Below are 57,671 nucleotides of genomic sequence, written 5' to 3' on the forward strand. Positions count from 1 at the left end.
TCAGGGATTGGCCGCCCCGGGACCGTCCACACAGATTGCGTGTCCGGTGCTCCCTGCCGAGCGACCAGTGAACACTACGCCGGATCCGCCCCAGGCGCAAACACCTGCCCGCCTCCTCCGGCGCCACCGTCGCCGGCCCACCGCGGAGACGCCGACGGCCGGCCCGGAAGTTGCCTTCCGAACCGGCCGTCGCGCAGAACAGGCAGAGCAGAGCCGTCAGCCCTGACGCCCCATCTCCTCCGCGATCGCGGCGGCGAAGGCGTCGATGTCGGCCTCGGTGGTGTCGAAGGCGGCCATCCAGCGGACCTCGCCGGTGTGCTCGTCCCAGAAGTAGAAGCGGTAGTGCTTCTGGAGGCGCTCGCTGACCTCGCGCGGGAGCAGCGCGAAGACGGCGTTGGCCTGGACGGGGCGGACGACGGTGACGCCGGGGATCTCGCGGACGGCGGCTTCCAGGCGGAGCGCCATCGCGTTGGCGTGGCCGGCGTTGCGGAGCCAGAGGTCGCCGGTGAGGAGGGCCTCGAACTGGACCGAGACGAAGCGCATCTTCGACGCGAGCTGCATCGACATCTTGCGCAGGTACTTGAGGTCGCGGACCTTCTCGGGGTTGAGGACGACCACGACCTCGCCGAGCAGCAGGCCGTTCTTGGTGCCGCCGAAGGAGAGCACGTCGACGCCGGCGTCGGTGGTGAACTCGCGGAACGGGACGCCGAGGGAGGCGGCGGCGTTGGCGAGCCGGGAGCCGTCCATGTGGACGAGCATGCCGCGTTCGTGGGCGTGCTCGCAGATCGCGCGGACCTCGTCGACCGTGTAGAGGGTGCCGAGTTCGGTGGACTGGGTGATGGAGACGGCGAGCGGCTGGGCGCGGTGCTCGTCGCCCCAGCCCCAGGCCTGCTGGTCGATCAGCTCGGGGGTGAGCTTGCCGTCGGGGGTGGGGACGGTGTGGATCTTGATGCCGGCGATCTTCTCCGGCGCGCCGCACTCGTCGACGTTGATGTGCGCGCTGGCGGCGGCAATCACCGCGCCCCAGCGCGGCAGCAGGGCCTGGAGCGCGACCACGTTGGCGCCGGTGCCGTTGAAGACGGGGAACGCCTCGGCCCGGTCGCCGAAGTGGCGGCGGAAGACGGTCTGCAGGTGCTCGGTGTACTGGTCCTCGCCGTAGGCGACCTGGTGGCCGTCGTTGGCCAGGGCTATCGCGGCGAGGATCTCGGGGTGGACGCCGGCGTAGTTGTCGCTGGCGAAGCCGCGCACGGCGGGGTCGTGGTGCCGCACCGCGTCGGTCGGGCCGAAGGGGGTGGTCATCGGGCTGTCAGCCACAGGTGCTGTCCGTTCAGTTCTGCTGCGGGGCGGTCCCAGAGGCTCGCCATGTTTGCGGCCAGGTCGGCGGTGTCGGTGAAGCCGGCGAACTTGGCGTCCGGCTTCTCGGCACGCATCTCAGGGCTGACCAAGGCCTTGATGACCAGGATGGCAGCTGCGGCGGTGGGGGTTCCGTCCTCGGCGGTGGTCTCCTTCACGAAGGAGTGCGCCATGGCGAGGGTCCAGGCCTCGGTGGCGGCCTTGGCGGCGGCGTACGCGGCGCCTCCGCCGGTGGGCTTGTGCGCGGCCGCGGCCGAGACCATGGCGTAGCGGCCGGCGGGGCTGCGCAGCAGGGCGGGCTGGAACGCCAGCGAGGTGTGCTGGAGGGTGCGCACGACGGTGTCGTGCAGGAAGTCCCAGTCGTCTATCCGGGTCTCGAAGAAGCTCTTGCTGCCGCGCCAGCCGCCGACCAGGTGGATCAGGCCGTCGACGTGGCCGTGCTCGGCTTCGAGGTGGTCGGCCCAGTCGTGGACCCCCTGCGGGTCGAGCAGGTCGATGACCTGCCCGGTGACCTTCGCTCCGGGGACGGCGGTGCGGATGCCGTCGATGGCCTTGTCGAGGCGCTGCTGGTCGATGTCGGCGCCGATCACGGTGGCACCGTCGGCGGCGAGCCGGCGCAGCGTGGCCTGGCCGGCGGGGCCGCTGGCTCCGGCGACGGCGATGACCTTGCCGGCCAGCGGGCGGCCGTTGTCGGTGCTGGGTGCGGTGGTCACGCGGCGATCTCCTCGACGTCGGCGCTGGTGATGCCCTTGGTGTCGGCGATGACCCGGCTGAGCTTCTTGGCCAGGGCCTCGAAGAACATGCTGAGCGGGAACTCGTCGGGGTGGACGGCGTCGCACAGCGCCTTGCGCAGTGCCTTGTCGTCGCCGATGTCGAGCGGGAGCGCCTCGGGGCCCTTGGCCCAGGTGGAGGCGGGGTGCGGGGTGAGGTACTTGGAGACCAGCTGGTAGGCCGCGATCCAGTGGGCGGTCTTGGGGCGGTCGATGCCCTCGCGGTAGAGGGTCTCGATCTCGGCGCAGAGCTGGTTGGTGACGTCGGCGACGCGCGACCAGTCGATGGTGAGGCGGTTGTCGCGCCAGCGCAGCGCGTCGTGCTTGTGCAGGTAGGCGAAGAGCAGCTGGCCGCCCATGCCGTCGTAGTTGCGGACGCGGTCGCCGGTGACCGGGAAGCGGAACATCCGGTCGAACAGGACGGCGTACTGAACGTCGCGGCCCTGGGTGTAGCCCTCGGCCTCCAGCTTGACCGACTCCTTGAAGGTGTTCAGGTCGCAGCGGAGCTCTTCGAGGCCGTACATCCAGAACGGGCTGCGCTGCTTGATCATGAACGGGTCGAAGGGCAGGTCGCCGTGGCTGTGGGTGCGGTCGTGGACCAGGTCCCACAGGACGAAGGTCTGCTGGGTGCGGTCCTGGTCCTGCAGCAGGCTCTCGGCGTCGGCCGGGATCTCGAGGCCGAGCTGGCGGACGGCGCTAGTGGAGACGGTGCGGAAGCGGGCGGCCTCGCGGTCGCAGAAGATGCCGCCCCAGGTGAAGCGCGACGGCGCCTCGCGGACGGCCACCGTCTCGGGGAACAGCACCGCGGAGTTGGTGTCGTAGCCGGCGGTGAAGTCGTCGAAGGTGATGCCGAGGTAGCCGGGGTTGTCGAAGCGGGTGCGCTCCAGCTCGGCGATCCACTCGGGCCAGACGACCTTCAGCAGGACGGCTTCCAGGTTCCGGTCCGGGTTGCCGTTCTGGGTGTACATCGGGAAGACCACCAGGTGACCGATCCCGTCGACACGGTGCTCCTCGGGGCGGAACGCCAGCAGCGAGTCCAGGAAGTCGGGCTCCCGGTAGCCGGTGTCGGCCCACTTGCCGAGGTCGGCCCGGACGGCGGCGAGGTACTCGGCGTCGTGCGGGAAGTACGGCGCGAGCTCGGCGACGGCGGCCTGCACGGTCTCGACCAGCGGGTCGACGGTGGGGCGCGGCACGGCGGCGAGGTCGATCGAGCCGTCCTTGGACTGCAGGGGCCGGAGGGCCTCGACAGCGTCCTTGAGGCGCAGCCAGGCCGGGTGCGCGGCGAGGTCGGCGGTGGGGGCGTCACCCGCAGCCGCGAGAGTCGGCGAAAGATTCTGCATCTCAGGCTCACTTCGACAGGAGTTATTTCGACAAGACCACGTTAAACGCGAAAGGTCTTCCGGCTCAAGAGCAAGTTGACGGCGGACACTCCGGTTCGTAGCGCGATCGGCTCCGCTCCCTGACGTGATGGATGAAACGGACAGATCCGGCGTCGCTTCCGGTACGCCCGACCCTGCCCCTCCCCCGAACGGACCGCCACCGGGGACCACCAGTCCGTCACCGCCGCCCGCGCCGGGGGCCGCTCGCACGCCCGGCACGGGCCCGGCCGAGCCTCGGTGCGCCCCCGTTCACGCCCTGCTGCGCCCGGTCGGGGTCGGTGATCGTGGGGTGGGCGCACATCCGGCCGGAGGGGGACGCGATGCACGGTCCGGCGCTGGTGAACTGGCTGCTGGCCGCGTTGGCCACGGGAAGCGGCGGCTACTGCGGGTGGCGGGTGCGGCAAGGACGGCAGGACGCGTCCTGCGGGGACGACCGGCCGGCCCGCCGGGAGTCGGACCTGCTGGAGGCCGCGATGGGTTTGGGCATGGCCGGGATGGCGCTGCTGCCGGGCGTGGCCTGGGGCTGGCCGTACGCACTGCTGGCCGCGGCACTGCTGGTGGGCGCGCTGGCCGGACGCGGGGCGGGGCGGCGGGCGCACCGGCTGCACCACGGGATCGGCGCGCTGGCGATGGCGTACATGGCGCTGGCGATGACGGCCGGCGCACCGGGCGGGCACGCCGGCCACCACGGGGAGCCGGCCGGGCTGCCGATGGTGACGGGGCTGCTGCTGGTGTACTTCGGCGGGTACGCGCTGTGGGAGGGCAGCCGGGTGATCGCGGCGGACGGTGCGACGGTGGCGGCGCCGCTGCCGCGGGCCTGCCGGGCCGCGATGGGGATCGGGATGTTCGCGATGCTGCTGACCATGTGAACCACCGCCGTTTTTGGCTCCGCCCCGAGTGGCTGACGGGGCGTCCGAAACCCTGTGGCGGCGTGGTGTTGGTCACTGGAGGCACCCGGCCGTTCCCCGTGGGCGTGAGGCGGCATAGGTTGGGGGGCAGGCGCACCGCCGCGCCTCGAAATCCCGCCTCGGGGAGCCCCTGCCATGACGGCACTGCTGAGCCTGCTCCTGCTCGGACTGCTGCTCGCCACCGTGGCGCCGAGCCGCCTGGCCCGGGCCCGCTGGCCCGAGCGAGAACCGGTGCTGGCCCTGCTGGTGTGGCAGATGCTGGTGGTCGCGGTGCTGTTGTGCTGCGGGTTGAGCCTGCTGCTGGCGAGTGCGGCCGCTCTTCCGGCCTGGCGGGACGTGGTCTTCTCGGGCGCCCCGGACGGGGTGGTGGAGGCGTACGGCCTGGCGGGCCGCGAGGGTTGGGGCCGGCTGTCGGCGGCGGTGCTGGCGGCGGGCGGGGTGTGGACGGCGCTGTCGCTGGCCCGGGAGATCCGTTCGGCGCGCGCGGAGCGCGGCCACCGTCACACCCAACTGGCGCGGCGGGCGCCGGAGTTGCCGGCCTCGCTGCTGCCGCGCCGGCGGGCGGCCAAGGAGCCGCTGGTGGTGCTGGAGAACGTCCGGCCGCAGGCCTGGTCGCTGCCCGGACCGCGGGCCCGGCTGGTGGTGACCACGGGGGCGTTGCAGCAGCTGTCGGACCGGGAACTGGCGGCAGTGCTGAGCCACGAGCGGGGCCATGTCCGGGCCCGGCACCACTGGTTGGCGCAGTGCGCGCAGGCGCTGGCGACGGGCTTTCCGGGGGTGGGGGTGTTCTCCGAGTTCCGCGACCAGGTGGCGGTGCTGGCGGAACTGGCGGCGGACGACCGGGCCGCCCGCCGGCACGGGCGGGTGACCACCGCGCTGGCGCTGGCGGAGCTGAACAGTGAGGTGTTCGCGTCCTGCCCGCCGCGGCAGCTGGCGCAGTCCCCCGCCCGGGTGGACCGGCTGCTGCTGGGCGAGCCCCGGCTCCCGCGCCGGGCCCGGCTGGGCTGGACGCTGGCGGCGCTGGCCGCTCCCGTGGCGGCGGCGCTGATCGCGGCCGCACCGGGGCTGTCGACGCTGCTCTGAGCGTCCGTCGCCCCGCTGGCCTTACTGGCCCTACTGGCCTTACTGGCCTTACTGGCCTTACTGGCCGAGCGTCTCGGCGAGGATCCGGCGGTGCACGGGGCGGGCCTTGCGGTAGCGCTCGCGGCCCTCGTCGGTGAGCGTGATGAAGATGCCACGGCGGTCGTCCGCGCACATCGAGCGCTGCACCAGGCCGGACTTCTCCATCCGGGCGACCAGCCGGGAGAACGCGCTCTGGCTGAGGTGCACGCTGCCGGACAGCACCTGGGCGCGCGAGCCCGTCAGGTGCTCCTCCTGCTCGAACTCCCAGAGGCGCTCCAGCAGTTCGAACTCGCTGACGCCGATTCCGAAGGCCTCGCCGAGCTCACGGTCTATCGCGCAGGACGTGGCCGCATGGCTGGCCAGCACGGCGCGCCACTTCTCGGCCAGCGCAGTCTCCGCCGCAGGGTCACGATCCGGATCTAGGTCGGTCACGCCGCCACGTTAGCACATGCGTACGCATGTGTTGCAGCTGCATTAAATGCATTTGCATCCCATGCACATGCATGTAGCGTACGGTGCCATGACCGACACGCGATGGACCCCACGCCTCTGGGGCGCCCTGGTGGTGCTCTGCGCCGCCATGTTCCTGGACGCCCTCGACGTCTCGATGGTGGGCGTCGCCCTGCCCTCGATCGGCACCGACCTGCACCTCTCCGACTCCGCCCTGCAGTGGGTGGTGAGCGGCTACGTCCTGGGCTACGGCGGTCTGTTGCTGCTCGGCGGCCGCGCGGCCGACCTGCTCGGCCGCCGCCGGGTGTTCCTGATAGCCCTGGCCGTGTTCGCCGGCGCCTCGCTGCTCGGCGGCCTGGTCGACAGCGGCCCGCTGCTGATCGGCGCCCGCTTCCTGAAGGGCGTCAGCGCCGCGTTCACCGCCCCGGCCGGCCTCTCAATCATCACCACCACGTTCGCCGAGGGCCCGGCCCGCAACCGCGCGCTGTCCATCTACACCACCTGCTCCGCCGCCGGCTTCTCGCTCGGTCTGGTGATCAGCGGGCTGCTGACGTCGGCCGGCTGGCGGCTGACGTTCCTGATGCCCGTCCCGATCGCGCTGATCGCCCTGCTCGCCGGTATCAAGCTGCTGCCCCGGCAGCACGGCGAGCAGCGCAGCTCCGGCGGCTACGACATAGCGGGTGCGATCACCGGCACCGCCGCCGTGCTGCTGCTGGTCTTCACGGTCACCGAGGCGCAGGGCGCGGGCTGGTTGTCGCTGCGCACGATCGGCTCGCTGCTGCTGGTGGCGGCGCTGGCCGCGGCCTTCCTGCTGATCGAGTCGCGCACCGCGCACCCGCTGGTGCGGCTGGGCATATTCCGCAGCGTGGGCGTCCGCCGGGCGAATCTGACGGCGCTGACGCTGATGGGCTCCTACGCGGGCTTCCAGTTCGTGGCCACGCTGTACCTGCAGCGGCTGCTCGACTGGTCGGCGCTGGAGACGGCGCTCGGCCTGCTGCCCGGCGGCGCGATCGTCGCCCTCTCGGCCGGCTCGGTCAGCCGCCTGCTGGACAGGTTCGGCCCGGAGCGGGTGCTCCCGGTCGGCGTCGCCTCGATGGCCCTCGGCTACGCGCTCTTCCTGCGGCTGGACGAGCACAGCTCGTTCCTCGGCCTGGTGCTGCCGAGCATGCTGCTGATCGGCGCGGGCTTCGCGCTCGGCTTCCCGTCCATCAATGTGGCCGCCACCAACGGCGTGGCGGACGACGAACAGGGCCTCGCCTCGGGCCTGGTGAACACCGCGCTCCAGGTGGGCGGCGCGATCGTGCTGGCCGTCACCACCGCGGTGCTCACCGCGGGCACCGGCAGCGGCACCGACGCGCACGCCCAACTCGCCGGGTACCGGCCCGCCCTGCTGCTGGTGACGGGCACCACCACGCTCGGCCTGCTGATCGCACTCACGGGCGCCGTACGCCGCAACGGCCGCAAGACCGCCGCCGTGCCGGCCTCCGTGCCGGACTACCGGTACCGGTCGCTGGAGCAGGAGGTGTTGTCGGAGCGCTGAGCGTCATCCACCGAGATGTCGGAGCCGGCTCCACCAAACCCCCGTATTGGTGGAGCCGGAGCGCCGCCGGTTCCGAGGCCCACCGGGCAAGCCGGACGGCGGCGCAGTCACCATGGCAGCTTGCCGGGCGCCGGTCAATCCGCTCGACCGCGCCGATACCGAACTGCGGCCCGGACTCCCGCGCGAGGCCCGAACACTGACGTTTCGTCAGCCACCCGAGCCCGCCGGGCACCGCGAACCCCTGCCGTCACTGGCTCTTGAGGATGCCCTGGAGCAGGTCGAGGGTCTGCTGCGGGGTCAGACTGTCCACGCAGAGCCGCTCCATGACCTGCACGTACTCGTCCACGTCGTCGCGCTTGTCCAGGTACAGCGCGCTGGTGAGCTGCTCCAGGTAGACCACGTCCGGCAGGTCCTGCTCGGGGAAGCGCAGCACCGAGAAGGCGCCGCTCTCACCGGCGTGCGCGCCGAACCGGAAGGGCATCACCTGGAGCACCACGCTGGGGAGTTCGGCCAGCTCCACCAGGTGCTCCAGCTGGGCGCGCATCACCTCGGGGCCGCCGACCGGGCGGCGCAGTGCGGCCTCGTCGATGACGGCCCACAGCTTGGGCCCGCGGCCCTCGGTGAGCAGCTTCTGCCGCCGGGCGCGCAGCGCGACCCGGCGTTCGATCTCGTCGTCGGCGAGCACGGGCCGGTTCTGCGCGAAGATCGCCCGGGCGTACTCGTCGCACTGGAGCAGGCCGGGAATGAACTGCACCTCGTAGGTGCGGATCAGCGCGGCGGCCTCCTCCAACCCCATGTAGGTCTGGAACCAGTTCGGCAGCACATCGTTGTAACTGTGCCACCAGCCGGACTTGTTGGCCTCGCGGACCAGGGCGAGCAGGGTCTCCCGCTCGGCGCCGCCGCCCAGGCCGTAGAGGCTGAGCAGGTCGGCGACGTCACGCTCCTTGAAGGAGACCCGGCCGAGTTCCATCCGGCTGATCTTGGACTCCGAGGCGCGGATCGCGTAGCCGGCGTCCTCCCGGCTGATCGCGCAGCCCTCACGGAGCCGACGGAGCTGGGAGCCGAGGAGGATGCGGCGCACCATCGAGCCCCCACCGGGCTGCACTGTGGTCATCTGACCAAACCTCCATTGGGAAAGACCAGTTGCACAGTCTGCCATCACTTGGACGCACTGAGTGCCGGTAGTGGTGCGCAGGGCTACCGCTTCTGACACGCAGACACCATCTTGCACGTGCATCCGGTGCATGCATATGCCAATCGCACGACTGCACGTGAATCGACTCTTGCATCTGCCGTAAGCACAGAGGAGCATGGTGCACGTGCACTTGCACGCCCTTGGCAACCCCGCGGGCTCCGCGTCGACAGCTAGCGCGATTCCGCACACCCGTCCCGGCAACGCCCGTGCGTCGCTGGGTACTTGCGTGTGCGCGCAGTGGTCGGACGCGGCGGCAGAGCGGCCGAGCGAGTCGGAGGTGACCGGCATGACCCCGATGGGTCCCGCCGTGTCCGCCCCCTTATGGGAGGAGCTCTTCATGAGCACCGGTACCGCCCTGGCAACCGACCCGCATGTGGTCAGCTGCACGCTCGCTCCCCGGTTCGAAGCCGTACGCACCGCGCGGGAGTTCGCCCGGATCACCCTCGACACCTGGGGCCTCGGCGAGCTCTTCGACGATGTGGCCCTGGTGGCTTCCGAGTTGGTGACCAACGCGCTCCGGCACGCACTCGGCCAGCGCGAGCCGTCCCGCGTCCCGGCCCAGACCACTCCGCAACTGGCCGTCGGCTCACTGCCGATCCGGATCAGCCTGGTGCACCGGGCCCCGCAGGTGGTGTGCGCGGTGAGCGACCCGTCCAGCTCCGGCCCGATCGCCCGCGAGGCCGACTTCGTGGCGGAGTCCGGCCGCGGCCTGCACCTGGTCGACTCCTTCTCCCACTCCTGGGGCTGGCACCCGCTGGCGGGCGCGGGCAAGGTCGTGTGGGCGCTGTTCGACGCCCCCGCGCCGGCGCTCGCCGCCGAACCCCCGTTGCCGAACCTCGGCCGTCACCGCCGCTCCGCCTGACGCCCCGCACCCCTTCTTCTCCGGCCGAACCGGCCGCCACCGCCGCTCCGCCTGACGCCCCGCGCCTCTCCTTCTCCGGCCGAACCGGCCGCCACCTTCCCGACTTGGGCCGTCCGGCCCGTCCGGTCCAAAAAAACATTGAAGGCCGTCGCGGGATCTCCCACGACGGCCCGTCTGTGCGGCCACCGACACACCGTCAGGGCTAGTTGCCCAGGTGGTCGAACTCCCCGTCCTTCACGCCGAGCAGCATCGCGTCGATCTCCGCCCGGGTGTAGACCAGCGCCGGCCCGTCGGGGAAGCGCGAGTTGCGCATCGCGACGTCGCCGTTCGGCAGCGCGGCGAACTCGACGCAGTTGCCCTTCGAGTTGCTGTAGCCGCTCTTCTGCCAGACCACGCCCTCGAGGTCCGTCGCCGCCATGCCGTTGTACGCCTCACCCATTGTTTTCTCCCCAGACCCTGGCGAATGCCTCACTTGACGTGATGATAGCTCGGCTGCACGTGCATCAGCATGGGAAATTTCCCGTGCAGAAGAACGTGCCAATGCCGTCACCAACCCTTCACGACCGGGCAATTGACGGTGCGTAAGCGGACACAGCAGGGCGAATCGCCAACTTCGCCATGACCGTCCGCACACAGCCGTCAGCGCGTTGTCAATCACCCACCACCCTCCCCGCGCCTCACAGCCAGTCACAACTGCCGCTGTGATGACCGTCACTTCCTAGCGGAAAGCCGCCCACTCCCGGTATCCGGCTGCAAGGCACGCTGGGCAATGTCCTACGATTCGGCGCATGAGCACCGCAGCCATCCCGGGCGCGCCACTGCCCGTCCGTACGCCAGGCTCCCGTGCGCGGGGGCGCCACCGCCGTCCCGAGCGCCCCGAGATCATGGCCGGTTCGCCTGCCCTGGTGCTGGCGGTTCCGGCCGTCGCCGGGCCGGAGACCCGTCCGGTCGTCGAGGAGCTGCTGTCCGTCGTGCGCGGCGACCAGCCGGGCATCGAGGTGACGGCCGCTTACCTGGGCGGCGAGGACGCCCAGACGGTGGCCGATCTGCTGAACGCGGCCGCCGAGGCCGGCCAGCCGGCACCGGTGGTGGTGCCGCTGGTTCCGGGGCCGCACGAGTTCCTGCCGGAGCTGCACAAGTCGGCCGCCGAGACCGGCGCCCAGGTGCTGGACCCGCTGGGCCCGCACCCGCTGCTGGCCGAGGCCGTGCACGTGCGCCTGTCCGAGGCGGACCTGGCCCGCGCCGACCGCGCCCGCCTGTTCGCGATCGCCACCGCCGCCGACGGCGTGGTGCTGACCACCACCGGTGGCGAGGAGGCCGCGTCCGCGGCCGGCATCACCGGTGTGCTGCTGGCCGCCCGGCTCGCCGTGCCCGTGGTCGCGGCCGCGCTGGACGTGCCCGGTTCGGTCGCCGCGGCCGTCGAGCACCTGAAGTCGACCGGCTGCGGGCGCCCCGCGCTGGCCCCGCTGGTGATCGGCCCGGAGGCCGACCCGGAGCTGCTGGCCGCGGCCGCCGAGGAGACCGGCTGCCCGAGCGCCGCCCCGATCGGTGCCTACCCGACGGTGGCTCAGCTGATCGCCTCCAGCTACCTGGCGGCGCTCCCCGAGCCCACCGCGGAGCAGTTGGAGGCCGCCGAGGCCGCCGCCGAGCAGCGCACCACGCCGGGGGCGCACGCGGCGCGCTGACGCGCCGTCCGAGGACCGCGACGGGCGGGAGCAGCGCATCGACGCGTTCCCGCCCGTCGCGCTTTTGCCCTGCGCGCGGGCATCAAGCCTGCCGCAGGCAGTCGCGCTTTCCCGTGCCCACGGCCATCAGCCGGTGACGCGCCCCGTTCGCGGCGAGCCGTCGGTGAACTTCAGCACGGGCAGCTCCACCTGCCGCGGCGGCGTGGGCGCGGCGGCAGGGCTGGTGGCGGCGTTCCACGGGCCGGCGGCAAGTCCGGGGCCGGCTTTGCCGAGCGCGAGCGTCTCCGACTGTCCGGCCTTGCGGAACAGGATCTGCTTGGGCGCGGGCGCGTCCGGGTCGAGCCACAGTTCGGGGCCGTCGCCGAACTCGCAGTCCAGTACCGCGATGTCGTCGGGCTTCCCGTCCCCGGTGGCCCGGAACGCCACCCCGGCCTTGCGGTAGCCGGTCAGCCGGCTGCGGGTCAGGGTGACGAGTTCGCCGTCGAGTTGGTGTTTGAGGGTGGCCACCGCGTAGTCGGACTTCCCGGCGGCGTCGATCAGCAGCCCGTCGAACACCGTGCCCTTGTCGCGCCCGAGCGCGTGGACGGCGATCCCGCCGGCGGCGTTGCCGTACAGCACCGAGGCGCGGTAGGCGAAGTCGTTCAGGTAGGCGCCGTGCTCGATGCCCCAGCCGCCGTTGTGGTACGCGGCGAACCGGCTGACGGTGTGCGGGTGTTCGGAGTTCTGCCAGACGAAGATGCCGTTCTCCAGGTTGTTGTGCGCCAGGCAGTTCTCGAACGTCCACACCCCCTCGCTGGTCTCCGGCCACTCGTACCCGGACGCCCCGGTGGCGCCCTGCACGCCGACGGCCACGCAGTCCTTCGCCGAGGAGCCGGTGCCCGCGCCGAGACTGAAACCGGTCAGCCGGTAGCCGCGCGGATTCGGTTCGAACACCGTCCTGGAGGCGACGCACCCCTCGTACGCGATGTCGTCGGATGGGCCCTGCGGGGTGCGGGTGTCGATCGGGCCGTCCCACCAGTACGCGTCCTCCCAGGTGTTGTGGGAGATGCAGCCGCGGAACGTGATGCCGTGACTGTTGTGCGGCACGAACGCGTGGCTTCCGGCGTCGCGCACCACCACGCCCTCGACCACCGTGCCGCGCGAGGTGTCCAGCAGCATGTGGAAGTGCAACCCGTACCGCCCGAGCACCGGCTCACTCACGGGCTGCCCGTTCCAGCTCTCCTTCCCCACCGCCCGCGGCCCGACCCGCCGCAGCACCGCATGCCGCACGTCGGCCGGGCGGCTGGACGTCAGGTGGACGTGCGCCCGCCCCTGCTCGGTGCCCTCCACCCGCACGTTGCGCGTCAGGTTGAGCACCTCCGCCCCGAACACCGCCCCACCACCGAGACTCACCCGCGGGTGCGCGTGCTGCAACGGCGCGGCCAGCGTGACGTTCGGGCCGTCCACCCGCTGGACCGTCACCAGGTCGTACGCATCGGAGAAGCCCTCGGCATCGGGCGGCGCGGTCGGCGTGACGGCGAGCTCGTCACCCACCTGCCAACCCTCCGGCGCCACCGCCAACTTCAGTACGGTGTCCCCCGCCTTCAGCTCGGTCGCGGCCCGCACCCACGCCGTCCGGGGCGCACCGTCCAGCCGCAGGTAGCCGCGGCCGGTGACCCACAGGCCGGTGTCGGTGTCGACGACGGTCATGCCGCCGCCCTGGAACCGCCGTTCGTCGATGTCGGGAAACCGCAAGGTATGGGTGTGCGCCGCATCGGGCGCGAGCGCCAGCACCCCGCGGACCTCGACGTTGCCCACACTCTCCAACGTCACCGACCGGTCCCCGGCGAACACCAGCGACCCACCCGTGTCGATCAGCAGCGACCCGACCTTGGCATCACCGTCCAGCACCACCTTGTCGGTGATCCGCACGGCACTCCCCACCCCGGGCACCTTCCCGCCCCACCCCTCGGCATCCGACCACCGCCGCCCGCCCTCGCCCACCGCCCCCGCCGCCGGCTCCGCCCCGGCCAGCGACTGCCGCAGCACCACTCCCCCACCGACCGCCGCCACCGTCCCGACCGCCAGCCAGGCCAACACCCGCCGCCGGCCCAACAACGGCCGCCGCTGCCGCCCGTTCTCCCACTGCTCCACGATGGCCGCCTCCCGAAACGTGCAGGGACTCCGAATCGTCGGGGGCAGCGTATGCCGGTGGGGCGCGGTCCATCCACATCTTCGGTGCGCAGTAAGCACTCTGACGTAGCGTCAGGCACTGATGTGCGAGCAGGGCGAACACGCATTTCGTCACGCTTCCGGAATTTTCCCTGACTGAACGTCAAACACCGTTTGCCTGCGATGACTCCGCATAACTCCCCGATCATTTCCGCAGTGCGGAACACGGCCTCAAGCGGTAGCGCGGCCCATTGTCCACTGTTGTCCTGATTGGTCGCTGATGACTGGTCACGGGATGGTTAAAGTCCGCGACCGGCAGTAGTGGTGGGTCGGTGAAGGTCCCTAACTTTAGCGATTGCAATTGCATGGGATTCGGCCTGTTCCCTTCCGGGGTTTGGGCGGGTCTTGGTGCAACGAAATCCGCATATTGGGGAGATACCGGTGGGGACTTGGCGTGTGCGCTCCCCACTCTGGCGCTGGCTGCGAGGCCAGACGCGCGGAGTGGGGTTGTTGACGCTTTTGGCAGTTGTGACCTCGATGCTGGTGGCGCCGCCCGCGGCGTTCGCCGCGAAGCCGCCGAAGGTCTGGGTGCCGCCGAACACGAAGTTGCAGGAGACGAAGTCGGTCTCCGGTCATGACGAGGTACTGAAGACCGTTCCGGTCGACGGCGGCCAGGGGGGCGGCAAGGCGGCGCCGCGGCGCGCGCCGAAGTCCGGCTCGGCCACGGTGGCGATCGGCGATGTGTCGCAGGAACAGCTCGCGGCACGGAAGTTGAACGGCGGCGCGGCTCCTTCCGCCGGGGGTGACGCCCGGATCAAGGCCGGCGATCTGCCGGTGTTCCTGACCGACCGCGCTCAGGGCAAGGCTTCCTCGGCGGACGTCCCGTCCGTGAAGGTCGATGTCCTGGACGAGGGCAAGTCCAAGGCCACCGGCCGCACCGGGCCGGTGATCGCGCTGACCGGCGCGAACGGATCCGCCGAACCAGGTCACCCGTTGAGTGTCTCGCTCGACCTCAAGGACCTGATCGGTGACGGCGCGTGGTCCGACCGGGCCCGGCTGGTGCGGCTGCCCGAGTGCGCGCTGACCACGCCGGACAAGCCGGAGTGCGCCAAGAGCACGCTGGTGGCGTCCACGCTGGACGCGCGCACCGGCACGCTGACCGCCGATCTCGAACTCCCGGCGGCCGACGGCAAGTCGGGCGCCGTGAAGGCGAACGCCGCCGGTTCCGGCGCCGTGGTGCAGGCGGGGTTCACGGAGCAGGCCGCCGCGTCCTCGGGCACCATGGTGCTCGCCGCGGAGGCCTCGCCGTCGGGTTCGATGGGCTCGTACGCGGCCACCGCGATCTCGCCGTCCGCGGCGTGGAGCGCCGGCACCAACGCGGGCAACTTCACGTACTCGTACACGATCGCCGCGCCGACGGCGATCGGCGGGGCGGCGCCCAGTGTGGTGCTGAGCTACGACTCCTCCGCGGTGGACGGTCGGACGGCGGCGAACAACTCGCAGCCGTCGTGGATCGGTGACGGCTGGGACTACACGCCGGGCTCGATCAGCCGCTCGTACAAGCCGTGTGCGAAGTCCGGCATCGACATGTCGGGCGACGAGTGCTGGGCCGGTCAGGCCCTGCAGCTGAACCTGGCCGGGCACTCCGGCATGGTGGTGCGCAACGACGGCAACGGCGAGTTGCGCCTGCAGGGCGACGACGGTACCCAGATCACCCCGCTGACCGGCCTGAACAACGGCGCCTGGAACGGTGAGGGTTTCAAGGTCACCACCACCGATGGCACCCAGTACTACTTCGGTGCCAACCACCTGCCCGGTGGTGACGGGACCGACCCGGCCGCCAACTCGGTCAACTCGGTGCCGGTGTACCACCCGCACGCGGGCGACCCCTGCTACAACTCCTCGACCGGGCTTGCCTCCTGGTGCCAGATGGGGTGGCAGTGGAACCTCGACTTCGTCGTCGACCTCCACGGCAACCTGATCAAGTACAAGTACGCCAAGGAGAGCAACTACTACAGCCGCGGCGGTGGCCAGAACAACGGCACCGGCACGCTGACCGCCTACGACCGCAACTCGTACATCACCGACATCCACTACGGTGTCCGGCTGTCCGACCAGATCGCGGTCAAGGGCGCGGGCAACCCGGCCGAGAAGGTCGTCTTCACGGTCACGGAGCGGTGCTGGCCGGGTGCCACCACCTGCACGCCGGCGGAGATGACGGCGGCCAACCAGGCGTCCTGGCCGGACACTCCGCTCGACCAGCTGTGCGCCGCCACGGGTCCGTGCACCAACTACGGGCCGTCGTTCTGGACGTCGAAGATGCTGTCGCAGATCGACACCAAGGTCTACGTGGGCGGCAACCCGCGGACCGTCGACACCTGGACGCTGACCCAGAGTCAGTGGGATCCGGGTGACGGCACCGCGAAGCTGGTGTGGCTGAGCTCGATCAAGCGCACCGGGAAGAACGGCCAGGGCGACATGCCCGTCCCGGCCGTCAGCTTCAACGCGTCGCCGTTCCCGAACCGGGTCGACGGCCTGTCCCCGCCGGTCCCGCAGTTCAACCGTCCCCGGATGAAGGACATCCGCACCGAGACCGGCGGCCGGATCACGGTCACCTACAAGGACGCGGAGTGCAATCGTTCGGCCGGCCGGATGCCGAAGTCGCCGCAGGAAAACACCCTGGCGTGCATGCCGGTGAAGTGGATCCCGCCGAACTCGCCGTCCACCGCCAAGCCTTACGACGACTGGTTCCACAAATACCTGGTCTCCTCGGTCACCGAGGAGTCGATGGTCACGGCGTCGAGCCCGTCGAAGCTCACCGAGTACAGCTACGGCGGCGGCGCCGCGTGGCACCGCAACGACTCGGAGTTCGCCGACGACGACACCCGTACCTGGGACAACTTCCGCGGCTACCAGAACGTCACCACCACCACCGGCAGCGGCTCCGACGGGCCGAAGACCAAGAACGTCACGACGTTCCTGCGCGGTATGGGCGGACAGGTCGCGGACTCCTGGGGCGGCACCATCACCGACGCGGACGAGCTGGCCGGATTCGTCCGGGAGACCCAGAACTACGACTCCGCGGCGGCGAACGCCAAGGTCATGGGCGGCGAGCTGACCACCCCGTGGGTCTCCGACGTGACGTCCACCCACACCCAGCCGAACGGTCTGCCGCCGGTCTACGCCCGGTTCGTCAACACCGCGCAGGTGAAGGCCCGTTCGCTGCTGTCGGACGGCTCCTGGCGGGTCACCGAACGCAGCGTCACCTACGACACCGACAAGACTCACGCCGGGCGGGTGCTGACCACCGACGTCCTCGGTGACACCTCGCTCGCCGGCCTGCCCCAGCGGCAGTGCACGGCTGTCAGCTACGCCACCGGCAGCGGCAACAACGCCCTGATGGTGGAGACCCCGTACCGGGTGCTCACCCTGGCCGGCGCGTGTGGGCAGACGCCCACCCAGGCCAACACCATCGCCGACACGCAGACGATTTACGACGGCCAGCCGCTCGGCACCATCGGCGCCGAGGCCAACCAGACCGAGAGCCGGGTCCTGGAGTCCTACGGTGCGGGCAACACGCCCAACTACCGGGTGACCGCCAAGGCCCAGTACGACGCCTACGGCCGCCAGATTGCCACCACCGACCCGAACCGTACCGACGCCACCCACCCGGGCGGCGCCACCACGACGACGGTCTACACCCCGGCCACCGGCGCGATCCCGACCACCGTCGAGATCATCAACCCGCTCGGCTGGAAGTCCAGCACCACCATGGACCCCGGCCGCGGCCTGCCCACCAAGGCGGTCGACGAGAACGGCCGGACCACCACCGAGGCCTACGACGCCCTCGGCCGCCTCACCGGTGTGTGGCTGCCCGGACGCGACCCGGCGGCCGCCGGCGACCTCAAGAACGCCAACCGCGTCTTCTCGTACGCGCTCAACGGCATCAACGGTCCGTCCACCGTCACCAGCAAGAGCCTGCGCAAGGACGGCATCAACTACGCCAACAGCATCCAGATCTACGACGGCCTGGGCCGTATCCGGCAGGCCCAGTCCGTGCCGGTCGCCAACACCACCGGCCGTCTGATCTCCGAGTCCGTCTTCGACTCGCACGGCTGGCAGGTCCAGGCCACCCCGGCCTACTACAACAAGGACTCCGGTCCGACCACGGCCGTCTACATACCCGTCGGCGACTCGGAGATCGCCGCCCAGACCTGGACCGAGTACGACGGCCTGGGCCGGCCCACCGTCAGCAAGTTCGTCTCCTACGGCCAGGAACAGTGGCGGACCACCACCGCCTACCTCGGCGCCGACCGCGTCGACAGCACCCCGCCCACCGGCGGCTTCGCGTCCACGACGATCACCGACGCCACCGGCGCGACCGTCGAGACCCGGCAGTACAAGTCCAACACCCCCACCGGCGCCTACGACGCGACGACCTACGGGTACGACATCGCGGGCAGGCCGACCTGGCGTCAGGACTCGGCCAGCCCGCCGCACCGGTGGACCTACAGCTACGGCCTGCTCGGTCAGCCGACTAGCAGCAGCGACCCCGACGCCGGCACCTCGACCACCGTGTACGACGTGTCCGGGAACGTCGCCACCACGACCGACGCGCGCGGCAAGTCGACCAGCTTCAGCTACGACCTGCTCGGCCGCACGACCGGGCAGTACGACGGCACGTCGAACACCGACGCGTCGAAGCTGACCACCGCCTGGGGTTACGACTCCAAGGTGCTGGGCAAGCCGGACAGCTCCACCCGCTACGTCGACAACCCGGCCGGCGGCGCCAAGCTGGCATACCAGCGGTCGGTCACCGGCTACGACCTCGGCTACCGGCCGACCGGCACCTCGGTCACCATCCCGTCCGTTCCGGGCGAGACCGAACTGGCCGGCACCTACACGTGGTCGATGACCTACGACACCGCCCTGAACCTGCTCAAGTCGGTGCAGATGCCGGCGATCGGCGGTCTGGCGGCCGAGACGGTCGGCAACTCCTACGACAACGACGGCAACTTCACCACCTCCAGCGGCCTGGACTACTACGTCCAGGACATGCAGTACGACAACTTCGGCCGCCCGGTCCGTACCACGGTCGGCAAGTCGGGGATGCAGGTCGTCTCCACCCAGGGCATCGACCCCGCCACCGGCCGGATCGTCCAGTCCACCCTGGACAAGCAGACCTCGACGACCACCCACGTCGACCTGAGCGACTACACCTTCAACAAGGCCGGGGCGATGACCTCGGTGAAGACCGTGCAGGACGGCGTCAACACCGACCTGCAGTGCTTCACCTACGACTACCTGGGCCGCCTCAGCGCCGCCTGGACCGACAAGGGAACCACCACCACCGCCGCCGCCCCTTCGGTGCCCGGCATCGGCGGCTGCACCAACTCCACCGAGCCCACGGCGCTCACCGCCGGCAGCAGGATCGGCGGCCCGGCCCCGTACTGGCAGTCCTACGGCTACGACCTGACCGGCAACCGGACCAAGCTGGTCCAGCACGACACCGCCGGCACGGTCGCCAAGGACAAGACGGTCGACCAGACCTTCGCCACAGGCCCGAACACCCCCTCCACCGACCCGGCCACGGGCGGCGGCACCGGCGGTCCGCACGCGCTGCTGACCTCCAAGACCACCGTCAACGGCGCCAGCACCGTCGCCACGTCCACCTACGACGCGGTCGGCAACACCACCTCCATCACCGACACCGGCGGCACCAAGACCCTGACCTGGGACAACCAGGGCAAGCTCGCCAAGGTCCACGACACCGGCACCAACGGTGACACCAGCTACGTCTACGACGCGAACGGCAACCAGTTCATCCGCCGCAGCCCCGGCAAGGTCACCGTCAACCTGGGTTCGGACGAGCTCACCCTCGACACCGCCACCCACGCCCTGTCCAACACCCGCTACTACTCCGCCCCCGGCGGACTGACCGTCACCCGCACCACCGCCACCGGCGGCGGCAAGCTCTACTACCAAGCCGCCGACCCGCACGGCACCGGCGCCGTCCAGTTCGAGGCCACCACCCTCAACTCCGTCCGACGCCCCACCGACCCGTTCGGCAACGCCCGCGGCACCCAGCCTGGCAACGGCGCCTGGGCCGGCGACAAGGGCTTCGTCGGCGGCACCATCGAGGGCACCGGCTTCACCAACCTCGGCGCCCGCCAGTACGACCCCAGAACAGGACGCTTCCTCTCCGTCGACCCGGTGTTCAACGCCGGCGACCCCCAGTCCTGGAACGGCTACGCGTACGCCAACAACGACCCCGTCAACGGCTCCGACCCCAACGGCACCTGCCGCGTCACGCGGGACGGCTACTGCCAGGGCGGTACCACGCCCCCCGTCGACCAAGGCTCCGATGACGGCGAGCAGGGCTCCAGCGGCACCAACTCCGCCGACAACAGCAAGTCCGAAGCTACCAACCAGGCCCTCCAGAAGAAGAACGAGGCCGACGAGGCCCTCGCCAAGGCGAAGCGTGAACGCGAAGAACTGATCAGCAAGATCGTCGACGTCGTCGGCGACCTGATCGGCTTCAACGACGCCCGCGACTGCTTCACCAAGGGCGACGTCATGGGCTGCATCAACACCGCCCTCAACTTCGTCCCCTGGGCCAAGGCCCTCAAGGCCGTCAAGATCGGCATCAAGGCGTTCAAGCTCTGGCGCGAAGGCGAAAAGGCCTACACCGCCATGCGCAGTGCCCAGCGCATCGCCAAGGAAGCCGAAGAGGCTCTCAACATCGCCCGCAAGACGGAGAAGGAGGCAGCCGAAGCCGAGAAGGCAGCAACCAAGGCGGACGCCGGCCCGAAACCCGAAGGCAAGGCTGACGCGCCAAGTAGCAAGCCTGCAGCGGAGGAACCCGCAGGAAGCTCCGGAGGATCCGGCCCCGGCTGCAAGAACAGCTTCCCTGCCGGCACCCTGGTCCAACTCGCTGATGGCACAACCAAGGCGATCAACAAGCTTGAGATCGGCGACGAGGTCCTCGCCACCGACCCACAGACTGGCGTAACTCGTCCCGAGCCGGTCACTGCGACCATCGTCAATCCCGACGACGCCGACTTCACGACGCTGACGCTTCAATGGGCACACGACGAGAACTATCAGGTCATCACGTCCACGGCACACCACCCGTACTGGGACGAAACCGCCCAGCGATGGACCGACGCGACCGATCTCCCGGTTGGCCACCGGGTACACATTGCAGACGGAACATCGGCCGTGGTCACGGCCACCTCGTCCTACCACACTGAGCCCCGAACCGCTTACAACCTCACTGTCGATACCCTCCACACGTACTATGTGCTGGCAGGGACCGCGCCGGTTCTCGTACACAACTGTCCCATTTATAGCGAATTGGAGAATGGGCGAGCCGGAGTTGCATATGCCGAGGTATCCCCTCAAACCTTGGCGGACGCCAAAGCCAAAAAGATAGGTAGCGCCCCGGGCCGGGGCAATAGGGAAGGGCAAACCCCGGCAGGGTTTGGCGGCGAGGCCGCCGGCCACTCTCGCGGGCATTTGATCGGCAGGCAATTTGGTGGCGATGGAAAGGACTTGAGGAATATCGTCACGCAATCGGACGTGCAGAATAACGGAGCTATCGCCACTGCCGAAAATGCAATCGCCGCACACGTCAGCAGCACCGGAAACACAATCATCATGAGCGTGACGCCAATATATGGCAATGGTGGAGTAATCCCCAGCCACGTCATGCTTGAAGCCGTGGATGATTTCGGCTGGTCATTCAAGCAAACGATACCCAACATCTAGGAAGGTGAACCATGGGCGATTTGGAGGTCCTCATGGCGATTTGCCCTCCGCCTCGCACCCATTCCCCTACGGTCGGCTCACGGTCAGACGATTTTGCGCCGACGATCCCTTCCAGCCACCGTGAGCTTATCGAGACCTACGGCGTCGGCTGCTTTGACGAATTCATCTGGATTTTTGGAGAGGGGATTGAAAACCCACATCTCGACATCTCGACAAAAACCAGGGCCATGGGATCAATCTTGAGGACCAAAGAGTGTACCGACCTCCGGGCCGGCTTGAATGACTACAGCGTAGATCCCGGCGATCTCGTGCAGTGGGGGGCAAGTGATAATGGCGACTCTTTGATGTGGCTACCCGTTGGTGAGCCAGCTCGATGGCCAACGGTTATTATCGAGGCTGGCCAGCTCAGCTTCGCCTTCTCAACCAGGAGTTCCGCAGGGGTTCTGGTCGACCTGCTTACGGGTGCACTGCGCCCGAGCTTCTTCCCTGAAGATTTTCCGAGCGACCGCCCAATGTTCTCGGCGAACCCCTACATTTAGAGAATTCCGCGAGAAGGAAGCAAACTAGGTGCGCGCCCCTCCAGATCGATTTCTGGAGGGGCGCATCGCCGTAGTGGAGCAACAGCATGGTCGAACTGTTCGTACAGTACATCGGCATCACCTGACAGCAACTGGCAGCTTTACTCCGGCCCCGGCCAGCCATGGTGGAGGCGGCTCGGCCGCTGGCAGGGCGGCCAGAGCGTTCGACGTCCGCCATCGCATACTCCTGGCCGAGTTGAACGCGGCCGGACTGCTCGACTGGACCCACGCCTGCGTGGACGCCTCCCACGGGCGCGCGAAAAAAAGGGGGTGAGGCAACCGGTCCGTCCCCGGTCGACCGTCGCAAGACCGGGAGCAAGCACCACTTGATCAGCGACGGGGGAGGCATCCCGCTCCATGTGATCACCACCGCCGCCAACGTCAACGACGTCACCCTGATCCTCGCCCTGGTCGACGGCATCCCACCGGTCGCTGGCCGAGTCGGCCACCCCCGCAAACGCCCCGACGCCCTGCTCGGAGACAAGGGCTACGACAGCAGCCCCAACCGCCGAGGACTGCGCAAGCGCCGGATCCTGCCGGTCATCTCCCGCAGGGGGAACGCGACATCATCGGCTTCGGCAAGCTCCGCTACGTCGTCGAGCAGACGCTCGCCCAACTCCACCAGTTCAAGCGCCTCGCCGTCCGATGGGAACGACGCCTCGACCTCCGCAACGCCTTCGTCTCGCTCGCCTGCGCACTTATCTGCGAATGGGAGCGGCTCGCACCGTCGAGCAGTCGGTCGATCGGAGTCGGACACCGATAGAAAACGCTGGTGCCTTCCCATCCATGACGGGAAGGCACCAGTTACACATTGCTCAGAATCGAGAAGTTCAGCCGACCGGCGTCGAGCGCCAGCGCTGGGCCGTGGTCTGGTTGCAGTCCCAGAGTTGGACCCTGGTGCCGGGGGTGGTCTTGGCCTCTGGGACGTCGAGGCACCGGCCGGACTGCACGTTGTAGATCGAGCCGTCGGGCCGGAGGATCCACTGCTGGTTGGGGGTGCCGTTGCAGTCCATCAGCTGGATGAGGGTGCCGCTGGCGGTGCCGCCGTTGACGGGTTCGATGCAGCGGGTGAAGACCTTGAGGGTGCCGTCGGGCTGGGCGGTGAACTTCTGCGTGTTGAGGCCCTTGCAGTTGTTGATCTGGATGGCCTGGCCGTTCTGGTCGACCGAGAGGAGGTCTTCCAGGCAGGTGCTGGTCGGGGTGTCGAGGATCAGCGGTCCGGTGATGCTGCCGGCGTCGGTCGCGGTGTCGTAGACGGTGACGTCGCTGACGCGGCCGGAGAAGGCGGTGTTGATGGCGCCGGCCTCCTGGTTGGCGCCGATCACCAGCTGGCCCTTGACGGCGAAGCCGCCGGAGTGGACGGCGGAGCCGGCCAGGGCGCCGTTCACATAGAGGGTCATGACCTTCGTGGTGGCGTTGTAGCTGACGGTCAGTCGGTCCCAGCGGCCGTCCTTGTAGCGGGCGGCGTTGGTGATGCTGGAACTGGTGTCGTCGTACGCCGCCTGCGCGCCGTCCGCGGTGGCCAGCTTGAAGTGCCAGTTACCGTCCGCACCGGGGGCGAGGACCAGGCCGCTGGAGTTGGTGCCCTTGGTGCTGAGGACGGCGCCCTGGGCGGTGGTGCCGCTGGGCTTGGCCCAGGCGGTGACGGTGAAGGACTTGGCCGTGTCGATCTGGAACGGGCCGACGAGGTTGGTGAAGTCGATCCGTCCGGGGTTGGAGCTGCCGGAGAACGCGGCGACGTTGGTGGAGACGCCGTTGACCGTGTCGGTCGGGAAGGAGACCGTCCCGATGGGCCGGGCGGCGGGCGAGTTCTTGTAGTAACCGGGCACCAGGGTGTTGGGGTCCAGGCCCTGCAGGCGGTAGCGCTCGACGAAGCGGCGGGTGTCGCCCTGGTCGGAGCCGTCGGTGGCGAAGCCGTTGACCGCGGTGGCCGACGTTCCGTCAACGGTGGTGCCGGGCCAGATCTGCAGCTTGCCCTTGGCGTCGATGGTCCACAGGTCGGTGATGCCGTCCTTGTTGGCGTCGCCGCTGGAGCCGATCTTCGGGTAGACGCTGCTCCAGAACCGCTGGGTGCTGATCACCCGTGACTGCGGGCCGGTCGGGTCCGCGAGCGCCGAGAGGTCGACTCGGCCGTCGGCCTTCAGGGTGATGTCGTAGGCCCGGATCAGGCCGTCGGCCCGGCTGCGGGACCACAGGGTCGGCTGCTGGGACTTGCCGTTGGCCGGCCCGGGGTTGATCAGGTCGTACTCCGACCAGCTGGCGGTATTCAGCTTCACGGCAGGCGCGTCAAGGTTGTTGGTGGTCGCGCCGCGGTACATCCAGAGGTTGCCGTTCTCGACGGTGAGGAGGGCGGTCTGGTTCTTGCTGACGATGCCGTCCGACGCGTTCAGCGGGCCGTTGAGCGAGCCGAGCGCGAGGATCTGGCTGACCTTCGACCAGTCCGCGTTCCAGCCGCTCGGCGCGGCGGTCAGCGGGGTGCCGTCGGTCGCGGCGAAGCTGGTGGGCTTGGTCAGCGGCGAGGCGGTCTTGAAGGTGCCGTCTCCCCTGTTCTCGTACAGGTAGAGGACCTTGGCGAGATCAGCCGTGGCGTTGGTCCACGCGAAGGCGTCGTCGAGCTGCATGGAGCGCAGCGCGCCACGGTGCGTGGTCTTGGTGATGCTGTCCTTCCAGCCGTATCCGCCGGGGAACAGGTCCATCGGCGCGGCGAGGGCGCTGGTCGGGTCGGTGTCGAGCGTCATGACTCGGAGGTTGCCGAGGTCGTCGGGGAGCAGGATGTCGCCCCGGCCGCGGCCGGTGAGGTCGCCGGGCGACGAGGTGCCCTTGGCCGGGTCCCACGGCACGTAGAAGGTGTAGCGCAGCGGCTGGCTGTAGTTGCCGGCCACGTCCATCGCCTGGACGAACAGGGTGTTGGTGCCCCACACGGTCGGGGTGAAGGTGAACGTGCCGGAGCCGCCCTTGATGATGCCGCTGCCGGTGGTGCCGGCGTCACCGCAGGACCAGCCGGTGACGGCGGTCGGGTCGGTGCTCCAGCGGACGCAGGCCATGCCGGAGGCCTGCAGGCCGTTGGCGGGGGCCGGGTCCTGGGCGCTGACGGTGAAGGTGCCGCTCTGGCCGACCTTCTTGGTGGGCGTCTGACCGAGGATGCCGCTGGCCGGGAAGTCCGTCGAGGTCAGGGCGACCTGCGGCGGCGTCTTGTCCACGCGGAAGTAGCAGGTGTCCGAGTCCTTGGAGCGGAGCTTTTCGTCGGCCGTGCTGGCGTTCCAGTGGTACTGGTGGCCGTCCGTCCCTCGGTCGAAGAACACCACCGGGTCGCCACTGCCACCGAAGCCGGTCGAAAGTTCGTTCGACGAGCCGTCGTTGTCGTCCTTGATGCGGAACGTTGTGTTCAGCGAGTTGTTGATCGGTGACCAGGTACTGACGTTGAGCCTGATGTACTGGTTGGCTCCGACCCAGCCGGGCGCGTACGAGGCGTCGCCGCCGGGAGTCACGCAGTCGTTGCGCTGGGTACCGAGGACCGGGTCGTTGATGTAGCCCGGGGTCGGCGTGGTTCGCGGCCACCAGATTGTCGGCGTGATGTCGAAGTAGATGGTGATCTTCGGGTTCGCGTCGAGATGGTGGCGCTGCAGCTTGTCGTTCTCGTTGTCGGCGGAGAAGCCGATCGTCCAGTTCGGGTACTTGCCGTTGGCCAGCAGTTGAGCCCATGACTTGACGTCGTAGCTGAGGCCGCCGGTGCCGGTGATCTCGGAGTTCCCGACCCAGGTGCACCCCTGCATCTTGCTGGCCGTGCCACAGGGCTGGTTGTTCCAGGTCGTGGTACCCCCGAACGCCGGAACGCTGTAGAGGTTGATCGTGGTCTTGGTGTCCGGCGAGGAGGCCTCGGTGACGTTGGCAAGCAAAGTAGCCTGGGTCACTGTCGCCGTGTCATGGCCGTTTCCGGCATACAGGACGTCCGGGACGCCGAGTTGGTAGTAGGCCCGGTAGCGGCCGTAGCCGGTGCAGTTGGAGTATCCGCAGTAGCCGACACCGAGGTTGCTGACGTTGATGTTGGCGGTGTCCGGATGGTTCTCCTGCACCTCGGCATTGACCTGGTTGGTCGTAGCAGCCGACCAGTCGGGGTCGAGGTACCAGGGGCCGGCCCCCTTGCCGAAGGTGTTCTGGTCGGGCGTCAGCACCAGCTCGCTGCCGGTGGTGCCCACACCGATCGTCGAGACAACGGCGCCTTCACCCGGGCGCTCGGTGTTGGAGACCTCCGAGTCCGGCGCCGTCCCGGCCGACGCAGGCGCGGCCAGCAGGGACTTCGGGGCCTTCGAAGCCGCACCGCTCAGCGGGGCGGGCGCGGCCGGCTTGCTGGAATCCCACTGGAACGGTGTCGGGGCGTGGAAACGCGCCTTGCCCGCCTCGTCGGTCAGCGTCACGTTGCCGGCCTGGTCCGAGGCGATCGTCAGCCCGGTGGTCTGGACGGGGAACCGCAGCGTCTTCAGGCGCGGGTCGGCGGCCGCCTGCGCGGTCTTGACGACGATCACCTCGCGCCAGCCGCCGTCCGGACGGGCCGTCACTTCGAGGTCGACATCCGGCAGCACCGAGGCGTAGGTGGCCTTGGACCCGTTCAGCGTCGGCTTCGGCAGGGCGAACGGTGCCGTGATGGACATCTTCTTGCCGTCGGCCGTTGTGACGGTGGCGAGCGGACCGCTGCCGCCGCCGGAGAACACCAGGTCGGCACTGGTGACGGCCGGGGCGACCGTGCCGTCGCTCTTGGCCCGCAGCGCGGTGTCGAGGGTCTGCCAGTTACCGGTGCGCTTGGTCCTGACGTCCTGGGCGAAGCTCTCGGAGTGGAGCGACCGGCCGTCGGCCTCGGCGAACGTCTCGCTGGTCTCGGTGGTCAGCGCATCGATCCGAACCGGCGCGCCGGTGCTCTTGGCCTGCTCGAGTGCTGCGCGGATCGCCTTGGTGGTCTCGGACTCGGCGGGGGCCTGGACGTCCCCAACGGTCTGGCCCGGAGCAGGAGTTGACTCCGCTGCAGCGAACGGCGCCGGTATCGCAAGCAGCAACAGTGCTGCGGCGGCGCTGAGGGTCGCCCGCGAAACCGCTCCCGTCCCCCCTCTGCGGCGCCGGGCCGCGCGGCGCGACGAATCAGAATTTCTTGACATGTCCTTGATCTTTCCCTCCCGCTGACCCGCCATGATCTTCGACGGGCAATCGAAAAGGAACGATGCAGCCAGAGTGAAGAGGCGGTCAAGTACCTTTGGCAGCTTGTCCACTGATGCCCGATTGATCATCCTTATACAGATTGGGCGAGACCAAAGCGGAAGGCCGATGACCCGTCAGGGTAGTAGGCTGGCCGAAGAATGCACGCCAGGGAATGAAGCCAGAATCGACCCCCATCACCTCGGGAGTCAAGCAATTCAGGCTCGGCCTACGATACTTGATACCTCATCCGGCCACAGGCCCGGAGGACAACACCCTGAAGGCGGCGCACCCCCGAGGGAAACCCCTCACCGGAAAGCCGGGTCGACCTCGGCCTTCAGCCCGACCCTCGAGGAATCCAGTGCCGACATAACTGGACATATGCGAATTTACGCCACACAACCCCCACCGAAAGACATAACACCCGCCGCCCTGACGCGCCCACAGCGCACGGAAGCGCCAAACCAGTTCGCCAGATTTCCATGATCGCTATTTTCCGAATTGGTGACGGCCGTCACAGGAATTTGCCAATCGTCCTTAATTCCGCTTAATGTCCTGCCCACGTTCGTGGACACACGGACCCAGCTCGCCCGGAACGCCGAATCCTGCCGCCGGGTGGGCCGGCTCATGCAATGACGCACCGCGGCAGGGGCGGGGGAACCAGGTAAGTCGCCCTGGGACGGTCCTGACGGACCGGTCCGGGGCTTGGGGTGAAGCCGTGCGCGCCGAAAGGTGTGCGCGGCCGGGCAACTCCAGCCCGAATCCGACAGCTCACCTCGCAGGCGTGGGAGAGGAACGCTTCTTCATGCTGCCCATCAGCGCCAAGCGCGCCCGCCGTCTGATTGCCACCACTGGTGTTGTGGGCATCGGCCTCACGGTCCCCGGCCTGGCCGCGGGTACCGCCTCCGCCGCTTCGGTGGCCACCTGGGACAAGGTCGCGCAGTGCGAGTCCAGTGGCAACTGGTCGATCAACACCGGTAACGGTTTCTACGGCGGCCTGCAGTTCACCGCCTCCACCTGGGCCGCCTTCGGCGGTACCGCGTTCGCCCCGCGCGCCGACCTGGCCACCAAGGACCAGCAGATCGCCGTCGCCGAGAAGGTGCTGGCCTCCCAGGGCCCCGGCGCCTGGCCGGTGTGCTCGGTCCAGGCCGGTCTGACCAAGGGCGGCGCCGCCCCGCAGGTCGACACCTCCACGGGATCCACCGCCGCCAAGCCGCAGGCCCAGGCCCCGGCCCAGCCGCAGGCGCCGAAGCAGGCCCAGCAGCCGGCCCCGCAGCAGCGCCAGGGCCAGGCCCAGAGCCGCCCGCAGGCTCAGCCGCAGGCCGACACCCAGGCCTCCGGCAGCTACACCGTCGTGGCGGGCGACTGGCTGTCCGCCATCGCCCAGCGTCAGAACGTCGAGGGCGGCTGGGAGAAGCTGTACGAGCTGAACCGCTCCGTCCTCACCGAGGGCCCGGACATGATCTACCCCGGTCAGAAGCTGGCGCTCGGCAACGTCGCGGTCGCCCAGGCCCCGGCCAAGCAGTCGGCGCCGGCCAAGCAGTCCGCCCCGGCCAAGCCGAGCACCCCCGCGCCGGCCCAGCCGAGCACCCCCGCCAAGCCCGCCGCCACCACCACGACCGCCACCACGACCGCCACCGCCGCCGTCAAGGCGACCGGCTCCAAGGCCGCGGCGATCGACTTCGCGCTGTCGAAGGTCGGCCAGCCGTACATCTACGGCGGCACCGGCAACGGCGGCTGGGACTGCTCGGGCCTGACCCAGGCCGCGTTCCGCCAGGCCGGCATCAGCCTGCCGCGCGTGGCCGCGGACCAGGCCGACTACTCGACCCGGGTCTCGCTGAACAGCCTGCAGCCGGGCGACCTGCTGTTCTGGTCGAACAACGGCTCCAACTCGGGCGTCTACCACGTGGCGATCTACATCGGCGACGGCAAGTACGTCGAGGCCGCCAACCCGAAGTCCGGCGTGAAGACCGAGACCATCGCCAACTGGGCGCCGGACTTCGCCGGTCGGGTCTGAACCGCCTGACACCACACGCACCGCGCACACCACGCGCACGCGCATGAGGTGACCGCACTGCGGACACCGCTGCCCTCGGGGACCCTGGTCGGCTCCGGGGGCAGCGGCCTATCCTCGGCCGAAGGCCGGAAGCGGTCCCGAGCCCCTGGAGCGATGCGATGGCGAAGGTGACGATCACGCTGGACGCGGACCTCGCGCTGGAGGCGATGATGCGCCTCGGAGTGAGCAGCCCGCAGGACGCGGTGGAGCTGCTGGTGCGCGACTACCTGTCCATCGGCCGTCACACCCAGGCCCGCACCGGCGGCAGCCGGGACGGCGAGCGCTTCACCGGCCCGGCCCCGGCCGTCGAGGAGGGCTGAACGCAGCGGCCGAAGCGAAGCCCAACACCCGTTACCGTCAAGGAACTTACCGTCTAGTAAGTTCGCGGCGGAGTCCCTACCCTGGGCGAACCCCACCCCACCCAAGGGAGTTCGCTGATGGCACACCCCCTCGCCCGTGCCGCCCGCGCCGAGCACCTGCGCGACCGCGCGCCCGTCGAAGTCCTGCACTCCGACGGGCGGGTGGTCGAGGCCCGCACCCCGCACCTCGTCCCGCCGCCGGACTCCGGCAGCCTCGCCGACCTGCCGTTCCGCAACGCCGCCGAAGCCCCGGACGCCGAAGTGCTCACCAGACGTCAACCCGCAGGCGGGTGGCAGCATGTGACGGCACGTCAGTTCGCCGACGAGGTAGCGGCGGCCGCCCGCGGGCTGATCGCCGCGGGGGTGCGCCCGGGAGGGCGGATCGTGCTGATGTCGCGCACCCGCTACGAGTGGACGCTGCTGGACTTCGCAGCCTGGGCGGCTGGTGCGTCCCTGGTGCCGGTGTACCCGACTTCCTCGGTCGAGCAGGCCGAGTGGATCGTCCGGGACTCCGGCGCGGCCCTGGCGGTCGCGGAGGACGCCGACACCGCCGAGGTGCTGACCACGGCGATCGCCCGCACCGGCGGCACGGTGCCGCTCTGGCGGCTGGACGAGAACGCCGTCGAGGCCCTCGGTGAGCTCGGGAAGGCGGTGCCCGCCGGGGAGTTGGAGAAGCGGCGGGCGGCTCTCGGCCCGGACAGTGAGGCCACCCTGATCTACACCTCTGGCACCACCGGTCGCCCCAAGGGCTGCCTGCTCACCCACGCCAACTTCCTCACCGAGGCGGCGAATTGCCACGCCCTGCTGGAGCCGGTGTTCACCGCGGCGACCGGGGAGACGCCGTCCACCCTGCTGTTCCTGCCGCTGGCGCACGTGTTGGGCCGGATGATCCAGGTGACGTGCGTGTTCGGCCGGATCCGGTTCGGCCACAGCCCGTCCCTGAAGCCCGCCGAACTCCGGCCCGACCTGGCCGAGTTCGGCGCCACCTTCCTGGTCGGCGTGCCCTACCTGTTCGAGAAGATCCACCAGTTGGGCCGGGCCGAGGCGCAGGCGAAGGGCGCGGTGCGGGTCTTCGACCGGGCGGCCGAGGTCGCGAAGCGCTACGCCCGCGCCGAACTGGCCGCGCTGGACGGCGGGGGCGACCGCGCCCCGCTGTCGCTGCGGCTGGCGCACGGCCTGTACGACGCCCTGGTGTACCGCCGGGTGCGGCAGGCGATGGGCGGCCGGATCCGGTACGCGATCAGTGGCGGCTCCTCGATCGACCCGGAGCTGCTGCTGTTCTTCGCCGGCGCGGGCGTGCTGGTGTACGAGGGCTACGGGCTGACCGAGACCACCGGCCCGTCCACCGTGAACCCGCCGCTGCGTCCGCGCCCGGGCACCGTCGGGCCGCCGGTGCCGGGCAGCGCGGTACGGATCGCCGAGGACGGCGAGGTGTTCCTGAGCGGGCCACAAATCTTCGACGGCTACTACGAGTTGGGCGCGCCAACACCCGAACGGGAACACTGGTTCGCCACCGGCGACCTGGGCCGGCTCGACGAGGACGGCTACCTGACCATCACCGGCCGCAAGAAGGAGATCCTGGTGACCTCCGGCGGCAAGAACGTCTCCCCCGGCCCGCTGGAGGACCGCCTGCGCGCCCACCCGTTGATCAGCCAGGCCCTGGTGGTCGGCAACGACCGCCCGTACGTGGGCGCGCTGCTCACCCTGGACCCGGAGGCGGTGGAGCACTTCCTGCAACAACGCCCGCCGGCCACCACGAAAGCCCAGGACGTGACCAGCGCCGTCCCCGTCCACCCCGCCGTCCTGGCCGCACTCGCCGAGGCGGTGCAGGCCGTCAACTCGACCGTCTCGCGCGCCGAGTCGATCCGCCGGGTGCGCGTGGTCGGCGGCGACTTCACCGAGGAACGCGGCCTGCTCACCCCGTCCCTGAAGGTCCGCCGGCAGGCCGTCAGCACCGCCTACCGCCGCGACATCGAGCAGCTCTACACCTGAAGACGCCTGCGGCCCCCGTTCCACCGAGGAACGAGGGCCGCAAATGCCTTAAAACACCGATCAGTTGCGCGGACCCGACCCGGTCGAGCCCCGCATCACCAGCTCCGGCTGGAACATGAACTCCGAGCGCTGCGCCGGGTTTCCGCCGACCTCCTCCAGCAGGGCGTCGACGGCGGCGGTGGCCATCGCCTCGACCGGCTGGCGCACGGTGGTCAGCGGCGGTTCGGTGAACGCTATCAGCGGCGAGTCGTCGAACCCGACCACCGAGACGTCCTGCGGCACCGACAGGCCCCGCCGGCGCACCGCGCGGATCGCGCCGAGCGCCATCATGTCCGAGCCGCAGACGATCGCCGTGCAGCCCTTGTCGAGCAGTGCCTGGGCGGCGGCGTGCCCGCCCTCGACGCTGAACAGGGTGTGGTGGATCAGCTCCCCGGCCTCTTCGGCGGTGCGCCCGGTGAGCTGCTGGAGCGCGGCGGTGAAGCCCTCGATCTTGCGCAGCACGGGGACGAACCGCTTCTGACCGACTGCCAGCCCGATCCGTTCGTGGCCGAGTTCGACGAGGTGCTGGACGGCCATCCACATCGCGGCCCGGTCGTCCGGGGAGATGAACGGTGCGGCGATCTTCTCGCTGTAGCCGTTGATCAGCACGAACGGGACCTGGCGGCCGGAGAGTTTGGCGTACCGGTCGTGGTCGGCGGTGGTGTCGGCGTGCAGTCCGGAGACGAACACGATGCCGGCCACACCGCGTTCCACCAGCATCTCGACGAGTTCGTCCTCGGTGGAGCCGCCCGGGGTCTGGGTGCACAGCACCGGCGTGAAGCCGTGCCGGCTGAGCACCTGTTCGATGACCTGGGCGAGCGCGGGGAAGATCGGGTTGCTGAGCTCGGGGGTGATCAGGCCGATCAGCCCGGCGCTGCGCTGGCGCAGCCGGGTGGGCCGTTCGTAGCCGAGCACGTCCAGCGCGGCCAGTACGGTCTGCCTGGTGGTCGCGGAGACGCCCGCCTTACCGTTGAGTACGCGGCTGACGGTGGCTTCGCTGACCCCCGCCTGCGCCGCGATGTCGGAGAGTCGCGCTGTAGTCACGAGCCCAGAGCCTATTGCAACCACCTCAGGCCGCCCACCATGCGGTGCTGTCGGCGGGGAGTTCGGCGTGCTCGGACTCCGTCATGGCGGCCGAGGACAGCAGCAGCCGGCCGGGCGCCGAAACAGTCACGCTCTCCCCGGTGGTGTTCACGGTGCACACGAACGACCCTTCGGCCGCCTCGCGACGGAACATCAGCACGCCTTCGGGGGCGTCCAACCACTCGACCTCGGTGCCGGCGCCGAGCGCGGGCTGTTCGCGGCGGACGGCCAGCGCGGAGCGGTACAGCTCCAGCGTCGAGGTCGGGTCACCGGTCTGGACCTCTACCGAGAGTTCGGCCCAGTCGGCGGGCTGCGGCAGCCAGCTCGGGCCGCCGGCCACCGGGCCGAAGCCGTACGGCGCCTCGGTGCCGGACCACGGGATGGGGACCCGGCAGCCGTCGCGGTAGCCGTCCTGCCCGGCCTGCCGGAAGAACGACGGGTCCTGGCGGACCTCGTCGGGCAGGTCGGTGACGTCGGGCAGCCCGAGTTCCTCGCCCTGGTAGATGTACGCGGAGCCGGGCAGCGCGAGCATCAGCAGGGTGGCGGCGCGGGCCCGGCGCAAGCCGAGCGGGCGGTCGCCGGGGGTGCGGATCTGGGTGCCCAGGCCGGGCTCGTTGGCGAACCGGGTGGCGTGCCGGGTGACGTCGTGGTTGGACAGCACCCAGGTGGTGGGGGCCTGCACGGGCCGCATCGAGTCGAGCGAGAGGTCGATCACCTCGCGCAGCTTCGCCGCGTCCCAGTCGGTGCCCAGGTACTGGAAGTTGAACGCCTGGTGCAGCTCGTCGGGGCGGACGTAGTTGGCGGTGCGCTGGACGGTCGGGGTCCAGGCCTCGGCGACGCCGATCCGGTCGCCGGGGTACTCGTCGAGGATCTTGCGCCAGCTGCGGTAGATGGCGTGCACGCCGTCCTGGTCGAAGAACGGCATGACGTCGTTGCCGAGCAGCTTCAGCTGGTCGTGGCCGCCGAGGTCGGGCAGACCGGGGGCCTTGACCAGGCCGTGGGCGACGTCGATCCGGAAGCCGTCGACGCCCATGTCGAGCCAGAACCGCAGGATGGAGCGGAACTCGTCGGCGACCGCGGGGCTGTCCCAGTTGAAGTCGGGCTGCTCCGGGGCGAACAGGTGCAGGTACCACTCGCCGGGGGTGCCGTCGGGGTTGTCGCTGCGGGTCCAGGCGGGGCCGCCGAAGATGGACTCCCAGTCGTTGGGCGGGAGTTCGCCGTTCTCGCCCTTGCCGGGCCGGAAGTGGTAGCGCTCGCGCAGCGGGGTGCCGGGGCCTTCGCGCAGCGCGCGCTGGAACCACTCGTGCTGGTCGGAGGAGTGGTTGGGGACCAGGTCGACGATGATCCGCAGGCCCAGCTGGTGGGCGTCACGGATCAGCCCGTCGGCGTCCAGCAGGGTGCCGAACATCGGGTCGACGGCGCGGTAGTCGGCGACGTCGTACCCGGCGTCGGCCTGCGGCGAGGCGTAGAACGGCGACAGCCACACCGCGTCCACGCCGAGGTCGCGCAGGTAGGGCAGCCGGCTGCGGATGCCGGGCAGGTCGCCCATGCCGTCCCCGTTGCCGTCGGCGAAACTGCGCGGGTACACCTGGTAGATGACCGCGTCCCGCCACCAGCCGCCTCTGGAGGCCCCGGTGGTCGCAGCAGTCGTCCGAGCGACGGGAACAGCGGCGGGCCGGGAGGCGTCGGCCAGGTTCTGGGTCATAGGACAGTCATCCCTTGGGTGCTGTGGAAACGGAGGGTCAGGACTTCGCCGCGCCGGCCGTCAGACCGGTCACCAGGTGACGCTGCACCAGGTAGAAGACGACCGCGGCGGGGATGGCGATGAGCACCGAGGTGGCGGCCATCAGCTGCCACTGGTGGTCGTGCTCGCTGACGAACGAGGCGAGGCCGACCGCCAGCGTGTACTTGCTGGACGAGAGCATGAAGGTGGAGGCAAAGGCGACCTCGCCCCACGCGGTGAGGAAGGAGTAGAACGCGGCCACCGCCAGGCCCGGGCGGGCCAGCGGCAGGACCAGCCGCCAGAAGGCGCCGAAGGGCGACAGTCCGTCGACCCGGCCGGCCTCGTCGATCTCCACCGGGATGGTGTCGAAGTAGCCCTTCAGCAGCCAGGCGCAGTACGGCACGGTGGTGGTGGAGTAGACCAGGATCAGGCCGGTGTAGCTGTCCAGCATCTGCAGGCTGGACAGGATGTAGTACATCGGCACGATCAGCACGGCGATCGGGAACATCTGGGTGACCAGCAGGGCCCACATCAGCGGGCGGTAGCCGGGGAAGCGCATCCGGGAGACCGCGTAGCCGGTGGTGGCGGCGATCAGCACGCCGATCAGGGTGGTGCCGCCGGCCACGATGGCCGAGTTGCCGAACCAGGTGAGGAAGCCGGTGTCGCCCAGCACCCGGCCGTAGTTGGCCAGGGTGGCCTTGTCCATGATCTTCGCCGGGTGCAGGTAGTCCATGTCGTCCGGGCCCAGCGAGATGTACGCGATGTACAGCACCGGGAACAGGGCGATCAGGCTGGCGACGATCAGGGTGCCGTGCGAGAGCACGGTGGCCAGCGGCGAGGACTCGCCGCGCAGCCGGACCTTGACGGGTCGTCCGGCGGGCTTCGCGTCGGCGGCGGGGCGGTCGGCGGTGAGTGTCATGGGGCTACCTGCCTGGTCCTGGTCCTTGGGCTGGGGGTCGGTTCCCGTACGGGCGTCGGCGCTCATCCGTTGGCCTTCTCGACCCGGGCCGTCCAGCGGCGGTAGAAGCCGGTGAAGACGATCAGGATGGAGAGCAGCAGGATTCCGTAGGTCGCCGACTGCGCGTAGTCCGAGGGCTGCTGGCCGAACCCGAGGCGGAAGGCCCAGGTGACCAGGATCTGCGCGTCGGGGGCGCCGGAGCCGAACAGCAGGTAGATGATGGCGAACTGGTTGAAGGTCCAGATCACGCCGAGCAGTACGACGGTGGAGGAGACGGTCCGCAGGCCGGGCAGGGTGACGTAGCGGAACCGCTGCCAGGCGCTGGCGCCGTCCATCTCGGCGGCCTCGTACAGCTCGGCCGGGATCGACTGGAGTCCGCCGAGCAGCGAGATCATCATGAACGGCACGCCGACCCAGGTGTTGACCAGGATCGCGGCGAACTTCTGCGCCAACGGGTCGGACAGCCAGCCGGGTTCGGGCAGGTGCAGCATCGACAGCAGGCCGTTGACGGCGCCGCCGTCGGCGAGCATCAGCCGCCAGGAGAAGACGGTGACGAAGGTCGGCACCGCCCAGGGCAGGATCAGGATCAGCCGGTAGACGCTGCGGCCGCGCATCTTGCGGTTGAGCAGCATCGCCAGGCCCAGGCCGATGCTGTAGTGCAGGAACACGCAGACCGCGGTCCAGATGACGGTCCAGACGAAGTGCGACCAGAACCGGTCGTACGACGTCGGCCCCCACAGCACGTCCGCGTAGTTGTCGAGGCCGACGAAGTCGAAGCTGTCGGGTATGTGGTTGACGCCGATCTGGCGGCCCACGTTGAGGCTGGTGGCGTTGGTCAGGGTCAGGTAGAAGCCGCGGACCAGCGGGTAGCCGACCAGCACCCCGAGGACGATCACGACCGGCGCGACCATCGCGTACGCGTACCAGTACTTCGAGTACGACAGCTTGATGCGCTGAACGACCGCAACTGCCATGGGTTGACACCTTCTCCGGGAGGTCCGCCGCCTGCCTCGGCGACTGGTGCTGTGTGGTGTGACGGCGGGCGCCCGGCCCACCGTCAGGTGTGGGCCGGGCGAGCCTGGTTCCGACTTACTTCTTGAAGTCCGGCAGGAGCTTCGCGTAGTCGGTGGCGGTGGCGTCCAGGCCGGCCTTGGTGTCGGACTGGCCCTGGACGATCTTGCCGAGGTTGGTGCCGAAGGAGCCGAACAGCGAGGCGTACTCGGGCAGTTCGGGGCGCGGCTGGGCGGAGGCCAGGATCGCCTGGAAGTCGGCGATGCCCGGGTTGGCCTTGACCTCGGCGGTGTAGGCGTCGCTGCGGGTGGGCAGGGTGCCGTTCTTCAGCGCGAGGAAGGTCTGGCTCTCGGCGGAGGTCAGGAACGCGGCGAGCTTCTCGGCGGCGGCCTTGTGGGCGGCGTCGGAGCCGGCGTAGACCGAGACGTTGTGGCCACCGGTCGGGGCGCCGCCCTTGGCGGAGCCGTTCGGGACGGCGGCGATGCCGAGGTTCTTCTTGTCGGCGAAGGAGGCGCCCTTGTAGATGTTGGTGACCTCCCACGGACCCTGGATGATCGCCGCGACCTTGCCGTTGTTGAAGGCGTCCATCATGTGCGCGTAGGCGTCGGTGGTGACGTCGGCCTTCGCGGTGCCGGGCGAGGTGAACATCGTCTTGTAGGTCTCGATCGCCTTCACCGCCTCGGCCGAGTTGACGGTGACCTTCTTACCCGCGGCGTCCACCATGTTGGTGCCCTCGCCGTACAGGAACGGCATGGCGTAGTAGCCGTCGCCGGCCTTCAGCCAGAAGCCGTCGACGCCCGCCTTCTCCTTCAGCTGGGCGGCGTCGGCCTTCAGCTCGTCCCAGGTGGTCGGCGCGGCGGCGATGCCGGCCTTGGCGAACAGCTCCTTGTTGTACATCAGGGCGAGGGTGTCGGTGACCAGCGGGACACCGTAGGTCTTGCCCGCGTACTTGGCCTGCTGGATCAGCGACGGCTGGAAGGCGGCGGCGTCGGTCAGCGCCGGGGTGCCGTCCAGCGGCTCCAGGTAGCCGGCCTTGGCGAAGGCGGAGGTCCAGCCGACCTCGGAGCGGAAGGCGTCCGGCGCACCCTTGGCACCCATCGCGGTCTGCAGCTTGGTCTGCGCCTGGTCGAACGGCACGTTCTCGAACTTGACCTTGATGTTCGGGTTCGCGGCCTCGAACTTCTTGACCAGTTCCTGGTAGTTCGGCGCCTCGTTGGTGGCGTTCGAGGTGTCCCAGTAGGTGATGGTGACCGGTCCGTCGCTCTTGGCGTCCGAGCCGGAGCCGCTGCTGCCGCACGCTGCAAGAGTGACCGCAAGAGCCGCAACGAGAGCGGAGGCCGCGATACCACGCCGCATGGAAACTCCTAGAAAGATGAGGGTGCCCGAGTGGGGGGAGGACCGCGCATAATGGCTGTCCGGGCCGACCGCGCCGTCGCAGGCCGTCGGGCTTGAGCAGGAACGTAACAGCGCGGCAAGCACGCCTGAAAGGTCTTGCAGCAAGTTTCCGCAAGTTATCGGCGATCGTTACATCGACGTGTCCTCAGTGTTGCCGCCGCGCGTCTTGACCATCCGTGGCCTTGCGGAAACTCCTCGCACTCCCACCACCGCTGAGCAGCGAAAAAGGGCCCCGGGACAGCTCCCGGGGCCCTTCTCGATACAGCTCCTGGACTCAGCCGGAGGTGCCCAGCCGCAGCACCGTGCTGGAGCGGAACTCCTGCCCCGGCCGCAGTTCGGCCGACGGATAGGACGGCTGGTGCGGCGAATCCGGGTGGTGCTGGGTCTCCAGCGCGACGCCGGCGAACGGGCCGTACGCCGTACCGGACGGGCCGGTGACGCTGCCGTCGAAACCGTTCGCCGTGTACACCTGCAACCCCGGCTCGGTGGTCAGCACCTCCAGCGTCCGCCCACTGCCCGGGTCGGCCAGCACCGCCGCCCGCACCGGCGGCCCGTCCGCGGGGCGCTCGCGCAGCACCCAGTTGTGGTCGTACCCGCGCGACTGCTTCAGCTGCGGGTGCCCCTCCGCCAGGCCCTCGCCGATCGGCCGGGCCGTGGTGAAGTCGAACGCGGTGCCCGCCACCGGCTCGTACGGGCCGTACGGGATCTGCCGCTCGTCGGCCGGCGTGATGGCGTCCGCGTCGATGGTCAGCAGGTGGCCGAGCACGTCGCCGCGGCCCTCGCCGGCCAGGTTGAAGTAGGCGTGGTTGGTGAGGTTGACCACCGTGGGCCTGGTGGTGACGGCCCGGTAGGAGATGGTCAGTTCGGCGCCGCTCAGCGTGAAGTCCGTCCAGACGTCCAGCGCGCCGGGGAAGCCCTGGTCGCCGTCCGGCGAGTGCAGGTGCATCCGCACCCCGCCGGGGATCTCCTCGGCCTCCCACACCCGGTGCGAGAACGAGTCGGGGCCGCCGTGCAGGGTGACGCCGTGTCCGGTGGGCAGCAGCGGGTGGTCCTCGCCGTCCAGGGTGATCCGGCTGTCGGCGATCCGGTTGGCGTACCGGCCGACGGTGACGCCGTAGTGCTTGGCCGGGCCGAGCAGCGTGCCGACGTCCTCGGTGGTCAGCAGCACCTGGGCGGGCGTGCCGTCCCGGTCCGGCGCGGTCAGGGTGTGCAGCGCCGCGCCCAGCGTGATGACGGTGGCCTCGATCAGGCCGGAGCGCAGCGTCCACCGTTCCAGGCCCATGCCGGCCCCCGACAGGTCGTACGGTGCCCGGTGCACCTCGGCGGGCCGGTCCGGCGCGGTCATGGGCTGCTCCTTGGTTCGTGATCACCCTTTTCGGCCAGCGTAGCGGGGCCCGGCGCACGGGGAGGTGACCCGCTCCCGCGCGCCGGAGCGTCCGTCAGCCGGGCTGCCCGGGGCCGCCGCCGGGCAGGCCGAGCGCGTCGGCGAGACCGTCCGGTCCGGTGCCGAGCTTGCGGTGCACGGCGGCCAGCCGCTGCTTGACCACCGACACCGGCAGCTTCAGCCGTTCGGCGATCCGCTGCGGCGGCAGGGCCAGCGCCGCCAGTTCGGCGACCTCCAGCTCCTGCGGGTTGAGGTTGACCTTGTTCGGCACCAGCGTCCGGTTGGGCTGCAGCCCGGACGCGGACAGCACGTTGCGGGCCCGCACCTCCAGACCGTCGGCCCCGCAGTGCTTGGCCAACTCCATTCCCTGGTAGAGGTGTTCGGCGGCCTCCAGGCTGCGGCCGACCTGCACCAGGGCGGCGCCGAGGTCGACCAGCGCGTGCGCGTGCTCGTAACTGGCCGGGGAGCGGCCGAGGCAGCCGACCGCCTCCTGGAGCAGCTCGACGGCGTGCGGCCCCTCCCACACACTGGCGGCCAGCCGCAGCGCGCTGCCGATCGCCGACGGCGAACCGGACTCCCGGGCCCGGGCCACCGCGTCGTCGCCGTTCTTCCGTGCGGACGGCAGATCCCGGTGCGCCATCGCCACGGCCAGGTAACCGGCCCACGGCGCGTGCACGGTGGAGCGCCAGCCGCGCTTGTCCAGCCGCATGCCGGTCTCGGCGAGCACCTCGACGGCCATGTCGTAGTCGCCGCGGGAGATCAGCAACTTGCCGTAGATGGTGGCGACATCGGGCAGCACCAGCGCGGTCTGGTGGTACGGCGGCGAGAACCGGTACCGCTGCGCGACCTCCCAGGCCTCCCGGTCGCGGCCGCGGGCCAGCAGGGTGTCGATCAGCGAGCCGACCAGGTTCCACTGCAACGGCAGCCCGGTGCCCATCCGGTCGGCGATCCGCAGGCCCCGGCGCAGGAAGTCCTCGGCCTCCGGGAGGAAGCCGCGGCGCAGCCGGGCGAAGCCCATCAGGAAGTAGGCGAAGCCGCGGTGCGCGCCGCTCCACCCGGCGATCTCGAACTCCAGGATGGCGGAGCTGAACAGCTTTTCGGCGCGGGCGAGTTCGTCGTTGTAGGCGAAGCACAGGCCGAGCAGCGCGGGCAGTTCGAAGTTCCAGGTGGTGTTGGTCCAGCCGAGGCTGCGCGACAGTCGTCCGTTGACCAGCGCGTCCTCGGCGGCCCGCAGTGCCTCGGCGCTGGGGCCGCCCTTGAGGGTGAGGTCCCAGGCGTGCAGGGCGCGCACCGGCCGGGAGGCCTCGCTCTCCTCCTCGACCTGGGCGGCGAGTTCGGCGACCTTGCGGGCCCGTTCGGGGCCGTTGTCCTCGTCGCGCCGCAGGGCGGTGTACAGCAGGTGGGCGGTCAGCAGCCGGACCCGGCCGAGGCCTTCGGTGGTGTTCTCGGCCTCGGTCAGGCAGAGCCGGGCGGCGCCGTTCAGGTCGCCGCCGTGGGCGATCACCTCGGACAGTCGGAACACCGCCTCGACCCGCAGGTCGGCGTTGAGGCCGTCCTCGATGTCGAGTGCGCGGCGCAGTTGGTTGGCGGTGGCCTCGGGGTCGGTGAGCAGTGCGGCGCTGCCGAGTTCGTACAGCACCTCGGCGCGGTAGTCCTCGTCCGGTGGTTCGGCGAGGGCGCGTTCCAGGCAGCGGCGGGCGGCTTCGGGGGCGCCGATGGCGAGGTTCTCGGCGGCGGCCCGGCGCAGTTTGCGGACCATCGAGTCGTCGCCCTCGCCGGGGTGGGTCTCCAGCAGGTGGCGGGAGGCGGCGAGCAGCGAGCCGCCCTGGTCCTCGATCGCGGTGGCGGCGACGCCGTGCATGCCGGCCCGGGTGGCCTCCGGGATCGACTGGTAGATCGAGGCGGCGATCAGCGGGTGGACGAACTCCAGCCTGCCGTTGGGTTGGGTGGTGAGCACCCGGGTCCGGCGCAGTTCGCGGACCGACTGGGCGGTCTGCCCCGGGCCCTGGGCGCAGATCGCGGCGGCCAGGTCCTCGTCGATGTCGGTGTCGAGCAGCGCGGCGGCCCAGGCGAACTGGAGGACGGTCGGGCCGAGTTTGTCGAGCCAGTAGTCGCGGCCCTGGCCCCGGGCGGCCGCGGCGAGGTCGCGCAGCCGGGGCGAGTTCTCCTCGACGGGTTCGAGGTTCTGGTCGCGCACCTCGCGCAGCAGTGCGACGGTGTCGAACGGGGCGCCGGCGGTGACGGCCCACACCTGGCGGCAGAACGCGTCGTCGGCCTCGGCGAACTCGTTGTGCACGATCTCGGCGGTCGACAGCGGGTTGAGCGGCATCAGGTCGTGCCGACGCTCGGCGCGTTCCTGGATCTGCAGGACGAGCGGCCGGGCCGCCTCGTCGAACTCGTGGCGGTAGGCGAAGACCAGCAGCACCGGGAGTTCCCGGGCGCGTACCGCGAATGAGGCCAGCCAGGTCAGCGACTCCTGGTCGACCACGTGCAGGTCGTCGATCACCACGACCAACGGGGCACGCCGGGGCGCGAGTTGGGTGATGACGAAGTCCAGGCCGTCGTGCACGCCGAGCGGGTCGATCCGCTCGACCGCGTCGGGCGGCGGGGCCAGGCCGACGGCGGGCGCGACGATGTTGTACCAGTTGCCGAACACCTCGGTGCGCTCGTCCGGGTCGAGACTGCCGAGGACGGGCTGAAGTAGTTGCCGCAGTACGCGGAACGGTTCGTGCTTCTGCCGTTCGCCGCCCCGGGCGAACAGTACGGTGGGGTCCTTGCGCGCTCCGGCGATCCGGCGCACCTGTTCGAGCATCGTGGTCTTGCCCATACCGGCGGGACCGGAGAACAGCAGCAGTTCACCGATCTTGGTGCCGCCCGCGGCGAACTCCCGGCACAGCTTGTCCACGGCCTGTTCGGCGGAGGCGAGTTCCTTCTCGCGCTCCCACAGCCGCTGGGCGGTCTTCCCCTCGCCGGCCGCCGATGCCTGCGGCCCGCTCTGATCTTCGGCCACGTCCGTCCTTCCGACTCGCCTTCCCGGCACTCGCTTCCGACCATAGCGCCGTCAAGGGCCGCTCGGGCGGCGTTCCCGCAGGCCGTGGACCTGATGGGGGCCAGATTGCCTGGTCAGGAGCAACTACCTTGCAGGCGTCAATTTCTGGCGATTCGTCATGGTTAACTCTTTCCGGTTTCCCAGGTGTACTCGATCCCGGCGAGGGAAGACCGACGCCGGGCGCAAGCCCGACCGACTTGACGCACCAGCACATCAGGCCGCTCTGGAGAAACGTTGGCTGCCATACCCCCGCTCTTCTGCCCCATCCCCTCGGCCCTGCATCCCGCGCACGAGGAGGTCGGCAAGACCACCGAACTCTGGCTCGACGCAATGGGATTCACGGGGGACGCGGAACGCCGCCGCCGCCTTCTGGCCATCGGTGCACACGAGTTCGTCTGCCGGATCGCCAAGGACGCCGAGGGCATCACGGGGCTGGAACTGGTCTCGCAGTGGTTATGCAGCATGCTCATGCTCGACGACGAGTGGGACACCGGCAGACTGAGCCGGGACCCTTCCCGTGTACTCACGATAGCAGCCACATTACTGGCGGTTATCAACTCGACGCCCTCCCACCCGGAGGAATCGGACATCTACGTCGCTTCGGTGCGCGACGTGTTCCGCCGGGCCCGGGACTGGGCCCCCGCGGTCGCCGTGAAGCGTTGGGCGGACAGCCAGTTGGAGTCCTTCATGGGCGCCGCCACCGTCGCGGCCTACCGCTCCCAGGGGCGGACGATGTCCATGTCCGAGTACCTGACGATCGGCCCGCTGGACCGCGGCAGCCGCTCCTGCATCGAGATCATCGAGGTCTGCGAGCGCACCGCCGTCCCGCAGTCCCAGCTGGACTCGCCGCGGGTGCACGCACTCACCGAAGCCGCCAAGTTCCTGGTGCTGATCTCCGCGGACGTCTACTCGTACAGCCGCGAGGACAGCCAGGGAGACTTGGACAGCAACATCGTCCACCCCCTGGAACGACATATGGGCTGCAAACGGGACCAGGCCCTGATCGAGGCCGCCGCCCTGCACGACCGCACCATGTGCCTGTTCCTCCGCCTGGCGGACCGCACCTCCCGCCGCGCCGGGCCCGAACTGCGCCGCTACATCGAGCAGTTGTCCAACCTGGTGAGCGGAAACCTGGAGTGGGGACTCACCTCCGCCCGCTACACCACGCACGTACCGGGCGTCGCCCCGGTCGCCGAACGCGCAGAACGCCCCGCCGACGGCCGGCTCACCCCGCCGCCCTACCCCGAGATCGCCTGGTGGTGGGAGCAGCTGTGGTGACCACCCGCTGACGGATCATCGGAAGCCTCCCCGATCCGCGGCACGAACCCGCCCATCCGGACATCACATCACACCACTCCCACGGCCCCGGCCCGCGCCACGCGCCCGGCTCCGAAGCGTGCCCGCAGCGGTGGCGCACCGGCTCCGACCGGCCCAGAAAGGCTGGCGGACGACCGCCCGGCGTGGTCACGTCGGGTCAATGTCCGACCCGTCGGGCCTGATCCCACCGTCAAGGAGTGAACCCTCATGACCATCGCCGTCGACAAGCTCTCCGACCCGGCCGTGCGCCGCCTGCTCGGCGCCGTCAACTCGGGCAACCGGGACGCCTTCTTCGCCGCCCTCACCGACGACGCCACGATGTCCGACGACGGCGCCGACCGCGACCTGGCGGACTGGGCGGACCGGGAGATCTTCTCCTCGCACGGCCACATCGAGGTGCAGACCGAGAAGTCCAACGGCCGCGCCCTGGTCGCCGATTACCGCAACGACACCTGGGGCGAGATGCGCACCGCCTGGCGGTTCACCGTCTCCCCCGACGGCCGGGTCAGCCGCTTCGAGACCGGCCAGGCCTGACCGCGCAACCGGCGCCCGCTCAGCCCCGGCCCTCCAGGCACTGCCGGACGGCCGTGATCAGCGCCCGCGAGCGGATGTCCCCGGTGACGCCCGGCTGCATGCCGTTGGTGACGTAGCCGAAGCCGATGCCCAGCTCCGGGTCGGCGAAGCCCAGCGAACCGCCGCGGCCCGGGTGCCCGAAGCTCGCCGGGGACGCCATCGGCGAGCTGCCGCTGTGCCGGAAGAAGCCCTGGCCGAACGTGGTGTTGACGATCAGCACCTGGTCCGGCCCCTGCACCGAGGGCCCCGCCGCCTCGGCCAGGGTGGCCGGCTCGAACAGCGCGGGCAGCCGCTGCCCGGGCGCATCCGCCCGGTCGGCGGCGCCGATCAGCGACGCGTAGAACCGGGCCAGCGACCGGGCGGTACCGATACCGCCCGCGCCCGGCACCTCCACGGCCTGCACCGCCGGGTCGTCCAGGTCCACGCTGCTGCGCACCGAGCCGAACGAACGAGCGGTCAGCGAGCGCGGGTCCCGGTAGGCGTCCACCACCGACTGCTTGGGGCGTATCCGCATCCCGCCCGGCCCCGCCTTGGCCACCTCGGGCGCGGGCAGGTCGACCAGCCGCCCGACCCGGCCGGACTCGGTGGCGGGCAGGCCGATCCACAGGTCCAGGCCGAGCGGGGCGGCGATCTCCTCCGCGAAGTACCGGCCGACACTGCGGCCACCGGCCCGCCGCACCACCTCGCCCACCAACCAGCCGAAGGTCAGCGGGTGGTAGCCGTGCGCGGTGCCCGGCTCCCAGGCCGGCGCCTGCGCGGCGACGGCCGCCGCGGCCGGATCCCACGCCAGCACGTCCTCGATCCGCAGCGGCACGTCCAACGCGGGCAGCCCGGCCTGGTGCGACAGCAGCCAGCGCACCGGGATCCGCTCCTTCCCGGCCTGCTTGAACTCCGGCCAGTAAGCGGACACCGGGGCGTCCAGGTCGAGCAGCCCGCGCTGCGCCAGAAGCAGCGCGGAGGCAGCCGTCAGCCCCTTGGTGACCGACCGCAGCACCTGCGCGCTACCGGCCTCCCACCGCACCGCCGGCGCGGGCCTCGCACCCACCTCCGGACGCGCGTCACCGCCCCACAGGTCGACCACCTTCCGGCCGTCCAAATACAGCGCGAACGCCGCACCCAACTCCCCGTACTGCCGGAAGTTGCCCTCGAAGGCCGCCCTGACCGGCTCGAACCCGTCCGCTGTGAACCCCTGGATCTCCACCCGCCCACCTTAGACACCGCCCCCAGTGACCTGCGGCGGGGCCCATCAGCAGCCGACTCTCCCCTATTCCATCGGCTACTCCACCGTCCAGCCGATGTGACCGATCCCGGAGGAGTAGAAGGCGCAGTGGCCCGCCGACTCCTGGGTCTGGCCGGGCTGGGCCGTCACCGAGGTGCCCGAGACGTCCGGCGCGAGACCGCACACGATGTCGGCATGGAAGGTGATCGGCGCGCCCGTGTTGTTGGTGCAGAGCACTCCTCCGGTCAGCGGGTCGTTCTCGTGCACCCAGGTGGTGCAGTCCAGCCCCGAGCGGACGGCGGCGGGCACCGACGCGGCCGCGACGGGCAGCGCCGCGCCGAGCCCCAACAAGGCGGCAGCGACGGACAGAACAACAACACGGCTCCTCAACACTCCTCCAGCCAGCGGTAACTGACGCTCCGCCAACTGAATTGCCCAACTCCCGCACTCCGTATACCAACTCTTTCGGGTGATACTGCCTCCCCGGGGCCAGAATGGCGGCATGACCACTCCTTCCCCCGACTCCGGTCCGCTGGACGAAATCGTCGACGTCGTCGACGAACACGACCGGGTGCTGCGCACCGCACCCCGCTCCGAGGTCTACCGCGACAACCTGCTGCACCGCTGCGTCTTCGTACTGGTCCGCGACCCGCAGGGCCGGATCTTCACCCACCGCCGCACCGACACCAAGGCGTTCGCCCCCGGCGCCCACGACTGCTTCGTCGGCGGCGTGGTCGGCGCCGGCGAGAGCTACCTGGACGCCGCCGTCCGCGAGGCCGAGGAAGAACTCGGCGTCACCGGCATCCGCACCCGCCCGCTGTTCCGCTTCCGCTACACCGACGGCGAGCGGTTCAGCTGGTGGTCCGACGTCCACGAGGCCGAATGGGACGGCCCGGTCGACCCGCAGGCCGAGGAAGTCGCCTGGTACACCTGGCTCACCGAGGACGAACTCAACGACCGCCTCACCACCTGGGAGTTCGTCCCCGACGGCCGGGAGGCCTGGCGCCGCTACCTGGAACAGCGCACCGGCCGCTGACCTCCCTGTCGACGCCCCCCGTCCACGCTGTCCCGCGCCACCCCGACGAACTAGGGTGGGCCGCATGGCTTCCCGTACGCCGTCCGTGGCCCCCCGCTCGGAGGAACAGCAGCCCGCCCGCACCCCCAGGCGGCGGCTCACCGTCGACGAACGCCGCGAACAACTCATCGCGGTGGCCCTCGAGTTGTTCTCGGACCGAGCCCCCGAGGACGTCTCCATCGACGACATCGCGGCCGCCGCCGGCGCCTCCCGCCCGCTCGTCTACCACTACTTCCCCGGCAAGCAGGCCCTCTACGAAGAAGCCCTGCGCCGGGCCGGCCGCGAACTCACCGGACGCTTCGAGGAAGTCGCCGACGGCCCGCTCTCCGAACGCCTCTACCGCGTCATGGGCCGCTACCTCGACTTCGTCCAGTCCCACGAAGCCGGCTTCACCGCCCTGCTGCGCGGCGGCTCGGTCGCCGCCAGCCCCGACGCCGACGCCGTCATCGACCACGTCCGACGCGCCGCCCAGGAACAGATCCTCCGCCACCTCGGCCTCCCCGACCCCAGCCCCACCCTGCGCCGCACCGTCCGCGCCTGGATCGCCAACGCCGAAATCAGCTCCCTCGACTGGCTCGCCGACAAGCCCGTCCCCGCCGAAACCCTGCAACTCCACCTGGTCCAGGAACTCGTCGCCGCCCTCGCCGTCGCCGCCACCCGCGACCCCGAACTCGCCGCCCTCTTCACCGAGTTCTTCACCACCGAACACCCCGACGGCCCCACCGCCCGCCTCATCCGCGACCTCACCACCACCCTCGCCCCCCTCACCCCCTCCCTCCTCCGCCTCGCCACCCCACCCACCCCCTGACCCCCGATCACCTCCTCAACTCCCGCCGCCCAAACCACGTCGCTTTCCCCAGACGACCCCTCAACCCACCCCCAAGCCCCCGTCACCCCACACCCCCGCCCACAACCCCGTCCTCCGACGCCCCCTCAACCCACGTCGCCACCACCCCCATCCCCCACACCCCGCGCCACAGACACCCCCCCAACCACCCACCCCCCAACGCCCCTTCACCCCACCTCACCCCACACCCCCCCACCCACACCACCCACCCGCCCTCCCACGACCCCTCAACCCACGTCGCCACCACCCCCATCCCCCACACCCCGCGCCGCAGACACCCCCCAACCACCCACCCCCCAACGCCCCTTCACCCCACCTCACCCCACACCCCCCACCCACACCACCCACCCCACCCCCGACGACCCCTCAACCCACGTCGTCCACGTCTGATACAAAGTGGCTGAACTGTCCACACCCGAGAACGAGGGGGCTCGGCGAATGACGCAGGAAGGCTTCGCCGCCGCAGACCGGATCACGGCCACGCTGGACGCGGCATGCGCCGCACTTCTCGGCAGCCGCGCCACCCACTACCCGATCGACGCATTCACCGCGTTCCGTCGGCCTCAGCATCCGGCCGCCAAGGCCCTGTTCGGTCTGCGGATCAGCCAGATCGGCCCGGGCCTGCTCTCCGTCCCGAAGCTGGGCACGGTGATCGAGGTGTCCGCCAACCGCCGCCCGAACGCGAACGCCGGCCGCGAGGCCGTCCCGGTGCTGACGCAGCGTTTCGCCGCCTCGGCCCTCGGCCTGACCGACCCCGCGTCGGTCTCCGCGCTGCGGTTGCACGCCGAGCCGACCCCGGTGGACACCGAGCCGCTCGCCGGTTTCACCCAGGCCCTCGCGGCCCTGGCCGAACCTCGCGTGACGGTCGCCCCTGACGAACTGTCGACCGGCTCGGGTGTCGAGGCGCGCCTTGTCGTCCCGCCGGCGTTCCACACTCTGACGGTGCGCGGTTCGGGCAACGCCCTGTCCGCCCATCTCACCGAGACCGCCGAAGAGTTGTTCTCCGGCGCGTCCCCGGCCGAGCGCAACGACTTCGCCGTGGTGGCGGCGCTGCTGTCCGAGCAGTTCGCCGCCTCGAACGTCGCCTACGCGGGTGTCGCGACGCTGCTGGTGAACGGCCGCCGTTCGCGGGTCTCGCTGGTGGTGTCGACCGTCCCGTGCGCGCAGCCGATCCAGGAGCTGGCGGTGGAACTGTCCACCGAGCGCCCGTACTCCGAGGTGTGGACGGTGTTGCTGCCGGCCGGCCCGGCCGCGGTGCTGGTGGAGAACCGGGCGATGCCCGCGCTGAAGGAGTTGCACGACGAGCGCCCCGGCGGCGTGGTGTACAGCTCGGTGGTCGAGGCGTTCGTGCCGATGCCGGACGGGGCGACGGTCCTGACGGTGCAGCTGACCACCTCCGACACCGAGGACTGGGACGTCTACACCTCGGTCTTCGCGGACCTGCTCTGCTCGGTCCAACTCGCTTGGGACGGTGTGGCCGTGGCCCCGGCCCCGGTGCCGGTCGGCCGGGCCGTTCCTGCTCACAGCCCGGCCGTTCCGGCGCAGTCCGCCGCGCCGTCGGTGCCTGTCGCCCCGCCGGTTCCGGTCGCGACGTCCGAGCAGCCCGACGCCCCGTCCGGCACCTCGGTGCGGGTCCCGCCCTCGGACTTCAATCCCTTCGGTGCCCCGGCCCCCGCCGATCCGCAGGCCCAGCAGCCGTCCCCGGTGCTGGCCTCCGCCGACCCGTTCGGTGCCCCGGCCCCGGCCCCGGCCCCGGTCGCCCCGGAGGAGCCCGCCAAGGGCACCACCGTCCGGGTTCCCCCGGAGGACTTCAACCCCTTCGGCGCCCCGGCCCCGGCAGCCCAGGCCGCCGCCCCGGCCGCGCCCGAACCCGCCCCGGCCGCCGACCCGTTCGGCGCCCCGGCGGCCACGCCGGAACCCGAACCCGAAGCCGCCGACCCCACCAAGGGCCGCCTCGTCAAGATCCCCCCGGCCGACTTCAACCCCTTCGGCGCAGCCCCAACCCCCGCAGCAGCAACCCCCTCCACCCCGGAACCCGTCTCCCCGGCCGCCGACCCCTTCGGCGCACCCGACCCCTTCGCAGCCGCCGACCCCTTCGGCGCACCGGCCGCACCCCCCACCCCGGCACCCGAACCCGAGCCCGAACCCGAAGCCGCCGACCCCACCAAGGGCCGCCTGGTCAAGATCCCCCCGGCCGACTTCAACCCCTTCGGCGCAGCCCCGACCCCGGCAGCGGCAGCCCCCGCCGCTCCGGAGCCCGCCGCCCCGGCCGCCGACCCCTTCGGCGCACCCGACCCCTTCGCAGCCGCCGACCCCTTCGGCGCACCGGCCGCACCCCCGACCCCAGCACCGGCACCGGCCCCCGAAGCCGCCGACCCGACCAAGGGCCGCCTGGTCAAGGTCCCCCCGGCGGACTTCAACCCCTTCGGAGCCCCCGCCCCGGCAGCGGCAGCCCCCTCCACCGAGGAACCCGAAGCCGCCGACCCGACCAAGGGCCGCCTGGTCAAGGTCCCCCCGGCCGACTTCAACCCCTTCGGCGCAGCCTCAACCCCGGCCGCAGCAGCCCCTGCCGCCACCCCGGCGCCCGCCCCGGTCGCCGCCCCGGCGCCGGCCCGCGCGGCCTCCGCCGACCCGTTCGGGACAGTCCTGTCCTCCGAGCCGTCCGACCCGTTCGGCACCATCACCGGCCCGCCGAGCAACATCCCGCCCCGGCCCAGCGCCCCGCCGGCGGTCCCGGCCCCGGCCGACCCGCCGGAGGCGGCGGACCCCACCAAGGGCCGCCTGGTCAAGGTCCCCCCGGCGGACTTCAACCCCTTCGGAGCCCCCGCCCCGGCAGCAGCAGCCCCCGCCGCCGAGGAACCGGAGGAGGCCGACCCGACCAAGGGCCGCCTGGTCAAGGTCCCCCCGGCCGACTACAACCCCTTCGGCGGTCTCTCCGCACCGCCGGCCCCTGCGGCGGCACCGCAGTCCCCGCCGCCCCCGCCGGCCAACAGCCCCTTCGGCTGATCCGCACCTGACGAACGGCGAGCCCACCCCGGGCTCGCCGTTCCGCATTCCCCGGCCACCCCATCGCCCACCCGGCCACCCGGCCACCCGGCCACCCGGCCACCCGGCCACCTCGTCACCCACCCGGCCACCCACCAGGCCCGCTGGCCTCGCCCCGTCCGGTCGACTACCTTGTCCGACCATGACGACCGGGACGGCCTCGCGCCACACACGAATCGGCGACCCGGCCCTCCCCTGAGCGCCGCCCGGGCCCCACCTCCGTCGAGTTGACACCTCATCCAACCGTCAACCACGACAGGAGACTTGATGCCCGCCCAGCCCCGCACCGACCTGCTGCACATCCCCACCCCGGACGGCCACGCCGACGCCCTCGCCGCCTTCCCCTCCGAGGGCGGCCCGCACCCGGCGGTACTGATGTACCCGGACGGCTTCGGCATCCGCCCGGCACTGCGCGACCTGGCCCGCGAGCTGGCCGGCCACGGCTACTACGTGCTCGTCCCCAACCTCTTCTATCGCCACGGCCCGGCCCCGGTGCTCGAACTCCCCGCGTACATCGGCGAGGACGCCCGGCACGACCTCTTCACCCACCTGATGCCGCTGATCACGGCGCACACCCGCGAACGCGCCCTGCGCGACGCCGACGCCTACCTGCGCTTCCTCACCACCCGCCCCGAGGTCGCCGCCCGCCCCGAGGTCGCCGCCGGCCCTGTCGCCGTGACCGGCTACTGCATCGGCGGCCTCCAGGCCGTCCGCACCGCCGCGGCCCACCCGCACCGGGTCGCCGCCCTCGCCGCGTTCCACGCCCCGGTGGCCGCCGACGGACCCGAGGTCTTCGCCGAACTCACCGCCGAGGTCCATCTCGGCCACGCCGCAAGCGATCTGACGCCCGAGGCCCTCGCCGAACTCAACCACACCCTCGATGCCGCCGGGGTCCGCCACACCTCCGAGATCTACCCCGGCACCGTCCACGGCTTCACCATGCCCGACACCGACGCCTTCGATCCCGCCGCGCTCCGCCTGCACTGGGCCCGGCTGCTCCCCCTCCTCGCCCGCACCCTGCCCGCTGTCTGACACCTGACCTGTCAGTCCACCCTGCGACGATCTCCGCGCTGCTACCGAAGGAGATCACCATGGGTGCCTGGGACATCGGCCCGTTCGACAACGACACCGCCGCCGACTTCGCGGGCGACCTCGACGAGGCCGCCCCGGAGCAGCGCGAGGCCCTGATCCGCGCCGTACTCGGCGGCGGTGTCGGCGAGTTCGACGACCTGGATGCCGACGACGGCTGCCAGATCGTCGCCGCTGCCGCCCTGGTCGCCGCCCAGTGCCCGGGCGGCACCCCGATCACCACCGCGTACGGACCGGACCAGCCGCTCCCCCTGTTCGGTCCCGAGATACGCCGCCTCGCCCTGAACGCACTGGCCGGCGTGCTCAGCGAGGAATCCGAACTCGCCGAGCTCTGGGACGAGTCGGACGAGGGCCCGGCCTGGCGTCACGAACTGGAGCAGCTCCGCACCGTCCTGTCCGCCGCCCTCTCCGCCGGCTAAATCCCTCCGCCTCCCCGCTCGAGGTCGATCTCCTCCCGCTCGAGGTCGATCTCCTCCGCCAGCACCGCCATCCGGTACAGCGCGACGAAGTACCGCGAGGCGTAGCGGTCGACGGCGAAGGTCGGCAGCAGCTCGCCGAGCAGGACGATCCGGCGGCGCAGGTGCTCGCGGTGCCGCGCGCCGAGCGACGGCCCGTCGAGGACGCTGGCGGCGAATCCGGTGAGGACGGTGCCCAGGGTGACCAGGCAGGTGCCTTCGGGCTCCTGGTCGTACCAGCCGTTGGGGAACCGCATGGCGTTGAACTCGTCCCAGAGGCACGCCAGGAGGTCCGTCTTCTCGTCCGCCATGATGGTGATCATGCCGCACGCGAGCGCTGTTGTGAACGCGTCACGGGCACAACTTCCGCACCGAATCCGGCGGTTCGGCCGCGTGAAGGCCGCGCCCCGTCAGGCGGCCCGGCGCGCCAGGTGCACCACGTCGGGCACCCCGCGCTCGACGGCGATCTCCTCGCTCCGGACATCGATGAACCCGGCGTCCCGCAGCGCCTGTTCGAAAGCGGCGGAGGGCTGGGCACTCCACACCGCGAGGACGCCGCCGGCCCGCAGCCGGGCAGCGGCATTGGCCAGGCCGACCGGGCCGTACAGCGCGTCGTTCTCCTCACCGACCGTCCAGTCGGGCCCGTTGTCGATGTCGAGACACAGCGCGTCGTACTGCTCCCCGGTGGAACCGAGATGCGCCACCAGATCGGTGTGCACCACCTCGACCCGCGGATCGTCCAACGCGCCCGCGGAGAACGCCCCGAGCGGCCCGCTCCGGTGCCAGTCGATGATCGCCCCCTCCCGCTCGACCACGGCGATCCGCCCCCACCGCGGCTCGGCGGCGGCGTACGCCAGCGAGAAGCCGACGCCCAGCCCACCGATCAGCACACTCAATCCGCCCCCCGCACCCACCGAGTCCAACGCCGCCTGGATCAGCAGCCGTTCGGACCGCCCGTCGGTGGTGTCCATCAGGAAGCACCCGTTCGCGATGATCTCGTAGTGCCCACCGCGCCGCCGCAGCGCCACCTCGCCGTACGGCCCGTCCCGCCGGTCGATCACTTCGGCATCGGGCAGGCCCTGCCGGCTGGGCAGCACGGACATTCGGCAACTCCTCGTGTGCGCTCGGTCACAGACTTTCCGACCCTAGCCGACCGCCCCGACCCGAACCCACCGCTTTTCCAGCGTCCGAAAAGGCCCTACCCCTGCCCGTCCAGCACCGGCCCGGCCTCGGCGACCGGCGTCGCCCCTTCGCGCGGGCTGCGCCGAGCGCGCCGCTCCAGCCACTTGGCCAGCCAGGACAGCAGCAGACACATGCCGATGTAGACCGGGGCGATCACCATCACCACGGGGATGAACGGCAGGTCGTAGTCCAGGTTGGTGGCGATCAGCTTCCCGGCGTGCAGGAACTCCTCGTAGGTGATCAGGAAACCCAGCGAGGTGTCCTTCAGCGCCACCACCAGCTGGCTGACGATGGTCGGCGACATCGCCCGGACCGCCTGCGGCACCAGCACGTACGTCATCACCTGGGTCTTCCGCAGGCCGAGCGCGAACGCGGCCTCCTTCTGCCCCTTGGGGACGGCGAGGATGCCGGCCCGGAACACCTCGGCCAGCACCGAGCCGTTGTACAGGGTGAGCCCGGCCACCAGCGCCCAGAGCGGTTCGACCTTGAGCGCGACGAAGATGAAGAAGATCATCACCAGCAGCGGCATGGCCCGGAAGAACTCCACCACCAGGGTGGACACCCAGCGCACCGCCCGGTGGTCGGAGAGCCGTCCGGCGGCGAACAGCGCGCCGAACGGGAGCGCGAACAGCACCGTCCAGCCGAACGCCTTCAGCGTGTTGCCGAGGCCGCGCAGCAGCAGTTCCTGGACGCCCTTGTACTCGAAGGCCATCCACTTCTGGTGGGTGAACTGGTTGGTGTGGAACAGCATCCAGATCACCCAGCCGACCACCGCGGCGATCACCAGCAGCGTCAGGATGCCGTACAGCCGGTGCCGGGCCAGCGCCTTCGGCCCGGGGATGTCGTACAGCGCGGAGGACTCCACCGTCATCGGGACACCGCCACCCGTCGCTCCAGTACGTTGAACAGGGCGCTGATCGCCAGCGTGATGATCAGATAGCCGACCGCGATCCAGACGAAGGTCCAGACGATGCTGTAGCCCAGCTCGTTGATGGTCCGGTAGGTGCCGAGCAGTTCGACCACACTGAACGAGCCCGCGATCGCGGTGTTCTTCGCCAGCGCGATCATCACACTGCCCAGCGGGGCGACCACCGAGCGGTACGCCTGCGGCATGATGACCAGGCTCAGCGTCTGACCGAACGTCAGACCCAGGCTGCGGGCCGCCTCACCCTGCCCCGTCGGCACGGTGTTCACGCCCGAGCGCAGCACCTCGCAGACGAACGCCGAGGTGTAGCAGCCCAGCGCCAGCACGGCGAAGGTGAAGAACGGCAGCGTGATGTGGAACCGGGGCAGGCCCAGCACCACGATGAAGAACAGCAGGGTCAGCGGGGTGTTCCGGAGCACCGTCACCCACCCGGTGCCGACGGCCCGCAGCGGCTTCACCGGCGAGACCCGGAAGCCCGCCATGACCACCCCGAGCACCAGCGCCAGCGCGGCACTGACCAGGGTCAGCCACAGGGTGCCGAGGAAGCCGTGCCAGTAGGTGGACCAGTTGCTGGTCAGGACGTTCATCCGCGCCCCCTGCTCACTTGTACCGGTCGATGGCCGGGGGCTGCGGCGCGGGCACCCCGGAGAGGCCGAGCGTCGCTTCGTACGCCTTCTTCCAGTTGCCGTTGTCCATGTTCAGCTGCAGCGCGTCGTTGATCGCCATCCGCAGCACGGTGTCGTTCTTGGGGACGCCGATGCCGTACGGCTCGGTGGAGAACGGCTCGCCGACCATCTTCAGCTCGTCGGGGACCTTGGCCACGTAGCCCTGCAGGATCGCGTTGTCGGTGGTGACGGCGTCGACCTGATTGCTGATCAGGTTGTCCACGCAGGCCGAGTAGGTGTCGTAGCCGACCAGCTTGGCCTTCGGGTAATTGGTCTGGATCCGCTGGTACGGGGTGGACCCGGCGGCCGAGCAGACCTTCCGGCCCGCCAGGTCCTGCGGGCCGTTGATCTTCGTCTCGTTCTTGCGGACCATCAGCGCCTGCCCGGCGATGAAGTACGGGCCGGCGAAGCCGACCAGCTTCTTGCGGTTGTCGTTGATGGTGTAGGTGCCCACGTAGTAGTCGACCTGGCCGTTCTGCAGCGCGGTCTCCCGGTTGGCGGAGGCGATGGTGCGGAACTCGATCTGGTCGGGCGCGAAGCCCAGGTCGGCGGCGACCATCTTGGCGATCTCGATGTCGAAGCCGGAGTACTCGCCGGTGGCCGGGTTCTTCTGGCCCAGGTACGGCTGGTCCTCCTTGGCGCCGACCACCAGGTGGCCGCGCGCCCGGGCCGCGTCCAGGGTGGGCGAGCCGGTGATCGTGTTGTTGCGCACCTGGTAGCTGGGCAGCGCGCTCGGCTGCGGGCCCTTCGGCGGCGGGGTGCCCTCCTTGCCGCAGCCGGACAGGCCGGCCGCCAGGCCGGGCAGCACGGCGCACAGCGCCAGTGCGCGCAGGATGTACCGCTGTTTCACCGCGCCGCCTCAGTGCTTCAGGATCTTGGACAGGAAGTCCCGGGCGCGCTCGCTCTGCGGGTTCGCGAAGAACTCCTCGGGGACGCGGTCCTCGACGATCTTCCCGTCCGCCATGAAGACCACCCGGTTGGCGGCGGAACGCGCGAACCCCATCTCGTGGGTGACCACCACCATGGTCATCCCCTCGGCGGCCAGCGAGCGCATCACCTCCAGCACCTCGTTGATCATCTCGGGGTCGAGCGCCGAGGTCGGCTCGTCGAACAGCAGTGCCTTCGGGTCCATCGCCAGCGCCCGGGCGATCGCCACCCGCTGCTGCTGGCCGCCGGACAGCTGCGACGGGTACTTGTCGGCCTGCGAGGCCAGTCCGACCCGCTCCAGCAGCGCCCGCCCCTTGGTCTCGGCCGCCGCCTTCCCGCGCTTGCGGACCTTGATCTGGGCCAGCGTGACGTTCTGCAGCACCGTCCGGTGCGCGAACAGGTTGAAGGACTGGAACACCATCCCGACCTCGGCCCGCAGCTTCGCCAGGCCCTTGCCCTCGGCGGGCAGCGGCTGGCCCTCGATCAGGATGTCGCCGCTCTCCACCGGCTCCAGCCGGTTGATCGCCCGGCACAGCGTGGACTTCCCCGACCCGGACGGGCCGATCACCACCACGACCTCGCCCCGGCCCACCGTCAGGTCGATGTCCTGCAGCACGTGCAGCTGCCCGTAGTGCTTGTTCACCCGGCGCAGCTCGATCAGCGGCTCTCCGGCCGACCGCCCCGTGGCCTCCTGCGGCGCCGTCACCGGGTGCGCCGGCCCTTCAGCAGCCAGCCGAGCACCGTTCCCGCGAGCAGCGTGGCCAGCAGCGCGATCCAGAGCGGGCAGGTGACGGTGAAGACCCAGAACTGGATCTTCACCTTGTCCAGGTTGGCGAACAGGAACCAGATCGCCAGCACCACGATGACGCCGATACCGATGTACCGGGTCGGGACGCCGCCGATCTCACCGCGCTGGTTTGACGGAGAACCTGAAGTCTTGGTCACCCCGGCAGTCTGGCCCGGGCCCGCCCACCGACCGCCGCACCACCACCGCCGGGCCCGCCCATTCACCCGTCCGGACCACCCTCCCCGGGACGCGGCGGAATCACCTGTGATACACGCCACACGCCCTTTCGCGGTTCTGCCCGATCCGGCTGCGGCCCCCGAAGCGTTTCCCCTGTTGGGGGGAACTCCTGCCCATCGGGAATACTCCGCTGTTCAACCCGGTTGCCGCCCTCTTGGAAACTCCCCACAGCCACCCGACCGAAGGGCACCCCTTCTCGTGACCAGCACTCCCGCAGTACCCCCGATCCCGTCGATCACGCTGAACAACGGCGTGCGGATCCCCCAGCTCGGCTTCGGTGTCTGGCAGGTGCCGGACGCGGAGGCCGTCCCGGCGGTGCACACCGCGATCGAATCGGGCTACCGCTCGATCGACACCGCCGCGATCTACGAGAACGAGGCGGGCACCGGCCAGGCGATCGCCGAGTCCGGCGTGGCCCGTGACGAGCTGTTCGTCACCACCAAGCTGTGGAACTCCGGCACCCTCGACTGGTCCGGCGAGCAGGGCCGCGACCGGGTGCTGCGCGCCTTCGACGAGTCGATGGCCAAGCTCGGCCTGGAGCAGCTGGACCTGTACCTGATCCACTGGCCGCGGGCGATGCACGGCCCCGCGTTCGTGAACATCTGGCGCGCCTTCGAGCAGCTGCAGGCCGACGGCCGGGTCCGCGCGATCGGCGTCTCGAACTTCCACATCGCGGACTTGGAGCTGCTGCTCAAGGAGACCTCGGTGGTCCCGGCACTGAACCAGGTCGAGCTGCACCCGTACTTCCCGCAGGCCGAGCTGCGCGCCTTCCACGCCGAGCACGGCATCGCCACCGAGGCGTGGAGCCCGCTGGGCCAGGGCGGCGACCTGCTGGCCGAGCCCGCGCTGCTGAAGATCGCCGAGAAGCACGGCCGTTCGACGGCCCAGGTGGTGCTGCGCTGGCACCTGCAGAGCGGCGTGATCGCCATCCCGAAGTCGGTCACCCCGGCCCGCATCCGGGAGAACCTGGACGTGACGGGCTTCGAGCTGGACGCCGAGGACCTCGCGGCGATCGCAGCCGTCGCCACCGGCAAGCGGATCGGCCCCGACCCGGCCGACTTCGACTGGAACTGACGCCCCGTCGTTCCCCCGCGCGGCTGACGTCACGTCAGCTCGAGCTGACGCCCAGTCAGCACGGAGAGTGACGGCCGGAACAACCCGGAAGGGGCCGACACCTGACGAGGTGTCGGCCCCTTCCGGAGCGTCCGAGCGGTGCCGCGTGCCCGCCGGAGCGCGTTCGTCGCCCAAAAAATTGGACGACGCTTTGCAGAATCGTTACAGCCGAGCCGCCTTGGCGAGCAGCGCCAGAGCCTGCGCGTGCTCGTGCGGCTC

Annotated in this window: 43 protein-coding genes, 1 pseudogene and 1 riboswitch (1 of these 45 running past the window's edge); of the genes and pseudogenes, 19 read left to right on the forward strand and 25 right to left on the reverse strand. The window is 70.4% G+C overall.

Going from position 1 to position 57,671, the window contains the following annotated elements; genetic code table 11:
• Positions 1–216 precede the first annotated feature (216 nt).
• From ACFYST_RS34165 to ACFYST_RS34175, 3 genes are read right to left on the reverse strand one after another with little or no spacing between them, the layout of a single operon-like run.
• Entirely contained in the window at positions 217–1,299 is a 1,083-nt protein-coding gene (locus ACFYST_RS34165; protein ID WP_387645944.1) for a threonine aldolase family protein, read from the reverse strand.
• Positions 1,296–2,066, reverse strand: a complete 771-nt coding sequence (locus tag ACFYST_RS34170; protein ID WP_387868134.1) for an SDR family NAD(P)-dependent oxidoreductase — start codon at positions 2,064–2,066, stop codon at positions 1,296–1,298. The genes ACFYST_RS34165 and ACFYST_RS34170 overlap by 4 nt, the downstream gene beginning before the upstream one ends.
• Positions 2,063–3,463: a DUF6421 family protein gene (locus ACFYST_RS34175; protein WP_387645035.1), complete on the reverse strand. Its 1,401-nt coding sequence runs from the start codon at positions 3,461–3,463 to the stop codon at positions 2,063–2,065. Before ACFYST_RS34175 ends, ACFYST_RS34170 begins: the two co-directional genes overlap by 4 nt.
• 359 nt (positions 3,464–3,822) lie before the next feature.
• Between ACFYST_RS34175 and ACFYST_RS34180 the strand changes: the two genes are divergently transcribed.
• On the forward strand, positions 3,823–4,371 hold the full coding sequence (locus tag ACFYST_RS34180; protein ID WP_387868137.1) for a DUF5134 domain-containing protein: 549 nt from the start codon (positions 3,823–3,825) through the stop codon (positions 4,369–4,371).
• Positions 4,372–4,545: 174 nt separating this feature from the next.
• Entirely contained in the window at positions 4,546–5,493 is a 948-nt protein-coding gene (locus ACFYST_RS34185) for a M56 family metallopeptidase (protein WP_387645040.1), read from the forward strand.
• 57 nt (positions 5,494–5,550) lie between these two features.
• On the opposite strand, the gene ACFYST_RS34190 is transcribed toward ACFYST_RS34185, so the two are convergent.
• A complete protein-coding gene (locus tag ACFYST_RS34190) occupies positions 5,551–5,964 on the reverse strand; it encodes a MarR family winged helix-turn-helix transcriptional regulator (RefSeq protein ID WP_387645043.1) in 414 nt (137 codons plus the stop codon).
• A gap of 88 nt (positions 5,965–6,052) precedes the next feature.
• On the opposite strand from ACFYST_RS34190, the gene ACFYST_RS34195 reads away from it, so the two are divergent.
• A complete protein-coding gene (locus ACFYST_RS34195) occupies positions 6,053–7,522 on the forward strand; it encodes an MFS transporter (protein ID WP_387868138.1) in 1,470 nt (489 codons plus the stop codon).
• Positions 7,523–7,769: 247 nt separating this feature from the next.
• On the opposite strand, the gene ACFYST_RS34200 is transcribed toward ACFYST_RS34195, so the two are convergent.
• Positions 7,770–8,636 (reverse strand): helix-turn-helix domain-containing protein, encoded by an 867-nt coding sequence (locus ACFYST_RS34200; protein WP_387645049.1) that lies wholly within the window; start codon positions 8,634–8,636, stop codon positions 7,770–7,772.
• A 418-nt stretch (positions 8,637–9,054) separates the two neighbouring features.
• Here ACFYST_RS34200 and ACFYST_RS34205 point away from each other — a divergent pair, with 418 nt between their 5' ends.
• Positions 9,055–9,579 carry an ATP-binding protein gene (locus tag ACFYST_RS34205; protein ID WP_387645051.1) on the forward strand — a complete coding sequence of 175 codons (525 nt, stop codon included), beginning with the start codon at positions 9,055–9,057 and terminating at the stop codon, positions 9,577–9,579.
• A 202-nt stretch (positions 9,580–9,781) separates the two neighbouring features.
• Here the strand turns inward: ACFYST_RS34205 and ACFYST_RS34210 are convergent, their stop codons facing one another.
• The gene (locus ACFYST_RS34210) at positions 9,782–10,018 is read right to left on the reverse strand and encodes a DUF397 domain-containing protein (RefSeq protein ID WP_387645053.1); all 237 of its coding nucleotides are present in this window, start codon (positions 10,016–10,018) and stop codon (positions 9,782–9,784) included.
• Between the two features lie 349 nt (positions 10,019–10,367).
• Here ACFYST_RS34210 and ACFYST_RS34215 point away from each other — a divergent pair, with 349 nt between their 5' ends.
• Positions 10,368–11,264: a hypothetical protein gene (locus tag ACFYST_RS34215; RefSeq protein WP_387645056.1), complete on the forward strand. Its 897-nt coding sequence runs from the start codon at positions 10,368–10,370 to the stop codon at positions 11,262–11,264.
• 126 nt (positions 11,265–11,390) lie between these two features.
• On the opposite strand, the gene ACFYST_RS34220 is transcribed toward ACFYST_RS34215, so the two are convergent.
• A complete protein-coding gene (locus ACFYST_RS34220) occupies positions 11,391–13,397 on the reverse strand; it encodes a hypothetical protein (RefSeq protein ID WP_387868139.1) in 2,007 nt (668 codons plus the stop codon).
• Between the two features lie 546 nt (positions 13,398–13,943).
• Between ACFYST_RS34220 and ACFYST_RS34225 the strand changes: the two genes are divergently transcribed.
• From ACFYST_RS34225 to ACFYST_RS34235, 3 genes and pseudogenes are all read left to right on the forward strand, one after another.
• Positions 13,944–21,185, forward strand: coding sequence for a polymorphic toxin-type HINT domain-containing protein (locus ACFYST_RS34225; RefSeq protein WP_387868212.1), 7,242 nt, complete (start codon positions 13,944–13,946; stop codon positions 21,183–21,185).
• A gap of 11 nt (positions 21,186–21,196) precedes the next feature.
• Entirely contained in the window at positions 21,197–21,724 is a 528-nt protein-coding gene (locus ACFYST_RS34230) for a hypothetical protein (protein WP_387868140.1), read from the forward strand.
• A 338-nt stretch (positions 21,725–22,062) separates the two neighbouring features.
• A pseudogene (locus ACFYST_RS34235) lies at positions 22,063–22,341 on the forward strand (transposase); the annotation flags it as partial.
• A gap of 252 nt (positions 22,342–22,593) precedes the next feature.
• On the opposite strand, the gene ACFYST_RS34240 reads toward ACFYST_RS34235, so the two are convergent.
• Entirely contained in the window at positions 22,594–26,811 is a 4,218-nt protein-coding gene (locus tag ACFYST_RS34240) for a ricin-type beta-trefoil lectin domain protein (RefSeq protein WP_387868141.1), read from the reverse strand.
• A 759-nt stretch (positions 26,812–27,570) separates the two neighbouring features.
• A riboswitch (cyclic di-AMP (ydaO/yuaA leader) is annotated at positions 27,571–27,747 on the forward strand.
• A gap of 5 nt (positions 27,748–27,752) precedes the next feature.
• Between ACFYST_RS34240 and ACFYST_RS34245 the strand changes: the two genes are divergently transcribed.
• From ACFYST_RS34245 to ACFYST_RS34255, 3 genes are all read left to right on the forward strand, one after another.
• Complete coding sequence (locus tag ACFYST_RS34245) at positions 27,753–28,964, forward strand: transglycosylase family protein (RefSeq protein ID WP_387645065.1); 1,212 nt, start codon at positions 27,753–27,755, stop codon at positions 28,962–28,964.
• Between the two features lie 158 nt (positions 28,965–29,122).
• Positions 29,123–29,323 carry a hypothetical protein gene (locus ACFYST_RS34250; RefSeq protein ID WP_387868143.1) on the forward strand — a complete coding sequence of 67 codons (201 nt, stop codon included), beginning with the start codon at positions 29,123–29,125 and terminating at the stop codon, positions 29,321–29,323.
• Between the two features lie 117 nt (positions 29,324–29,440).
• Positions 29,441–31,354 (forward strand): AMP-dependent synthetase/ligase, encoded by a 1,914-nt coding sequence (locus tag ACFYST_RS34255; protein ID WP_387868146.1) that lies wholly within the window; start codon positions 29,441–29,443, stop codon positions 31,352–31,354.
• Positions 31,355–31,414: 60 nt separating this feature from the next.
• Here the strand turns inward: ACFYST_RS34255 and ACFYST_RS34260 are convergent, their stop codons facing one another.
• From ACFYST_RS34260 to ACFYST_RS34290, 7 genes are all read right to left on the reverse strand, one after another.
• Positions 31,415–32,437, reverse strand: a complete 1,023-nt coding sequence (locus ACFYST_RS34260) for a LacI family DNA-binding transcriptional regulator (RefSeq protein ID WP_387645074.1) — start codon at positions 32,435–32,437, stop codon at positions 31,415–31,417.
• A 25-nt stretch (positions 32,438–32,462) separates the two neighbouring features.
• Positions 32,463–34,181 (reverse strand): glycoside hydrolase family 13 protein, encoded by a 1,719-nt coding sequence (locus tag ACFYST_RS34265; protein WP_387868148.1) that lies wholly within the window; start codon positions 34,179–34,181, stop codon positions 32,463–32,465.
• Between the two features lie 37 nt (positions 34,182–34,218).
• Complete coding sequence (locus ACFYST_RS34270) at positions 34,219–35,118, reverse strand: sugar ABC transporter permease (RefSeq protein WP_387868214.1); 900 nt, start codon at positions 35,116–35,118, stop codon at positions 34,219–34,221.
• 62 nt (positions 35,119–35,180) lie between these two features.
• On the reverse strand, positions 35,181–36,131 hold the full coding sequence (locus tag ACFYST_RS34275; RefSeq protein WP_387645079.1) for a carbohydrate ABC transporter permease: 951 nt from the start codon (positions 36,129–36,131) through the stop codon (positions 35,181–35,183).
• 115 nt (positions 36,132–36,246) lie between these two features.
• On the reverse strand, positions 36,247–37,524 hold the full coding sequence (locus ACFYST_RS34280) for an extracellular solute-binding protein (protein WP_387868151.1): 1,278 nt from the start codon (positions 37,522–37,524) through the stop codon (positions 36,247–36,249).
• A 313-nt stretch (positions 37,525–37,837) separates the two neighbouring features.
• On the reverse strand, positions 37,838–38,908 hold the full coding sequence (locus ACFYST_RS34285; protein ID WP_387645084.1) for an aldose epimerase family protein: 1,071 nt from the start codon (positions 38,906–38,908) through the stop codon (positions 37,838–37,840).
• Between the two features lie 94 nt (positions 38,909–39,002).
• Positions 39,003–41,957 carry an ATP-binding protein gene (locus ACFYST_RS34290; RefSeq protein ID WP_387645086.1) on the reverse strand — a complete coding sequence of 985 codons (2,955 nt, stop codon included), beginning with the start codon at positions 41,955–41,957 and terminating at the stop codon, positions 39,003–39,005.
• A 273-nt stretch (positions 41,958–42,230) separates the two neighbouring features.
• On the opposite strand from ACFYST_RS34290, the gene ACFYST_RS34295 reads away from it, so the two are divergent.
• Together ACFYST_RS34295 and ACFYST_RS34300 are read left to right on the forward strand one after the other, a co-directional pair.
• Positions 42,231–43,274: a hypothetical protein gene (locus tag ACFYST_RS34295; protein WP_387645089.1), complete on the forward strand. Its 1,044-nt coding sequence runs from the start codon at positions 42,231–42,233 to the stop codon at positions 43,272–43,274.
• Positions 43,275–43,520: 246 nt separating this feature from the next.
• The gene (locus tag ACFYST_RS34300; RefSeq protein ID WP_387645091.1) at positions 43,521–43,847 is read left to right on the forward strand and encodes a nuclear transport factor 2 family protein; all 327 of its coding nucleotides are present in this window, start codon (positions 43,521–43,523) and stop codon (positions 43,845–43,847) included.
• A gap of 19 nt (positions 43,848–43,866) precedes the next feature.
• Here the strand turns inward: ACFYST_RS34300 and ACFYST_RS34305 are convergent, their stop codons facing one another.
• Together ACFYST_RS34305 and ACFYST_RS34310 are read right to left on the reverse strand one after the other, a co-directional pair.
• Entirely contained in the window at positions 43,867–45,087 is a 1,221-nt protein-coding gene (locus tag ACFYST_RS34305) for a serine hydrolase domain-containing protein (protein ID WP_387868153.1), read from the reverse strand.
• 75 nt (positions 45,088–45,162) lie between these two features.
• A complete protein-coding gene (locus ACFYST_RS34310; protein WP_387868156.1) occupies positions 45,163–45,495 on the reverse strand; it encodes a hypothetical protein in 333 nt (110 codons plus the stop codon).
• 112 nt (positions 45,496–45,607) lie between these two features.
• On the opposite strand from ACFYST_RS34310, the gene ACFYST_RS34315 reads away from it, so the two are divergent.
• The 5 genes from ACFYST_RS34315 (at position 45,608) to ACFYST_RS34335 (ending at position 51,580) form a co-directional block, all read left to right on the forward strand.
• Positions 45,608–46,141: an NUDIX hydrolase gene (locus ACFYST_RS34315; RefSeq protein ID WP_387868158.1), complete on the forward strand. Its 534-nt coding sequence runs from the start codon at positions 45,608–45,610 to the stop codon at positions 46,139–46,141.
• Between the two features lie 64 nt (positions 46,142–46,205).
• Positions 46,206–46,988 (forward strand): TetR/AcrR family transcriptional regulator, encoded by a 783-nt coding sequence (locus ACFYST_RS34320; RefSeq protein WP_387868161.1) that lies wholly within the window; start codon positions 46,206–46,208, stop codon positions 46,986–46,988.
• A gap of 477 nt (positions 46,989–47,465) precedes the next feature.
• On the forward strand, positions 47,466–50,033 hold the full coding sequence (locus ACFYST_RS34325; RefSeq protein ID WP_387868162.1) for a hypothetical protein: 2,568 nt from the start codon (positions 47,466–47,468) through the stop codon (positions 50,031–50,033).
• Positions 50,034–50,339: 306 nt separating this feature from the next.
• The gene (locus tag ACFYST_RS34330; protein ID WP_387868164.1) at positions 50,340–51,104 is read left to right on the forward strand and encodes a dienelactone hydrolase family protein; all 765 of its coding nucleotides are present in this window, start codon (positions 50,340–50,342) and stop codon (positions 51,102–51,104) included.
• A gap of 59 nt (positions 51,105–51,163) precedes the next feature.
• Positions 51,164–51,580 (forward strand): DUF4259 domain-containing protein, encoded by a 417-nt coding sequence (locus ACFYST_RS34335; RefSeq protein WP_387868166.1) that lies wholly within the window; start codon positions 51,164–51,166, stop codon positions 51,578–51,580.
• Here the strand turns inward: ACFYST_RS34335 and ACFYST_RS34340 are convergent.
• The 7 genes from ACFYST_RS34340 to ACFYST_RS34370 form a co-directional block, all read right to left on the reverse strand.
• A complete protein-coding gene (locus tag ACFYST_RS34340) occupies positions 51,577–51,927 on the reverse strand; it encodes a hypothetical protein (RefSeq protein WP_387868169.1) in 351 nt (116 codons plus the stop codon). The two genes, ACFYST_RS34335 and ACFYST_RS34340, sit on opposite strands and share 4 nt — an antisense overlap.
• A gap of 99 nt (positions 51,928–52,026) precedes the next feature.
• On the reverse strand, positions 52,027–52,719 hold the full coding sequence (locus ACFYST_RS34345; RefSeq protein WP_387868171.1) for a spermidine synthase: 693 nt from the start codon (positions 52,717–52,719) through the stop codon (positions 52,027–52,029).
• A gap of 95 nt (positions 52,720–52,814) precedes the next feature.
• Positions 52,815–53,669: an amino acid ABC transporter permease gene (locus ACFYST_RS34350; RefSeq protein ID WP_387868174.1), complete on the reverse strand. Its 855-nt coding sequence runs from the start codon at positions 53,667–53,669 to the stop codon at positions 52,815–52,817.
• Entirely contained in the window at positions 53,666–54,310 is a 645-nt protein-coding gene (locus tag ACFYST_RS34355) for an amino acid ABC transporter permease (protein WP_387645121.1), read from the reverse strand. The genes ACFYST_RS34350 and ACFYST_RS34355 overlap by 4 nt, the downstream gene beginning before the upstream one ends.
• 13 nt (positions 54,311–54,323) lie before the next feature.
• A complete protein-coding gene (locus ACFYST_RS34360; RefSeq protein ID WP_387645123.1) occupies positions 54,324–55,238 on the reverse strand; it encodes a glutamate ABC transporter substrate-binding protein in 915 nt (304 codons plus the stop codon).
• 9 nt (positions 55,239–55,247) lie between these two features.
• Positions 55,248–55,976, reverse strand: a complete 729-nt coding sequence (locus tag ACFYST_RS34365; protein WP_387868217.1) for an amino acid ABC transporter ATP-binding protein — start codon at positions 55,974–55,976, stop codon at positions 55,248–55,250.
• A 41-nt stretch (positions 55,977–56,017) separates the two neighbouring features.
• Positions 56,018–56,260, reverse strand: a complete 243-nt coding sequence (locus ACFYST_RS34370; protein WP_387868176.1) for a LapA family protein — start codon at positions 56,258–56,260, stop codon at positions 56,018–56,020.
• A 277-nt stretch (positions 56,261–56,537) separates the two neighbouring features.
• Here ACFYST_RS34370 and ACFYST_RS34375 point away from each other — a divergent pair, with 277 nt between their 5' ends.
• Positions 56,538–57,413, forward strand: coding sequence for an aldo/keto reductase (locus ACFYST_RS34375; RefSeq protein ID WP_387868178.1), 876 nt, complete (start codon positions 56,538–56,540; stop codon positions 57,411–57,413).
• 201 nt (positions 57,414–57,614) lie between these two features.
• On the opposite strand, the gene ACFYST_RS34380 is transcribed toward ACFYST_RS34375, so the two are convergent.
• Positions 57,615–57,671: the 3' end of a MarR family winged helix-turn-helix transcriptional regulator gene (locus ACFYST_RS34380; RefSeq protein ID WP_387645132.1), read on the reverse strand. It continues 768 nt past the right edge of the window; only the last 57 of its 825 coding nucleotides appear in the window; its start codon lies off the right edge, out of view; its stop codon occupies positions 57,615–57,617.

It is taken from the genome of Kitasatospora sp. NPDC004614 (genome assembly GCF_042873675.1).
Taxonomy (GTDB): Bacteria; Actinomycetota; Actinomycetes; order Streptomycetales; family Streptomycetaceae; genus Kitasatospora.

Coding starts and splice junctions, on each gene's coding strand:
- ACFYST_RS34165 (WP_387645944.1), bottom strand. CDS start 1,299: ATGACCACCCCCTTCGGCCCGACCGACGCGGTGCGGCACCACGACCCC.
- ACFYST_RS34175 (WP_387645035.1), bottom strand. CDS start 3,463: ATGCAGAATCTTTCGCCGACTCTCGCGGCTGCGGGTGACGCCCCCACC.
- ACFYST_RS34180 (WP_387868137.1), top strand. CDS start 3,823: ATGCACGGTCCGGCGCTGGTGAACTGGCTGCTGGCCGCGTTGGCCACG.
- ACFYST_RS34185 (WP_387645040.1), top strand. CDS start 4,546: ATGACGGCACTGCTGAGCCTGCTCCTGCTCGGACTGCTGCTCGCCACC.
- ACFYST_RS34195 (WP_387868138.1), top strand. CDS start 6,053: ATGACCGACACGCGATGGACCCCACGCCTCTGGGGCGCCCTGGTGGTG.
- ACFYST_RS34200 (WP_387645049.1), bottom strand. CDS start 8,636: ATGACCACAGTGCAGCCCGGTGGGGGCTCGATGGTGCGCCGCATCCTC.
- ACFYST_RS34205 (WP_387645051.1), top strand. CDS start 9,055: ATGAGCACCGGTACCGCCCTGGCAACCGACCCGCATGTGGTCAGCTGC.
- ACFYST_RS34210 (WP_387645053.1), bottom strand. CDS start 10,018: ATGGGTGAGGCGTACAACGGCATGGCGGCGACGGACCTCGAGGGCGTG.
- ACFYST_RS34215 (WP_387645056.1), top strand. CDS start 10,368: ATGAGCACCGCAGCCATCCCGGGCGCGCCACTGCCCGTCCGTACGCCA.
- ACFYST_RS34230 (WP_387868140.1), top strand. CDS start 21,197: ATGGGCGATTTGGAGGTCCTCATGGCGATTTGCCCTCCGCCTCGCACC.
- ACFYST_RS34245 (WP_387645065.1), top strand. CDS start 27,753: ATGCTGCCCATCAGCGCCAAGCGCGCCCGCCGTCTGATTGCCACCACT.
- ACFYST_RS34250 (WP_387868143.1), top strand. CDS start 29,123: ATGGCGAAGGTGACGATCACGCTGGACGCGGACCTCGCGCTGGAGGCG.
- ACFYST_RS34255 (WP_387868146.1), top strand. CDS start 29,441: ATGGCACACCCCCTCGCCCGTGCCGCCCGCGCCGAGCACCTGCGCGAC.
- ACFYST_RS34265 (WP_387868148.1), bottom strand. CDS start 34,181: ATGACCCAGAACCTGGCCGACGCCTCCCGGCCCGCCGCTGTTCCCGTC.
- ACFYST_RS34270 (WP_387868214.1), bottom strand. CDS start 35,118: ATGACACTCACCGCCGACCGCCCCGCCGCCGACGCGAAGCCCGCCGGA.
- ACFYST_RS34275 (WP_387645079.1), bottom strand. CDS start 36,131: ATGGCAGTTGCGGTCGTTCAGCGCATCAAGCTGTCGTACTCGAAGTAC.
- ACFYST_RS34280 (WP_387868151.1), bottom strand. CDS start 37,524: ATGCGGCGTGGTATCGCGGCCTCCGCTCTCGTTGCGGCTCTTGCGGTC.
- ACFYST_RS34285 (WP_387645084.1), bottom strand. CDS start 38,908: ATGACCGCGCCGGACCGGCCCGCCGAGGTGCACCGGGCACCGTACGAC.
- ACFYST_RS34300 (WP_387645091.1), top strand. CDS start 43,521: ATGACCATCGCCGTCGACAAGCTCTCCGACCCGGCCGTGCGCCGCCTG.
- ACFYST_RS34315 (WP_387868158.1), top strand. CDS start 45,608: ATGACCACTCCTTCCCCCGACTCCGGTCCGCTGGACGAAATCGTCGAC.
- ACFYST_RS34320 (WP_387868161.1), top strand. CDS start 46,206: ATGGCTTCCCGTACGCCGTCCGTGGCCCCCCGCTCGGAGGAACAGCAG.
- ACFYST_RS34325 (WP_387868162.1), top strand. CDS start 47,466: ATGACGCAGGAAGGCTTCGCCGCCGCAGACCGGATCACGGCCACGCTG.
- ACFYST_RS34330 (WP_387868164.1), top strand. CDS start 50,340: ATGCCCGCCCAGCCCCGCACCGACCTGCTGCACATCCCCACCCCGGAC.
- ACFYST_RS34335 (WP_387868166.1), top strand. CDS start 51,164: ATGGGTGCCTGGGACATCGGCCCGTTCGACAACGACACCGCCGCCGAC.
- ACFYST_RS34340 (WP_387868169.1), bottom strand. CDS start 51,927: ATGGCGGACGAGAAGACGGACCTCCTGGCGTGCCTCTGGGACGAGTTC.
- ACFYST_RS34345 (WP_387868171.1), bottom strand. CDS start 52,719: ATGTCCGTGCTGCCCAGCCGGCAGGGCCTGCCCGATGCCGAAGTGATC.
- ACFYST_RS34350 (WP_387868174.1), bottom strand. CDS start 53,669: ATGACGGTGGAGTCCTCCGCGCTGTACGACATCCCCGGGCCGAAGGCG.
- ACFYST_RS34355 (WP_387645121.1), bottom strand. CDS start 54,310: ATGAACGTCCTGACCAGCAACTGGTCCACCTACTGGCACGGCTTCCTC.